This is a genomic window from Streptomyces sp. NPDC026394 (assembly GCF_055567735.1).
In genome coordinates, this window is the sequence record NZ_JBVHPX010000012.1 from 172,512 (window position 1) to 227,799 (window position 55,288).

Genomic DNA, 55,288 nt, shown 5'->3' on the forward strand with positions numbered 1-55,288 from the left:
GGGCAGCCGGTCGTCGCGATGATGCCCTCGGCGTGCTCGCCGATCAGCTCCATGTCCATGCGGGGCTTGCCGGCCGGGAATTGTCCGCTGTAACTGGCTTCGGTGGACAGGTAGAAGAGGTTGCGCAGTCCCTGGACGTTCCGGGCCCACATCGTCATGTGGGTGAACCGGCCGCCGCCGGAGACGTCTTTCGATCCCTCGCCGTCGTCCGACATGGCGCGCTGCCCGCCCGGCCCCCAGAATTCCTGCTTACGGTGGCGGCGCGAGGACGGGGCGACGTACGCCTCGATGCCGATGATCGGTTTGACGCCGTCGAAGCCTTTGGACACCTGGTGGAACTCATAGGCACCGAACATGTTGCCGTGATCGCTCATCGCGACGGCGGGCATCGACTGGCGTGCGACTTCGGCGAACATGGGTTTGAGCTTCTGCGCGCCGTCGAGCATGGAATATTCGGTGTGATTGTGCAGATGAACAAAGCTGTCGGTCACCGTCCGGGCACCTCCGCTAGCCGAAGAGAGGCCCAACCCTAGCCGTGTCCGCCGTTCGAAAAATCCTTCCTGCGCGCCTCGGTCGAGATCTTCGCCGCGGGGAATTGGTGACCTGCAAGATCGCAGAAGAAGGAGCCTCGGGGACGGCGTGGCGCCGCGTCGTCGGTGTCGCGCACCAGGGTCAGTCCCGCACTCACGGCCTGGCGGGGGGGGGGGGCTGTGCGGTCTTGCCGGGTCGGGCGGCCTGCGGTAGGGATTGTTGTCCGATGGCGGCCACTTCCCGGGGGCCTGGTCGCGCGGTAAGCGGGCATTGATGGAGCAGTGTTTTTGGCCAGTTGGCCGTTCGGTGGCCGGCGTGGGTCGACCGTTTCGGCTAGGGGTTCCTGGTGGCGGCGGGTGCCGGAACATCAGATTCCCGTCAACAAGGAATCTTCATGGCCCCCGCCAGAAGTTCCTATTTGACCTTCGTTGCGCTCGCTGCTTCAGTTGAGGCGCTGAGATTGCCGTGCAGCTCCAGGTGGGGCTTTCGGTAATTGGCGACAGTTAAACGGGGGAAAGAAAAACATGGCGATCACGCCTGCGACAACAATCGTTCAGAACACGTCCCATGACGGCCAGGACCGGTTTGCCCGCCTGGACGCGGGGCCCGCGGACATCGCCGAACTCAAGCGGCTGCTGCGGGGCGGCGCCCGCTTCGGGAACGAGCAGTTCGACGAGGACTCGCATCTGGACGAGGTGATTCCCAAGCCCTGGGGTTACGAGTACCGGGCCTACGTGGACGAGCTCTTCGACTGCTGGGCGCTGCACATCGACGCCCCGCACAGCACCTCCGTCCATCTGCACCCGCGCAAGCTCACGTACCTGCTCTGCCTGGGCGGCCAGGGCGTGACGGCGGGTCTGGACGGCACCTCCATTCCGCTGCGGCAGGGCAGCATCGTACGGATCGCGCCCGGAGCGTTCCACGGAACGCGGAACGCGGGCGACGAACCGCTGGAACTGATCGAGGTCGAGTCGCCGCGGAACAAGTTCGACCTGATGCGGCTGAAGGACGACTACAACCGGGCCGGGACGGCGTACGAGTCGAACTCTCTCGACGCGTCGAAGCACCCGATGCGCAAGGTGCTGTCCTTTCCGCACACGCGGATGCGGGCGCGCACCCCGGACGGGCGGTTCCGGTTCGAGCTGCGTACCGGCATGGACGTGTTCTACCGGCGGCGGGCGGAGGACCTGTTCCACATTCCGCTCTGCGTGTCCGGTGCTGTCTATGCGGACCTGGAAATTCTGACCGGCCGTCCGGAGGACGCCCGGCGGGTGCACACCGACAAGCAGTATCTGTGCGTCAGCGTCGCAAGCGCCCGGGCCCGGACCGCCTGACAGCAGCGAGTCGCGAAGCAGAGAAGCAAGCGGAAAACAGCCAGCAGCCAGTAGCGAGCGAGTAAGAACCACGGGGGAGTAGCAATGTCTCAAAGCGCTGTCATCATCACCGGCCAGGGTTTCCAGGACCACGACGTCGTCTTCACCTACTACCGCCTTCTCGAAGAGGGCTGGCACGTCGACATCGCCACCAAGAACGGCGACCCGACGACCGGCAAGTACGGCGTCCCGCTGCCGATGGACAAGACGGCACGGCCGCTCATCGCGTACGAGGACCTGTCGGTGGACCTGTACGACGCCGTGATCCTCACCGGCGGTCACGAGGCGCCGGACCGGGTGCGCCAGGTCCGCAGCGTGCTGGACTTCGTCGCGGGCATGGCCGAGGCGGGCAAGGTGGTCGCCGGGCTCTGTCACGGGCCCTGGATCATGGTGAGCGCCGGAGTGCTGCGGAACCGGAAGGCATGCGCGTACATCGGGTTGCGCGACGACGTGGTCAACGCGGGCGCCGAGGTCGTCGAGAGCGACGTCATCGTGGACGGCAACATCATCACCTGCTCGTACTACGGGTACATGGGAGCGTTCATGCGCGCCGTGTTCGAGACCGCGCAGAAGATCGCGGAGAAGGACAGCGCCTGATGGGCCGCAGCCACCACACCGTCGTCGGGACGGACCCGTACCGTCCCGACCGGGCCGGCACCCGCGAGGGCCTGCTCGCGCTCGACTTCGACGGGGTCATCTGTGACGCCCTGGAAGAATGCGCCCTGGTCACCTGGCTCGGGGAACGTCCGCACGACCGGACCGTGCCCGGCCCGGGGCAGCTGGAGCGGCTGCCCGGGGCGTTCACCGAGCGGTTCCGCGCGGTGCGGGACTACGCGCGGCTGCTGGACCACTTTCTGGTGGCTCATCTGCCCGAGGCCGACAGCATCACCTCACAGGCGGACTTCGACCGGCTCTTCGGCTCGCTGCCGAGGGAGCGCGTCGAGCGGTTCACGACGGCGGCGTCGGAGGCGCGGGAGTGGTTCCGGGCGGCGGAGCCGGACTTCTGGCTCGGGCTGCACACGTTGTATCCCGGCGTGCCGGAACTGCTGCGGCGCACCGGGGACGTGGTCGTCGTGACGGCGAAGGACGAGCCCTCGGTCCGCTCCATCCTGAGGCGGAACGGCCTGGAACAGACCGTTGCCGAGGTCTTCGGAGAGTGCCGCGACAAGGCGGCGGCCCTCCAGAGGGCGTGCGCGCGACGGGGCGTGCCGCTGGACGCCGTGACGTTCGTGGACGACAACCTGCCCAACGTACGGAAGGTGGCGGCGGTGGGGGTCCGGGCCCGATGGGCGCAGTGGGGGTATCAGACACCCGAGCATCGGTCGGAAGCGGCTCGGTACGGGATCGAGGGGCTGGAACTGGGCGGGGTCGAGGCTCTGTTGGCCGACGTCTGAGGCTCTGCTTCACACAGGCGCCGACCAGAGAGGCACCGGTCAAAGGGGGCCGCCCGAAGGGGCGGTTGCGGCCCGGTACGGGCATGCGCACACAGGCCGGGCTGCTGCTGCCCGTACCCAGCCGCCCGCAACGTCAACGGGGCAGCGCGCGTTCCCCTGCGCGGTGCCACTGCGGCAGTCGGGGGCCGCGTTCCGTTCCTGCGCGGCCCCCGTACGGCTCGCTCGCTCCGCTGCCTGCCGCCCCGCACGTCCGAGTCGGACCACCCGACCGCTCGGCTCTCTCAAGAGGACCAGAGGACCCGCATGCTCACCGCCACCACCCTTCGCCCCACTCGCCCCGGCCCCCGTCACCGCCGACGGCCCGGATTCTCCGTTCAGCTCGCGCTGCTGGTGGCGATGGCCTTCGCCATCCCCGCGCAGCTCTACCTCGCGATCCCGATCGCCGGCCGTGTCCGGACCGCCTACGGCGTCGACGCCGCGTCCGCCGCCTGGACAGGCGCTGCGTTCTCCTTCGCCTACGCCATCGGCTTCCTGGTCTTCGGGCCCTTGTCCGACCGGGTCGGGCGGCGGCCCGTACTCGCGGCCGGCGCCCTGGCCACGGCCGTGATCACCGCAGTGACTTCCGCTGCCCCGGACTTCGGCTGGTTCCTGACCGGGCGCGTCCTACAGGGGTTCGCGGCCGCGACCTTCGCGCCCGCCGCGCTCGCGTACGTGACCGAACGGGCGCCTGCCGCCCGACGGCCGGTCGCGCTCTCTCTTCTCACGACCGGCCTGCTGGGGGCGGGCATCGCCGGGCAGGTGTTCGGCCAGCTGATGGCGGAGCACGCCGACTGGCGGGCGGCGTTCTGGCCTGCGGCGATCGTGTACGCGGTGGCCGCCGCGATCTTGTGGCGACTGCTGCCGCCGGGTTCGGCCGGTTCGGCGGCTTCGGCCCGCGAGGTCGCCAAGGCGGCGTCGGGGCTCGTACGCACCAAGGGGCCCGCCGCGGTGTTCGGGTCCGCGCTGACCGTGTTCGGGAGTTTCGTCGCCTTTTACGCGGTACTGGAGCGGGAGCTGCGGGAGACGTCCGGGTACGACGCGGACCAGTTGCTGCTGGTGCAGGCGGTCGGGGCGGTGGGGCTCCTGGCGGGGCCACTGGTGAACCGCCGGTTCGGCGCAAAGGGGCCGCGTACGCTCGCCGTCGCCGGGTATCTGACGGCGGCGGCCGGACTGCTGCTGGCCTTGCTGGCGCAGGCCACTGCCCTGACCGGGGTACTGATCGGCGTCAGCGTGATCTTCGTGGCCGGCACCGGTCTGATCGTGCCGGGGCTCGTCGGGCTGCTGCACGAACTCGCGCCGCATGCGCGCGGGACGGCGGGCGCGGTCAACACCTTCGTCCTGTTCGTCGGCGCGTCGGCCGGGCAGCTCGCCGCCGCGCAGCTCGGCTACCGGCCCATGCTGACCGTCCTCCTCCTCGCCACCCTCGTCGCCGGCCTCGCCGTGGCCGTGCTCACCCGGAGTTCGTCATGCCCGTGATGCCGGCCATGAAGGCCGCGAAAAAGGTGCTCTTCGTCCTGACCAGCCATGAGGTCCTGGGCCGTACCGGCTCTCCCACGGGGTTCCATCTGGGGGAAACCGCCGTCCCCTGGCACCGGCTGCGTGCCGACGGCCACACCGTGGACTTCGTCTCCGTACGGGGCGGCCGGCCGCCGGTCGTCGGCCACGATCCCGCCGACCCCGCCCAGCGGGCCTTCATGGCGGACCCGGACGGCGGCGGCCGGCTCTCCCGGACACCGAGGCCGGAACAGGTGGAACCGGGCGACTACGCGGGCGTGCTCTACGTCGGCGGGCACGGCACGATGTGGGACTTCCGGGGGCACCCGGTGCTGCACGCCATCGGCCGGCAGGTGTACGAGTCCGGCGGGGTCCTCGCGGCGATCTGCCACGGCCCCGCGGTGCTTGTCGACCTGACGCTCTCGGACGGCAGCCACCTGGTGGCCGGCCGCGAACTGACCGCGTTCTCGAACGCGTCGGAGAGCATGCGCGGGCTGGCCGACGTCGTACCGTTCCCGTTGCAGACCGCGCTGGAGGAGGCCGGTGCGAGCTTCTCCGCCGCTCCCGACCGGTCGCCGCACGTGGTGGTCAGCGGGCGCCTGGTCACCGGGCAGAACCCGCAGTCGTCCGCCGAACTCGGGGACCGCATGGCCGCATTGCTCCTGAAGCACCCGGAGCGGTGACCGTAATCGACGGCCGAAGTGCAACGGGCAATGACCGGTCGCCCAAGACCGCAGTCCCGCAGTCCCGCACTCCCGCAATCCCGTAGTCCCGATGTCCCGATGTCCCGATGTCCCGCAGTCCTGATGTGTCGATATCCCGAAGAATGTGCTCTTCGCGCCTGCCTAATTCCGTGGCATCCGCGGAGAACCGGGCCACCCGCCCGGCCGCAGCGCGCCCTGTCGGCACCTCGTCACGTCTCATCACACCTCATACACATCTCTATGGGGGGCATGAAACCCGCTATTGGCGACCGGCTTGCCCCGATCCCTACATTCGACGGACGGGAGCCGAACGCGTCCACCGGCTCATCCGTAACCTCTCGTCAACCGGAGAAAATGTCATGACCAAGAAGGTACTGTTCGCACTCACCAGCCATGGCCACCTCGGCGACACCGGTCGAAAGACCGGCTTCTACATCCCGGAAGTGGCGCACCCTGCCGCCGTTTTCCGCAAGGCGGGGTACGACCTCGACTTCGTGTCCGTACAGGGCGGTGCCCCGCCGCAGGACGGTTTCGACCCCGGAGACCAGGTGCAGGCCGACTTCCTCGCCGACCCGGATATCGAGACCGCCCTGTCCGCCACCGCCGCTCCCGGTGACCTGACGGCCGCCGATTACGACGTCATCTTCTACGCGGGCGGACATGGTGCCATGTGGGACCTGGCCGAGTCGGAGGTGCTGGCCGAGCTGGCCGCCGGGATCTACGAGCAGGGCGGTGTCGTTGCCGCGGTCTGCCACGGCCCGGCCGGGCTGGTCAATGTCCGGCTCGGTGACGGTTCGTACCTGGTGGACGGCAAGCAGGTCTCGACCTTCACCAACGAGGAGGAGGCCGCCGTCGGACTGACCGAAGTGGTGCCCTACCTGCTGGAGAGCAAGCTCGCCGAGCGCGGCGCGAAGATCACCAAAGCCGGGAACTTCGCCGCGCACGCCGTAGCCGACCAGCGGCTCGTTACCGGCCAGAACCCCGCTTCCGCGGTGCGGGTCGCCGAGCTGGTGCTGGAGCAGTTGGCGGCCGCCTCCTCCTGACCTCGGTGCTCGCCCGCACCGTCGTCCCGGGATGTTGTCACAGGGCCGGTACGGGTACGACCGCTTCTCGTGCTCCCGGACCTGCTGAGGTAGGCCCATAGACGTATATTCGTCGCCCTGTGCACCGACTTCCCGTGCGTCGCCGACGCGGCCGCCCCTTGTGCCGCACCATAGCTGCGAGGATCCCGGCAGCCCCCCAACGCCCAGCCTGGCATCCTCGCGCACCATGTATCACCACGCAGCGAGGCCGTACCAGTCATCAGCCGAGTCCGCTCCGGGGGACGCAGGCATCAGCAGGGCAAGCGCGGGGGGCGCCGAGCATGGTCGTGCAACTGAGCTGGCTCAGGACGTTCGTGACCGTCTACCGTCTGGGTTCCTTCACCAAAGCGGCGCAGAGTCTGGAGCTTTCGCAGCCGACCGTCACGCACCAGGTCCGCAATCTTGAACGTACGTTCGGCAAGGTGCTCTTCGAACGCGTTCCCCAGGGTGTCGTCCCGACCTGCGCCGCCGATCTGCTCATCCGCGACGTGCAGGGACCGGTCGATGCCCTCGGGGGCGTGGTCGAGCGGCTCTTCGGCGGCAGTTCCGAGAGCCGTCCGCTGTGTGTCGGCGGGCCGGCGGAGCTGATCACCTCCCGTGTCGTGGCAGCGGTCAGCGATCTCATCGCCGACGGTCTGCGGATCAACTTCCGCTTCGGTCTCGCCGACGACCTCCTGGACCGCCTGACGGCCGGTGACTACGACCTCGTCCTGTCGACCGTCCGGCCCCGGCTGCGCGGGATCAGCGCCACGACGCTGGTCGACGAGGAGTTCGCGATGCTCGCCTCCCCCGAACTGGCCGACGGTGTACCGCCCGGGCAGATCATGAAGCAGGGGCCGGCGGCCGTCCTCGACAAGTATCCGCTGATCGCTTACGCCGAGTCGCTGCCGATCATCCGCCGTTACTGGCTCACCGTCTTCGGAGTGCGCCCCACCTCGGCGCCTTCCGTCGTCATCCCGGACCTGCGGGGGGTACTGGCCGCGGTCAAGTCCTCCGCGGGGATCTCCGTACTGCCCACCTACCTGGCGGCCGACGCCCTCCGGCAAGGCGAGGTCGTCAAACTGCTGGAGCCCGAGATCCCGCCCATCAACACCTTCTACCTCGCCACCCGGGACGGAAGCCTGTGCCACCCCGACCTGTCCCTGCTCCACGGCCATCTCCTGCGGAAGGCCCGGACATGGGGATAGCCGCCGTAGGTCCGCCGCGGCTCTCCTCGAAACTCCTCCGAAGTCGGCCGTCCGGGACGGTCGGGTGAGGCGCGTCCCGGACGGCAGACGTTCACGGCGCGTCGTTCTCCTGTTCGTGATGGATGGTGCCGTCCTCATCGATACGGGGGTGCATGCGCTCCGGGGGATGACTGTTGGCGTCGGACGGGCGTGCCCCTTCCGGCCCGTCCGGACCCCAGCGCAGCAGCCGGCGGGCACGGCAGATCCGATGGACCGTACCCCTGACCTCGACCTGGTTGACACGTTCGGCCCGGAGCCGGTCAGCGGCCCGGACGTACTCGGCCAGCTCCCCGGCGGCAGGGTCGGTGCCCTCGGCAGCCACCGTACGGGCATCGGTGGTCATGTTGTCGGCGTCCCAAGGGATGAGCCCCTTCAGGCGCGGCTGCAACCACGTCAGGGCGAAGTCCAGCGACCTGCGGGCCGCGTGCGCACTGGGGTGCAGGCCACTGCTTGATTCCCACCCTGAGTCGTTCCGCTCCACGACCCTGAAGGCCGTGGGCAGCAACATCACGTCGGGATGGGTCTTCAACGCCCCACGGGAGTCGGCGCGCACGTCTTCGGGGAACCGGACGCCGCTGTACGCCAGGCCGCGCAGCATCAGGCGTTCCGCGGCCTGGGTGGGCGTGACCGGCGCCTCGGGATCCAGCACCAGCCCGCTGTCGATCGGCTCCCTGGCGCTGCGGCTCCAGTCGGGCACGGTGGGTTCGGGGTCGGTCGGGCGGGGCTGCTCGATACCGTCCGGACCCGTCCCCGCGTACTCCTCCGCCCGCACGATCCGGTAGCGGGTCGTGAGCACGGTGAGTTCGTCGACGCATTCGCTCTCCAGCCGGGCGACCGCCGCCAGCAGGGCACGCCGCTCCTCCCGGTCCTGGGCCTCGTCCTTCGCGCGGCGCCACAGCAACGAGTTGAGGCTGTCCCGGGCCTGCTGCGGACAGCCGGCGTCCACCGCGACCACCACCCGCCACCGTGGTGCCTGGCCGGCGTCCTGCGCGGCCACCCCGAACAGCGGGCCCCGCACCAGTATCGCCGCGGTCTCCAGCTTGGCGTCGCGCGCGTCGGCCTCCATGACCGCCTCCACCGGATCCTCCGGATGCCGCACCACGATCGGCCACATCCGGCCCCGACCCACGTCCTCATGACCCATGCCCTCATCCTGTCGATCGCGGCGGGTGCGCGGCACGGTTTTCCTGATTCCGGCCCGTCAATCGCGCCCGTCATTCCCGTCCGTCGCTCCCGCCCGGCGTCCTGCGGCGCGCGCTCCCGGACGCACGCGGTCACGGGACAGGCTCCTACGCCAAGGTGATCTCGACCGGCAGCGTCTTGAGGCCGTTGACGAAGTTGGAGCGGACGCGCCGGGGCTCGGCGGTGAGGCGGACGTCGGAGAGGCGGGGGAGGAGTTCCTCGAACATGACACGCAGCTCCAGCCGGGCCAGTGAGCTGCCCAGACAGAAGTGCGGACCGCCCTTGCCGAAGGTGAGGTGGTCGTTGGCGGTGCGGGTGACGTCGAAGCGGTACGGGGCGTCGAAGACCGTCTCGTCGCGGTTGCCCGAGGCGAACCAGAGGACGACCTTCTCGCCCTCCGCTATCCGCCTGCCGCCCAGTTCGGTGTCGCGGGTGGCGGTGCGTCGGAAATGGTGGACGGGGGAGGACCAGCGCAGGAACTCCTCGACGGCGCCCGGCATCAAGGACGGGTCGCGGCGCAGTTTCTCGCGCTGTTCCGGGTGGTTGATCAGGGCGAGCATGGCGTGCGAGATGGCGTGCCGGGTGGTCTCGTTGCCCGCGACGACCAGCAGCAGGAAGTAGTTGTCGAAGTCCCGCGCCGACAGCGGCACCCCGTCGGGCGGCGTCCGGTTGACGAGCCGGCTCACCAGGTCGTCGCCGCCGGCAGTCCGGCGCCGCGCCGCCAGCTCCCGCCCGTACGCGAAGACCTCCAGTGCCGCGGGGCTGCGGAAGGGCAGGTCACGGTAGCGCTCGCTCTCCGCGGTGCCGAGCAGTACGTCCGCGTAGTCCGGGTCGGTGTTGCCGATGATGCGGTTGCCCCAGTCGATCAGCCGCTGGGTGTCGTGCTCGGGGACGCCGAGCATCCGGGCGAGGACGTTGATCGGGATGTCGGCCGCGACCTCCTGGACGAAGTCGAAGCGGCCCTTGGCGAGCGCCGCGTCGAGGGTCCGTGCGGTCAGCCCGCGGAGGAACACCTCGTACGTGGCGACGGCACGCGGAGTGAACTCCTGCTGCAACAGCCTGCGCATGGCCCGGTGGCGTGGTCCGTCGGTCTCCAGGAGGGAGCGGCGGGCCTCGCGGTGCCGCTCGTCGACCTCTTCGAGGTTGGTGAACCGGGTGGAGGTGAACGTGTCGGGGTCGCGGCCGACGCGCACGATGTCGGCGTGCCGGGTGACGGCCCAGAAGCCGCTGTCGGGCGCTGCCTCCGGCTGCCAGTGGACGGGGTCCTCACGGCGCAGTGTGTCGAACATCCGCCAGCACAGCGCGCCGTCGGTGAAGTTGTCGTGGTCGGTGAGGTCGACTGCGTCGAGGGGCAGGGGGTGGGGTGCGGGGAATACGGCCGAAGCGGTAGTCATGGGGCTGTCCTTGCGGGGAAGACGAGGAGGGCGGCACACGAAGGGACCCGGCGCGGGCGGGGCCTGTCACAGGAGAAAGGCGTACTCCTTGAATTCCCAGTCGGTGACGTATTGCCGGAACCGCTGGATTTCATTGCGCTTGTACGTGAGGAAGGAATGGGTGAAGTCGGCGCCCAGCATGTCCGTCAACTCCGTGTCGTTCTCCAGCGCGTCCAGCGCCTCGGTGAGCGTGCCCGGCAGCCGCGCCGCGGTGTCTTCCCGATAGCCGTAGCCTTCCAGCGGCTCGGGCGGCTCGCGCTTTTCCCGCAGGCCGAGCCCCACGGCGGCGATCGCGCCCGCGACGGCGAGGTACGGGTTGGCCGTGGCGTCACCGAGGCGCAGTTCCAGGCGGGTGCCGTCGCCGCGCTCGGGCGGTATGCGCACCATGGCGCTGCGGTTGTCCAGTCCCCAGTCGATCAGCCACGGGGCGAGGCTGTCCGGGCCGAAGCGCTTGTAGGAGTTGACGGTCGGATTCAGCAGCGCGGTGAGCGCGGGCGCGTGGGTGAGGACGCCGGCGGTCGCGTGCCGCGCGGCGGCGGACAGGCCGTGCGGGTCGCCCTCGTGGCGGCCTTCGAAGACGTTGCGCCCGTCCGCGTCCACCATCGACAGGTGCAGGTGGAAGCCGGAGCCGCCCTCTTCGTTGAAGGGCCTGGCCATGAAGGTGGCCAGCCGTCCTTCCGTGCGGGCTATCTCCTTGACGGCCGCCTTGAAGCGGAACGCGCGGTCGGCGGCGTCGAGCGCCGCCGAATGGCCGAGGTTGATCTCGAACTGACCGCTGCCGAACTCGCGGTTGCCGGCCGTCGCGCCGATCTCCAGTTCCTTCAGGTGCCGCAGGGTGCGCAGCAGATGACCGTCGGGGTCGCCGCGCAGCCCCGCGCTGTAGACGTTGCCCGGAGCCCGCCCGTACGGAGACCAGCCGGTGACGGCGCTCTCGTCCCGTTCGCACAGGTAGTACTCCAGCTCGGGGCCGACCACCGGGTACGGTTCCGCGCCGATCCGGTCGAGGACGCGGCGCAGCAGGTCGCGCGGGGATTCGGGGGCCGGGCGCCCGGTTGCCGGGTCGAGGGCCTCGCCCAGGCACCAGGCGACGCCGGGTTCCCAGGGGAGTCGGTGCAGGGTGTCCAGGTCGGGCCGGACCGAGATGTCCGGCATCCCTGCCGAGAGGCCCCCCGGCATGGGAACGGTGTCGCTCTGGGGGCTGGTGTGGTAGACCGCGCGGCAGAACGCCAGGCCGTGGTGCGCGGCGGCCGGCAGATGGCTGACGAGGATGTCGCGGGCGCGGTCGGCGCCGAGCAGATCGGGGTAGACGACGCGCACCACGTCGATGTCCTGTGCTCGCAGTGCCGCGACGGCCTGCCGGGCCTGGTCGCTGTGTGCCGGGCTCTGTTCGCTCACCCTGTCCAGCCTTCCTGCGGGGACTGTGCGCGGGCTCACTCGGAAGTCGTTTGGGGTCGAACATTATGGAGGGTGTGGGTGCCGCGCAAGAGGGGGGCGGCGGACCGGTGGCGCGACCGGCTCGCTCGCTCGTGACAACCCGGGGGCGAGGGCATACCGTACGGGCCCAAACGACATGTCGAGAGAGAAGTCCGAGGAGCCCGAGGAGTCGCTGTGCCCATCGAGTCCGCCGTGCCCGCCGAGGCCGACGAGCCCACCGTGTCCTCCGAGTCCACCACTTCGGTCGCAGCGGCTGTCCGGGGCTTCTTCCCGCCCCGGACCGCCACGGGGCGGGCCTCGCTGATCCCGTCCCCGCCCTGGTACTACTCGGGCGACCTGCTCACCGTCGAATACCGCACCGACCCAGCCCGGGTGCGCGAACTCCTCCCCGAGCCGCTCGTCCCCGCGACCGAGGACCCGGGTGCCGTCGCGCTGATCTGGGCGGACTGGCAGTCCTGCGGCGCGGGGAAGGAGGAGTTGCTCGACCCGGTGCGCAGCCAGTACAAGGAGTGCTTCGCGGTCGTACGCTGCGGCTACCGCGGTCGAACGTACTCGCGCTGTGTCCACATCTGGGTCGACAAGGACTTCGCCCTCGCTCGCGGGATCCACCAGGGCTACCCGAAGAAGCTCGGCTCCATCCACCTGACCAGGCCGCACCCGTACGGGCCGGCACCCCGCATCGAGCCCGGCGCAGTCTTCGGCGCGACGCTCGCGGCGGGGGACCGGCGGCTGGCACAGGTGGTCGCCACGCTGCGCGAACCGTCGGCGACGGGCGGCTTCGTGAACGCCCACCCGATGGCCCATCACCGCGTGCTGCCCTCGATCGACGGGACGGGACTCGCGCTGGACGAGCTGGTCGAGAGCGGAGCCGCTTCCTTCCAGGGAGGGCAGGCGTGGGCGGCGGACGCGGAGCTGGACCTGTTCGAGTCGCCCACGGAGGAGTTGGCGGCTCTCGCCGTCGTGGAGCCGATCGGGGCCTACTACCGTCAGGTGGGGGTGTGCTGGGACGGGGGGACGGTGCTGCAGCGGGGTGCGGGCGCGCCAGGGGGCGCGGGCATGTCGGAGGGGGCGGGCGCGTAGCGGTACGCGCCCGCGCCTCGCGGCGCCACAAGAACGTCTGCGTCACCTGTCCCTGGTACCTGTCGGCGGTACCGGTGCGCGGTGTCCGTCAGGGGTACGGATTCACCGCGGCGTCACGTGGAAGTCGAACGGCACCCGCCCCGCGTCGACCGAGGTCAGGCCGCCGTCCACGGTCAGCGTCGCCCCGTTGACGTACGACGACCGTGGCCCGAGGAGCCACAGCACGGCGTCCGCCACCTCCTCGGCCGCCGCTGCGCGCCGTTGCGGCACCAGCACCGTGGCCTGCGCGTACGCCGCGTCCAAGGAAAGCCCGCCGGTGAACTCCCGCATCTCCTCGTCCGCCATCTCCGTGCGCGTCCAGCCGGGGCAGACCGTGTTGGCACGTACTCCGTGCGGCCCGAACTCCGCGGCGATGACGCTCGTCAGCATGCCGGCCCCCGCCTTGGACGCGGCGTACGCGCTCGCGCCCGCGGCGGCGCGCAGCCCGGCGACGGAGCCCACGGTGACGAACGCGCCCCGCGCGGCCGCCAGGTGGGGAAGGGCCGCGCGGGCGAGCAGGAAGACGGAGGTGAGGTTGGTGCGCAGCGTGGCGTCCCAGTCCTCGTCGCTGAGGTCGAGCAGGCCGCCGGGCCGTATGGTCCCGGCGTTGGCGACCACGCCGTCCAGCCGGCCGTGGTCCCGCACCACGGCCGCGACCAGTTCGTCGACCTCGCCGCGTACGGTCACGTCGGCGACGTAGGGCGTCGCTCCGCACGCGTCCGCGACCGCGCGCAGCGCACCGGCGCGCCGGGCGCACACGGCGACGCGCGCCCCTCCGTCCGTACCGCGCGCGGCGACGGCGGCGCCGATCCCGCTGCTGGCCCCGGCCACGAGCAGGACAGGCCGGTCGCTGGGGGCGGTCCGGCCGGGCTGGTCGGTCGGGCCTGTCTGGTCGGGTCGGGTGGGCTGATCGTTCCGGGCCGGCTCATCAGGCCGGGTGGGTCGGGCGGGCCGGGGCATGCGGAACTCCCTTTCGCTGGCTGGCGTGCGACGGTGTGCTGGGTACGGCGAAGGCAGCGGGCCCACGGGCGCCGAGGGCTGCTGGAAGGGTGCTTCCGGCAGCCGTAAGGGTGCTTCCGGAAACTGCCTTCGGGAGAGAGCGGATGGGCCAGGGCGGTGCGGGTTATCGTTTGAGTCCGTAAGGATCGCGAACGGCAACGGTCTTACGGGGGCGCACGGAACTCGGCAGGGGATTGCCGGCGACGGCGAGAGACGTGGGAGAACACGACGTGACGGAGCACCGTTCCATCCGGGAGACCGAGAAGGCCGTACAGGCCAAACTGGGCGACACACCGATCCGGCACGTACAGATGGTCGCAGTGGCGAACATCTACCGCGCCGCCGCGGCCGTGCGTCAGCACTTCGAGAACTCCGTACTGCGGGGCGCCGAACTGTCCTGGACCTCGTTCGTCGTGCTGTGGGTCGTGTGGATCTGGGGCGAGACGGAGACCCGCCATGTGGCGGCGGAGGCGGGCATTTCCAAGGGCACCTTGACGGGGGTGTGCCGCACCCTCCAGAGCCGGGGCCTCCTCGAACGCAACAGCCACCCCTCCGACGGGCGCCTGGTGCTGCTGCGGCTGACGGACCGGGGCGAGCAACTGATGGCCGAGGTGTTTCCCGCCTTCAACGCGGAGGAGGTCTTCGTCTCCGACCGGCTGACCGACGAGGAGTGCAGGACACTGGCCGACCTGCTGCGGAAGATCGTGGTGCAGACGGAGGAGAACGGGGAGGAGCGGCGGCTCGCCCTTCTCGACGGGGCCGCCCCCCGTCCGCGACGCAGCGGACGCCGCCCCTCCCGGAGCTGAACCGCCCTCAGGGGAACCGCCCCCACGCCTCGGCCAACGCGTCGAACAGGCCCTGCTGGGCGGGATCGGCTGCCGCCGTGTCCTCGGGGTGCCACTGCACCGCCACGCGCCACGCGCGGCGGCCCGGCAGTTCGAGGGCTTCCACGGTGCCGTCCGCGGCGCGCCCGGTGACGGCGAGCCCTTCGCCCAGCCGGTCCGTGCACTGGTGGTGACAGCATGACACCTCCACCTTGTCGGTTTCCCCAGCCCAATCTCCAGCCCCAGCCAACAGGCACGGACACAGCCGCAGCCGCTGCTCTCGTCATCGCCCTCGCGACCGTCGAGCCCGCCGCGAGCGCGACATGGTGGATCAGGTGCCGGTGGTCGTGCCCCCGGCCGCCCCTGTCCTGGCGCAGCGTTCCGCCGAGGGCGACGTCGACGACCTGGAGCCCGCGGCAGACAGCCGGCAGCGGCAACCGGCTCGCCAGCGCGTACCGCGCCACCGCGAGATCGAACGCGTCCTGCTCCGCGTCGACGTCGTGGTCCCTGTCGTGGACCTCGGCGCCCGTGTCGTAGAGGTGCGGTGCCAGGTCACCGCCGCCCGGCAGCAGCACGCCGTCGCAGCGGGCCGGCCGCTCGTCCGCCACCTCCGGCAGGCCCGGATGCAGCACGAACGGTTCGCCGCCCGCGCGCGGCACAGCTTCCGACAGCGCCCGCGCGGTCACCGCGGCGCCGTACCGCAGCGACGAGGCCGAAGCGGAGCAACGCTGAGGGGGGCGACGAGGGGACGGGCGCCGTCGCGCGACGTGTTCACCACTGGGATCCATGTCGTCTTGAGCGCGGTGTTCTTCTCCAGCGCGTATACGGACTTGTCGCGCCCGTTGCCCGACTGCTTGTAACCGCCGAACTCTTCCCGGGCGAGCCGCATGTCCGGCGTGACCCGGTCGAAGACGGTCGGCTCCAGGTAGCTGCCGCCGAGTGCGCGGTCCAGGCGGGTGCCGCCGGTGCGCAACCGGGCGCCCGCCTCCCGTCCGGCCCGTACGTGGGCGAGTACGGAACGCGCGCGAGCCGCGCCCGCCACCGCGCCTGTCTCCAGGTCTGGTGCGTCGGGCAGCGCGATGTTCGGTGATTTGTCGCCCCGTTCGAGCCGGACACGCTTGAGGTCGGAGTCGGCCGCAGGGCGCAGGAAGTGGCGTACCACGGCCGTCGATCCGGTGAAGGCGAGGACGTCCACGTCCGGGTGCAGGCCGAGCGCGCGCCCCGCCAGGGGGCCGTCGCCCGCGACCACGTTGAGCACCCCCGGCGGTTGCCCCGCCTCGTCCGCGAGCCGGCCGAGGAGCAGCGCGGACAGCGGTGGCAGCTCGGGCAGCCGTGTCAGCTCGGACGGCTTCAGTACGGCCGTACAGCCGGCGGCGAGCGCGGGAGCGAGCTTCCAGGAGGCGGGCGAGAGCGGGGAGTTCCGGATGGTGCCAGTGGAACGTGGCGATGGCGGCGGGCAGCTCGATGCCGTACACCTCGCTGACCGGCTTGCCGTTCTCCAGGCTGACGGCCAGGGCGAGGTCCGGCCGGTGCTCCTCGGTCAGGTCGGCGAGGCGCGGCAGGACCCGCCCGCGCGCGGCGGGGGAGAGACGGGGGCAGGGGCCCGCGTCGAAGGCGCGCCGGGCCGCGGGGACCGCCCGGTCGACCTCCCGCTCGCCGGCGTCCGCGACGACGGCCGGCTCACGGCCGTCGCGCGGGGACAGGGCGCGGAAGGTCGTGCCCGAGCCGTCCGCGCCCGCGGTGCGGTGGCGGGCGGGCGGCACCCGTCGGTCCGCCCGGCGCAGCCAGGTGTCGTGGCTGGTGTCACTGTCCGGCATGGGCATCTCTCCCGTCGCACCCGTCTCTTCCGCCTCTTTCGGGGCCAGGCTCCGGCGTGATGTTTGGGGTCAAATGATAGTCATGAGGGGCCGTCGGGGAAGGGGTTGACCGCCTGGAGCGGGGCCGCCTATTTTGTTTGGCCTCAAACGAATTGGAGGCTGTGATGGCTCGCCCCGCGCCCGCACCGGGCTCCCCGGCGCATCCGGCAGCCCCGGAACCGTCGGAGCGCCGGGACCGCCCGCACCCCACCGCCACCACGCCCGGAGGCACCGGCATCGCGTCCGGAGCCACCTCCGCCACCACCGGAGCCACCGCCCCGACCACCGGCTTCACCACCACGGTCGCCGGAGTTCCCGTCGACACCCGTCACTGGATCGGCGGCGAACGCCTCGCCTCCACCACCACCTTCACCGACCGCTCACCCCTCGACGGCACCCCACTCGCCGAGATCGCCCGGGGCGGCGCCGAGGAGGCACGGGCGGCCGTCGCCGCCGCCCGCGCCGCCTTCCCCGGCTGGGCCGCGGCACCCCACCGGGAGCGCGCCCGGCTGCTGCACGCCGTCGCGGACGGCATCGAGGCACGCCTCGAAGACCTCGCCGCCGTCGAGACGGCGGACAACGGCGCGCTGCTGCGCTCCCACCGGCGCGGAGTGGTGCCCCGCGCGGCGCACAACCTCCGCTTCTTCGCCGACCGCCTGCTCGCCCTCGGCCACGACGACTTCGCGACCCATGGCCACACCAACCACGTGACCTGGGACCCGGCCGGCCCCGCCGCGCTCGTCACACCGTGGAACGCGCCGCTGATGCTGGCCACCTGGAAGATCGGCCCCGCGCTGGCCGCAGGTGACCCGGTGATCCTCAAACCCGCCGAATGGACTCCGCTCACCGCCTCGCTCCTCGCGGACATCGCCGCCGAGGCCGGGCTGCCCCCGGGGGTTCTCAACGTCCTCCAGGGGTACGGGGACGAGGCCGGCGCGCCCCTCGTGTCCGACCCGGACGTGCGCCGCATCAGCTTCACGGGCTCCGTGCCCACGGCGCGGCGGATCGCCCGTGCCGCGGCCGCGAACCTGGTGCCCACCAGCTTCGAACTTGGCGGCAAGTCGCCCCTGCTCGTCTTCGCGGACGCCGACCTCGACCTGGCCGCCGACCTGGCCGTCGAGCAGTACGACAACGCGGGCCAGGTCTGTCTGGCCGCGACCCGGCTGCTCGTCGAGGACTCCGTACGGGACGCCTTCCTGGAGCGCTTCACCGACCGGGCCCGGGCCCTCGTCCAGGGCGACCCGCGCGAGGAGCCCACCGGCATCGGCCCCCTCGTCCACCCCCGGCACCTGGAACGGGTCGACGGCTTCGTCCGGCGCGCACTGGCCGAAGGCGCCACCGCGCTCCTCGGCGGCGGCCCGCACACCGAACTGAACGAGCGGACCGGCGGCACGTACTACCGGCCGACGCTGCTGACCGACGTCGCGCAGGACTCCGAGATCGTGCAGGAGGAGATCTTCGGCCCCGTACTCACCCTCCAGAGCTTCAGCACCGAGGACGAGGCCGTGGCCCTGGCCAACGACACCCGCTACGGGCTGGCCGCCACCCTGGCCACCGGGGACCGCGAGCGCGCGGCCCGTGTCGGCGCGCGGCTCGTCGCCGGGACGGTCTGGATCAACTGCTTCTTCGTCCGTGACCTCGCCGCGCCCTTCGGCGGCTCCCGCGAGTCCGGCACGGGGCGCGAGGGCGGCGACTGGAGCTTCGACTTCTACTGCGACCTCAAGAACACCGTCACGGCACCGAAGGGATGGCAGCGCCATGGGTGAGATCGTCGGCGCCGGTCTTCTCGCCCACGTCCCCACCATCGTCCTGCCCGAAGCCGGCCGGCGGGAGCTCAACCGGGGACGGGAGGTCAGCCTCGTACCGGGGCTGCGCAGACTGCGCCGGGACGTCTTCGAGGCCCTCGACTACGACACGGTCGTCGTTCTGGACTCGCACTGGGCGACCACCGTCGAATTCGTCGTCGCCGCGCAGGACAGGCGGGCCGGGCTCTACACCTCGGACGAACTGCCACGCGGCATGTGCCGCATACCCTACGACTTCCCCGGCGACCCCGAACTCGCCCGGGCCGCCGCCGCGTTCGCCGGCCGGCACGGTACCTGGATCACTCCGATCGACGACCCCTGCCTGCCGGTCCACTACGCCACCGTCAACCTCTGGACGTACCTCGGCCGGGGGCTGCCCCACAAACGGTGGATCTCCGTAGGGGTGTGCCAGACCGGGGACGACGAGGACCACCTCCGGCTCGGCCGCGCGCTAGCCGACGGCATCGCCGCACTGCCGGACCGCAAGGTGCTGCTGATCGCCTCCGGCGCGCTGTCCCACACCTTCTGGCCGCTGCGCGAACTGCGCGACCACGAAGCGAGCGATCCCGCGCACCTCCGCACCCCCGAGGCGCGCGCCGCCGACGAGCAGCGGATCGCATGGTTCCTGCGCGGCGACCACGCCCGCGTGCTGCGCACCATGCCGGAGTTCGCCGCCCACCGGCCCGAAGCGGGCTTCGGGCACTACCTGATGCTGGCGGGCGCCCTGGGCGAGGACCGCCTGACCGCGCCCGCGCGCGCCTACAGCGCGTACGAGAACTCGATCGGAACGGGACAGATCCACCTGTGGTTCGACCGCCCGGCAGACGGCTGGACCGGGTAAGGGCGCTTCCGGAGGGCGCCGTGCCCGGAAGGGGCGCGGGGAACGGCGCGACGAGCCACCACGTCCCCGCACCGCGCGACGCACCAACAGGGCACCCCGTGCCCGGAAACGGAGGCGCCATGAACGCAGCACGCACTCCTGGTCAGGACGGAACCCGCGAATACCGCCGCATCCTGCTCGACGGCGCCGTCGTCCACGTCGTACGGGAGGGCGAAGCCCTCATCGCAGGCGACGGCCGCCGCGTGCAGGCGGCCGCCGCCCGGCACCTGCCACCCGTACAGCCCTCGAAAGTGATCGCGGTGCACCTCAACCACCGCAGCAGAGTCGAAGAGTTCCAGGCCTCGCTGCCCCCCGCACCCACGTACTTCCACAAGCCCGTCTCCGCACTCAACGCGCACGGGGGAGCGGTGGTGCGCCCCGAAGGCTGCCAGTACCTCAACTACGAGGGCGAGATCGCGCTCGTCATCGGCCGCGTGTGCCGCAACGTCGCACCGGACGACGCCGGCCACCACATCGCCGGATACACCGTCGCCAACGACTACGGCCTGCACGACTTCCGCGACACCGACGCCGGTTCGATGCTCCGGGTCAAGGGCTCCGACACACTCTGCCCCCTGGGCCCCGGGCTGGTGACGGGGTGGGACTTCCGCGGCAAGTACCTGCGTACGTACGTCAACGGCGAGCTGGCGCAGGACGGTTCCACCGACGAGATGACGTGGGACATGCACTACCTCGTCGCCGACATCGCCCGGACCATCACCCTCGTCCCCGGCGACGTCCTCCTCACGGGCACGCCCGCGCATTCACGCCCCGTCCGGCCGGGTGACGTCGTGGAGGTCGAGGCGGAGGGCCTGGGGCGGCTGACCAACCACATCGTGGCGGGCCCGACACCCGTCCGGGACGACTGCGGTGCGCAGCCGACGGCCTCGGAGGAGGTCTTGTCCACGGCCCTCGGCGGCGACTGGGAACACCGCGGCACCCGACCCCCTCGCCGGTCCTAGACCTCCTCGCCGGTCCTGGGCCTCCTCGACAGTCCTAAGCATTCCCGCTGTTCCGCAGCCTCCCCGCCCTTCCTAGACCCCCTCGGCGGCCCTGCCCCGCGTCACCGGCGTACCGGACACGGAGGTGGCGGTGAACAGCCCGGCGACCCGCCGCCTCTCCGCCGTACTCTGCGGGAGCAGGCACGCACACGCGACGTACACCGCGAGGTTGACGGCCAGACCCACGATCCCCGAGGTCAGGCCGTTCAGCCAGGGAATGAAGGTGGGGTAGACCGCCGAGAGCCCGGCGGCGGTGACGAAGCCGGACACGGTCCCGGCGACCGTGCCGGTGCGATTGCCGCGCTTCCAGAAGAGGCCGAGGAACTGCGGGACGGCGAGCTGCACCACCCCCTGGTACGCCATGATCGACAGCGTGATGAGGTTGCTGAGCCCGATGTTGGCGACCAGTGCGGCGGCCACGGTGTAGACGGCGATGGACACCTTCGCCGCCAGCAGCCGCCCCTTGTCGTCCATCGGCCGGTACACGGCCACCAGGTCGTTGGAGATGAGCGTGCCCACGGACTGGAGCACCCCGTCGGCCATACCGATCTGCGCGGCCAGGACGCACAGGGCGATCGCGATGATGACCCACGGGCCGCCGATGTGCTGCGCCAGGGTGAACAGGGCGCGGTCGGGGTCGTCGGAGACACCGGGCAACGTCCCGGACAGCAGCGCGGCGGTCAGCAGCAGCCCGGCGAAGACGAGCGAGGCCGGCATCACGAACACGGCGGAGCGTTTGACGCTCCGTACCCCGTCCGCGGTGAAGAGCCGGACGAACATCCCCGACAGACACCAGCCGCCCACCGATCCGGTGAAGGTCAGGGCGAAGAGATAGAGCCCGCCGCTGTCGCCACCCGTCGGCAGCGTCAGCCGCTCCAGGGGCAGCCGCGCGAATCCGTGACCGTGTACGGCCAGGTAGACGATCAGCCCCACCAGCAGGACCGACCCGAAGACGTACGCGATCATGCCCTGGTAGAAGTCCGTGACGACCACGCCGCGCATGCCCATGCGCACCGTCCAGAACTGGCGGGCCACCAGGACCAGCACCCCCGCGAGCACCGACTGGGAGTAGCTGAGGTGCCCGAAGGAGATGTAGTAGAAGATCAGCCCCATGGCCTGCATCCCGAGCACGGTCATCGGGAAGTTGACCAAGACCTGGATCAGCGCGGGCACGGTGCGCGAAGCCGTTCCGCCGTAGCGCAGCCCGAACAGGTCGGACTGGGTGCGCAGCCCGTGCCGCTCGCCCCACATCCACACCCGCCGGGACATCAGATACATCAGCAGGTAGGCGAACAGGCCGTAGACCAGCAGATGGAAGCCGATCACCCCGCTGCCCGCCGCCATGCCCGCGTCGGCGACGAAGACCGAGCCGGGAAACCAGGTGTTGAGGACCGACATGGTCTGATAGCCGCTGCCGAAGCTGCGGCCGCCGACGGCGTAGTCGGTGAAGTCGGCGTCACGCCTGCGGTGCACGTACAGCGTGCAGAGCACTCCGCAGAAGAAGAGCACCACCATGCCGTAGCCGAGGAACACATTCACTGGGACGAGCCCCTCTCCGTGCCGAGGAGGTGTCAGTCGATCTCGCCGCGGGCCGACTCGACGCCGTACAGGACGACGACGCCTGCCGAGATGTGCGCGCCGAGGGCGAGGAAGTAGCAGACGGACAGCGGGATTCCGGTTCCGCTCTGGAACCGCGGATCGCCCGCGGCCCAGTACACCGGCGGTGCCAGCGCCAGTACGGCGTCGAGTGCGAACCAGCAGCCGAACAGGGTCCGTTTCCGCCGCGGGGAGAGGGCTACGGCCCAGCGGGCGAAGCGGCCGGACAGCACCCCGGCGAACCACCGGGCGGCTTGCGGGACGGACCGCCGGGTGGACCGCTGGCCGGGCGTCCGGGCGGCCGGTCGCACGGAATCACCGGGTGTCATGGACGATCTCCCCGTCGAAAACCGTCGCCGCCACCGGCATCGCCGCGATCTCGTGCGGATCCGCGTGCGCGAGATCACCGTCCACGACGCAGATGTCGGCCACCTTGCCGGGCTCCAGCGTCCCCTTCCAGCTCTCCGCGAAGTCCTGCCATGCGGCGTTCGAGGTGTACGCGCGGATCGCGGTCTCCAGGTCGACGCACTGCTCGGGGCCGCTCTGCCGCCCGCTCGCCTTCGCCTCCCGCAGCATCATCGAGGCCACGCCCCGGCGCCAGTCGGGGTAGGTGATGGGCGCGTCCGAGCTGGCGGTGACCGGGATGCCGGCCGCCACGGCACTGCGTACGGGCCACTGGTACGCGGAGCGCTCGGGCCCCACGATCGCGTCCATCGCATCCGCGGTGGCGTCCTTGACCCCGGGGTTCATGTTGATGCCCCAGCCGTGCTCGGCGAGGGTGGCGAGCGAGCGGGCCGAGGCGAAGTCGCCGTGGATGACGTAGTGGCGTGCGTCCGGGCGCGGGGTCTCGGCCTGTGCCGCCTCGAAGGCTTCGACGACCGCGTCGATGCCGTGGTCCCCGGTGATGTGCACGCCGAGTTGGTGGCCCGCGGCGTGGGCGTACCGCACGATCGCGTTCAGCTCCTCGACCCGCTGGGCGTCGCTGTGGCCGTGCAGACAGAGACTGCCGTACCCGCCGCCCTCGTACTCCTCGTGCATCCAGGCCGTACGGCTCGGCGGAATACCGTCCGCGAACAGCTTGACGCCGAGTACGCGCAGCCGCCGCGGGTCGGCCGCCGCGCACACCCCTTCCAACTGGGCCAGCCGGTCCGGCAGGTGCCGTGCCGCGCCGCCCATCTCCAGGGGGAGCAGCAGCACGCTGACCCGCGCCCGCAGCTCACCGGCCGCCTCCAGACGCGCGTACACGTTGAGCGTCCCGGTGTCCGCGACCCCCAGGAAGAGCGAGGTGCCGCCCGGGCCGAGCCCCGGCTCGGTGAAGCTGGTGATGCCCTCGGCGTGGCAGACCGCGATCGCGGCGCGGACGGCGGCCTCGCGCGCGGCGTCGTCCATCAGCGGGACCACGGCGTTCACCAGGTCCTGCGCGCCCTCACGGAGGATGCCCGTCGGGGTGCCTTCGGCGTCGGTCTCGATGACACCGCCGGGCGGTACCGGCGTGGTGGCGGTGATGCCCGCGGCCTCCAGGGCACGGGAGTTGAGCCAGGACGTGTGCCCGGAGAACTCGTACAGCAGCACGGGGTGTTCCGGCGACACCTCGTCCAGGTCCTGGCGCCGTAAGGTACGGCCCGGATCGGCCAGACACTCCTTGAGATAGCCGGTGTCCCACCCGTTGCCGAATATCCAGTGGCGCGGCGGAAGGTCACCGGCCCGCCGGCGCACGGCCTCGCGTACGCCGGCGATCGACGAGACGGCGGGCCAGGCGACGTCCAGCGCGAGTGGCGGCCGGGTGGCGCCGAAGGCGGCGGCGTGCAGATGGGAGTCGTTGATTCCGGGGAGCGCGGTGCGCCCTTCGAGGTCGATGACCTCGGTACCGGGGCCGACGAGCGCACGGATCTCGGCGGTGCTCCCGGTCGCGGCGATCAGACCGTCGCGCACGGCGACGGCCTGCACGCTGCGGAACGCGGCATCGACGGTCAGCACGGTGCCGTTGACCAGCACGAGGTCTGCGGGTCCGGGCATGGAAGACCCCTTTCCGTCCGGTTTCCGTCCGGTGTCGTTTGGGCCCAAACATAAGCCCGGGAGCTGTCCCCGGTGCAAGAGGGCTGCACCGATTGCCGGTACCGGCTCGCGGGGGAGCGGCGGCGCGGCGTCGCGGCATCGCCCGGTGGGGGCTCCCGCTGCATCGCCGGGGGCTTCCCACGGCATCGCCGGGTGGGAGTTCCCGCCGCATCGCCGGGTGAGGGCTCGCGCTCCGCCGCCATCGCGTCACCCGGTGAGCCGCTCCACCCGCCGCAGCACCTCGCGGCAGAAGTCCCCGACGCCCTCCGGATCGTCCGTGAACTGTGACGGCTTGATGCAGAAGGTCGTGAAGCCCTGCTCCATCTGCTCCGGTACGGCCTCCAGCGCTCGGCCGAGGTCGGCCACCGACGTCCCGTCGGGGAAGACGGCACGTGTCCCGCCGACCATCTCCAGCCCGGACATGTCGCGCCCCGCCTCCGCCATCGCCGCGCGCAGCTTCTCCAGCTCGCCCGGCACGGGGCGCCCCAGCGGGTTGAAGCCGTGGCCGTACGTCACCAGGCGCCGCAGCACCGCACCGTGCAGCGACGAGCCGCCGAACCACAGCTCCGGACCGCCCGCGCGGTACGGCTTCGGCTCCAGCCAGGCCTCGCGGAAGCGGTAGTGCTCGCCCTCGAAGGTGGCGGGGCCGGGCCGCCAGAGCAGCTTCCAGGCAGCCAGGTGCTCGTCGAGCAGCCGGCCGCGCCGCGCGAACGGAACCTGGAGCGCGGCGTATTCGTCCTCGCTCCAGCTCACCGTCGGCAGGACGACAAGTCGGCCCTCGCTCAGGAGGTCGAGTGTGGCCAGCTCCTTGGCCAGGAGGAGCGGGTGACGCAGCGGGGCCAGTACGGCCGCGGCGGCGAGCCGGATCCGTTCGGTGACGGCTGCCATGGCGGAGAGCAGGACGACGGAACTGGGCCACGGCGTGTCCGGGGCCTGGTTCCCCGGCAGGGCGTACTCGCGCGGGTTGGGCATCGGGCCCTTGGCGCCGGAGTCCGGACCGAGCACGACGTGCTCGCTGAGCATGACCGAGTCGAACCCGGCGTCCTCCGCCTCGCGGGCCCAGCGCACCAGGGCGCCGAGGTCGCACCGGCCGCCGGTCATGGTCCAGTTCTCGGTCAGTACGAGCGTCATGCGGGGGTGGGGCTTGGTCATCCGGACTCCCGGCCGTGTTCACGTTCGCGGAGTATTGTTTGACCCCAAACGATATGCCGGTCCGTCGCCTTCCTCAAGACCCTGAAGCGCGCGGGCTACGCCACCGGAGGGGACGCGGGAGACGCCAGCGAAGCCGTCACGGCCACCGGCATCGACCGCCCCAGCCCGCGCAGCCCCTCCACCACCATCTCCACCAGCCACACCGCGATGTCAGGCGACCACTCCCGCGTACGGCAGTCCCAGCGCATCACCTCACGCATCCCCACGGTGTGCACCCCACCGTCGAGATCGAGGTCCAGCCCCGGCAGCCCCGGCAGAGCACCTCGGTGCCCGGAGCCGGGGAAGCCGGCGGGCCCGGAGGAGCCCGCGGGCACGGAGAAGTCCACGGTCCCCTGCGCCATCTCCCGTACCGCCTCGCACACGGCCTCGGCGTCGCCCGCGCTCATCTCACCGTCGTCCACCCGGCGGTTGCCCACCCCACCGTGTTCCGCCCCGCCGCGATCCACCCTGCCGTGATCCATCCCGCCCGTACCGGTACGGCAGGAAACGGTGACCACCACCTCGTGCCGGGCGTCCGGGTCCGCCAGGCCGAACCACGGCACCAACTCGGTCAGGTGGAAAGCCGTGTTCCGCTCGACCGCCGCAAGCGGCAGCACGGCATGCACACCGGTGAACGCCATCGTGCCCACGCGCGTGAGCGCCTCGGTCAGCACCAGGGAGATCGGCCGGAGGGGGAGCCCCGGACGCGGAGAATCCGTGAGGATCCCGGCCTGCAACCAGCCGAGCTGGTGGACTCCGCCGTCCTGCGTCCAATCACCGCCGACCTCCTCGTGCGCCCACGCGGTGGGCTCGTGAGCGGCCGTGGTCTTCCCGTCCTCGGTCAGCCAGCTGCTCACGGTCTGCCAGCCGTACGCACCGGCCCGGTCGACCACGGAGCCGAGCACGTCCTCCTCGACAGAGCCTTCGGCCTCTTCAGCCCCTTCGGCACTGCCGGCGCCTTCGTCGTCCCGCTCGACCACTCGGTCGAACCACGGGAAGGGCGTGAGGGTCCCGTGCAGGCCAACGATCACGGTGGGGGACAGCACATGCGCTCCAAACGAACGAAAAGAACAAGCGGCGCCGGAGGGTACCCTCCGGCGCCGCTGTCAGCGTTCGATCACGTGCCGCAGTACAGCGTCTGCGGGTCGGTGATCTTCTTGTAGGCGTCGTCCGGGTACCCGACGAGATCGACGTCGATGATGCTGCGGAAGGTGTGCTTCTGTATCAGGTTCGTGCACTTCCACGCCGCCGCCGTGCGCTTGTTGCTCCCGCCGCCGGGCCAGACGGTCTTGTCGTTCTTCTTCAGGGTCTTCCAGCCCGACCCGGTCTTGACCTGGAGCCAGACCGTGACCTTGGCCTTGGCCCGCGGCCCGCGCAGCAGCTTCCACCAGCCGTGCGCGTTGATGTTTCCCTGCACCGTGTGCGAGTAGTGAACCCGGTCGCCCAGGGTCTGGAAGGCACCGATCCCGGTGGCGGCGCGGGCGGAATCGCTGCTGTAGGTGCTGCGGTCCTGCGCGGTGCCGGCACTGTCGGCCTGCGCCGGGACAGCCATGCCGACAGCGAGCAGACCGGCCAGGGCGGCGGACGCCACCCCTGTACGGATACGCACGTGAAGTTCCCCCTCGACGTCGAACCGTGTCACATCCGAAGCACGGCCCGACTGTTTTTCGGTTGTGACAGTCGACCGTGATCATAAGCCCTCACGCCAGTCCTGTGTCACTCATGACCGGAACAGCCCTACGCGGTCTTGGAGCACCCTTTGGGAAGCTTGGGGAAGGACGTGGTCCGCGCGGCTCCGCCCGCGGGGCGGCGGTCGATCAGCTTGGGCCGACCGCTGAGGACGTCGGTCATCTTCAGGCCCAGCGTGGCAAGCCCCGGGTGGTGGAAGTTCACGCCTCCGACCACTACGCCGTACTTGTCCTTGAGGATGGCCTGCGGGCCGTTGGGGCCGGACGCCGGGACCGGGCGGTTGGTCAGCTCCACCATCATGCCCCCGTCGGGCAGTACCGAGGCGATGGTCTTGGTGGCGGTGCACGCGTCGATGTCCGCCGGACCGACGTACGAGGCGATACCGCCGCCCAGGTCCAGGACGGCCCATACACTGCCGCCCCGGAAGACCCCGTACGTCCTGTCCCGGGCCGCCTCCACGGTGCCGAGCACCCGTCCGCCGCGCGAGAACTCGGCCTTGTGGTGCTGGTCGCCGAGGGGACGCACCTTGAAGACGGTCTCTTCGTCGGCGAGCTTCGCCGTGTGCGCGCCGTGTCCCTGGGACATCCGCTGGATCCAGGACACGAGGTTGCCGTCGCTGTCCAGGGCGGTGTACATCCCGTTGAGGTTGCCCGCGGCGTACGGCCGGTCCGGCCGGGCCTCGATGGAGCCGAAGGACACCCCGTCCGCGAAGCCTTCCGCGCGGTAGTGGTGGTCACCGAGCTTGTAGACCTTCGCGACGGAACCGCCGTCGGCCAGGTCGACCGAGCGGACGTACTGGCCGCTGTCCTGCCCCGTACCGCGGAGCCGGCACCGGTCGTCGGGTGCGGCGCGCCGGCTGCAAGGGCTCCCGCCGCGGGCGCGAGCACCGCCAGGACCGTCACCGCGGCGGTCGCGGCCCGACGGAAACCACCGCGCAGGGGTGATAACTGCTTCGACATGCGTGACTCCACTGATCGAGTTCGGTGAGCAGGGCTGTGGGACTTGTGGGCTGGAGGAAGGGTGCGCCTCCGGCAGGAGAAAGCCAGGAGGCGGGTGTGCCCGCTCTCCGACGATCACGTAACGGAACTCCGGAGGAACAGCACCGGATGTCCAACAAACGGAACCCATCTCATCGCATGTCCCGCTTGGGTTCGCAGGGGCTTCACCAGCTGCTGCACACCGCTGACCGGCCACTCGTCGGCACCGCGGCGAGCGGGCACAGGACAGGGACGCCCCGAAACGCCGGTGGGCCGGAAACCGGGGGGCCCTTACCGGACCAGGCACCTGGGCCCCCGCCCGAGTAGGCGGTCGGCCCTCGTTGCTGGTGCCGGAGACGAACTGCGGGCGATGGACGCCGGCCTTCCGCCACCCGCAGAAGAATCGGACGGCCCCGTAATCGCCGGGAAGCGTCAGCGCACATCTGCGCAGCCGCCGGCACAGAAGTGACCCGAGCGACAACGCCGTATAAGAGACCCCGCACGGGGTATTCGGGATCGAACCGGCCCGGCACGAGGGTGCAGGCCGTAACCGTTTCCGGAAGGCGACAGCCGAGCCGGTAAAGCTGCGCGAAAGGTCGGACCAGAAGTGACTGCGGGAATTATGGGAACCGCTGGAGAGGAAACCGGACTCGTCCCGGACGCCGAGGAATTGCGGCGATCGGTGGCCGCCCGGTTCCGTACCTGGGTGGACACCGAAGCCCACGACCTGCCGCTGCCGGGAGCCGGACGGACCCAGGACCGCTTCGCCGCCCTGTACGCGCTCGGCCGCGCCGACCTGTCACTGGCCCGCCTGGCCGAGGGGCACGCCGACGCCACGGCCATCCTGCGGGAACTGGGCTCCGCCCCGCCCGGACCGGGGGAGTACTGGGGTGTATGGGCCGCCCAGCCACCGAACACCGGCCTCCTCGCCCGTGAGGAGGGCGACCAGTGGCTCCTGGACGGGCACAAGGCATACTGCTCCGGCGCCCACTCGTGCACCCACGCCCTGGTCACCGCCGACACCCCGCACGGACGCCGGCTGTTCGCCGTACGCACCGACCACCCCGGGTACGCGCCACTGGAAGGCACCTGGCAGGCCATCGGGATGGCCGGCAGCGACACCCCCGACGTGCGCTTCACGACGGTGCCGGCCCGGCCCGTCGGTGCCGTGGGGGCCTACCTGGACCGGCCGGGCTTCCAGCACGGCGGCATCGGGGTCGCCGCCTGCTGGCTCGGCGGTGCGCGGGCCGTCGCCGACACCCTCCAGTCATCCGCCGGCACCCCGGACCCGCTGACCGCCGCGCACCTGGGCGCGGTGGACACGGCGCTGCACGGCGCGCACAGCGTGCTGCGGCAGGCGGCCCAGGCCATCGACGCCGACCCGTCGGACACCTCGGGCACCGCCCGGCTGCGCAGCCTGCGCGTCAGGGCGATCACCGAGCAGGCATGCCGCGACGTCCTGGACCGGGTCGGGCGGGCGACCGGCGCGGGCCCGCTGTGCCACGACCCGCGCCATGCCCGTAACGTCGCCGATTTGACGGTCTACATCCGCCAACACCACGCCGACCGCAACCTCGCCGAACTCGGCGCCCTCGTGGCGCAGGAAGCCGGGTCGCGACGATGACCGAGACCTTCGACCGCGAGACGGCCGCCGCGGCCATCGAGGCACCCGGCACCCCGGAGGAGCACTGGGCCGCCTGGGACGGCCTGGCACGGCTGCCCGCCGTACCGCCGCCGTCCGGGCCGGTCGTGGTGGTCGCCGCCCACCCCGACGACGAGGTCCTCGGCTTCGGCGGCACGATGGCGCAGCTCACCGGCGCGATCCACCTCGTCACCGTCACCGACGGGGAAGGCTCGCACCCGCACCTTCCCGCGGGCCGGATCGCCGCACTGCGGGCCGCCGAACTCGAACACGCGCTCGGCGCCCTCGCCCCGCGCGCATACCGTACGCACCGGCTGCACATCCCCGACACGGACGTCGGCGCCCATGAGAGACGGCTGACACGTCAGCTCGCCATGGTGCTGCGGCAGACCGGGGCCCGGCTGTGCGTCGCACCGTTCACCGGCGACCTGCACGCCGACCACGAGGCAGCCGGACGTGCCGCGGCCGCCGCTGCCCGGCAGACCGGCACACCGTGCTGGCACTACCCGATATGGATGTGGCACTGGGCCTCGCCCGGCGACCCACGCGTGCCCTGGTCCACGGCCCGCCGCCTGCCCCTGCCCTCTTGGGCGCAGGCCCGCAAACAGGCAGCGATCCACCACTTCACCAGCCAGATCACCCCGTTCAACCTCGACACGGACACGGGCACGGACACCAAGGCCAAGGCCGACCCCGCCCCCGACACCGTGATCCTCCCTCCCGCCGAACTCGCCCACCACACCCGCCCCTTCGAGACGGTCTTCATATGAGCACCAGCCAGGCAACGCCGCCGTCCTACTTCACAGGCATGTACGCCCACTCCGCCGACCCCTGGCACTTGGCGGACCGGTGGTACGAACAGCGCAAGTACGCACTGACCGTCGCCGCGCTGCCCCGCCACCGCTACCGCCGGGCCTTCGAGCCGGGCTGCTCCGTCGGCGTCCTGACCCGGCTCCTGGCCGGACGGTGCGACGAAGTACTGGCCACCGACCGGGTGCCGGCAGCCGTCCGTGCGGCCGCCGCCCGCAACCATGACCAGTCGCACGTCCACGTACGCCCCCTGGCGATTCCGGACCAGTGGCCCGAAGGGACCTTCGACCTCATCGTCCTCTCGGAACTGCTCTACTACTTCGACGACGCCACCCTGCACACAGTGCTCCAGCGGACCGTCGACAGTCTTCAGCCCGGCGCGACCCTCGTCACCGTGCACTGGAACCACCCGGCCGACGATCACCTGCGTACCGGAGCCCAGCTCGCCCCACTGCTCACCGCCGTACCCGAACTCGCCCCCGTCACCCGGCTGGACGACACCGACTTCGTACTGCAGACCTTCACCAGGCGTCTGCCCGACGGCAGCACCACGCCCACTCCCGCGGCAGCCGAGGGGCTGGTGTGAACCACCCGTCCCTGCCTCCCACCGCCCTCGTGGTCGCCGTCCCGGCCCACAACGAAGCAGCGGCCCTGCCCGCCACCCTCCGCGCCCTGCGCACCGCCACTCAGCACCCCCGGTTGCTCGCCCGCAACCTGCCGGTGGTCACCGTTGTCGCCGCCGACACCTGCTTCGACGACACCGCCGCTCTCGCTCGTCACCACGGCGCCCACGTCGTTCAGCTCACCCGGCGCAACGTCGGCGCGGCCCGGGCCGCGGCCGTCGCGCACGGCCTCGAACTGCTGGGGCCCGCCGCGGAACGGGCCTGGATCGCCACGACCGACGCCGACACCGTCGTTCCCGCCACCTGGCTGACCTACCAGGTCGAGCAGGCCGTCGCCGGGTGGGACTGCGTACTGGGCACCATACGCATCGCCCCCCACCCCTCCCTCAGCACCGCCACTGCCCAGCACCACCACACCCTCTACTTCGCCGGACGCCCCGAACGCAGCCGCGCCTGGAACCACCCCCACGTACACGGCGCCAACCTGGGCGTCGCAGCCCGTGCCTACCATCGGGCCCACGGCTTCCCGGCCCTCACCCACAGCGAGGACCACGCGCTGGCAACCGCGTTGCAACGCACCGGCGCCCGCATCCTCAGAACCGACCACTGCCCGGTCCTCACCTCCGGACGCACCACCCCCCGGGCCCCCCACGGATTCGGCACCTACCTGCAGAACCTGACCCCGTCTCCAGCCACCTGACCTCACCCCCCCCCCAGTCATCTGAGACCGACCACCGCCCCCTGTCACCTGGCCGGAGCCTGTGGCTCAGGCCGACCGGGCAGGAGCAGACAGAGCGGCACGGCGACGACGCTGAAGGCGACCGACCACCAGAAGGCGTCGCCGAAGCCGTCGGCCAGAGCAGCCGGAGTACGGGCGTCGCCGACGGTGTGCTGGAGGACGATGGCGAGTACGGCGGTGCCGACCGAGCCGCCGAGTTGCTGGGCGACCCGGGCGATGATGCTGGCGTCCGGGATCTCCTGGTGGCCCAGCCCGATGTAGGCGGCGCCGTTGAGCGGGACCATGGCGGCGCCCATGCCGATACCGCGCACGAGCAGCGCGGCCATGAGCAGCACCTTGCTGGTGCCGGCTCCGGCGAAGGCGAACGGCACGGTGGCCGCGGTGGCGAGAGCGAACCCGGCGAAGGCCACCCAGCGAGGGCCGATGCGGTCGGTGCAGTGGCCGGCCCGGGTGCGCGCGACGAAGGCGCCGACGCCCTGCGGGATGAGCAGCAGCCCGGCGCCGAGCGCGTCCTCGCCGCGGACCTGCTGCCAGTACAGCGGCAGCAGCAGCATCGCCCCGTACAGCGTGATGCCGCCCAGGAAGCTCAGGGAGGCGGCGGAGGCCAGCGGACGGTGACGGAAGAGCCGCAGGTCCACCAGTGAGCCGGCGCGCGACAGTGCCCAGGCGGCGAAGCCGCCGATCAGGGCGAGCCCCCCGACCAGCGGTACGAGCACCTCGGCGCTGACGAAGCCCGCGCTGCCCTCGACCCGGGACAACCCGTAGATGACAGCGGCGACGCCGGGGGAGAGCAGGAGCAGACCGACGATGTCCAGGCGGGCACGGGGGCTGCCGGGGGAGGGACGGTCGTCGGGCAGGTTGCGCCAGGCGAGCCGGCCGCCGACGAGACAGAAGGGGATGTTGACGAGGAAGATCCAGCGCCAGTCGGCCAGACTCAGGACGACCCCGCCCAGTACGGGGCCGAGGATGGGGCCGAGCGCGGTGGGCAGGGTGACGGTGGCCATCACCTTGCCGATGTTGCGGCCCTTGGCGGCCTGGATGACCAGCGTGGCCATGAGCGGCATCATGATGCCGCCGCCGATGCCCTGGACGACGCGGAAGGCGATCAGGCTGGTCGCGTCCCAGGCCAGCGCGCACAGCACCGAGCCGAGCAGGAACGTGCCCAGCGCGGCGATCCAGAGTTGCTTGCCGCCGAGCCGGGACTGGGCCCACCCGGCGAGCGGGATGGTGACGAACACGGCCAGCAGATAACCGGTGCTCACCCACTGGATCGTGGACAGCGGAGCACCCAGCTCCGCGGCCAGGTCGTTGAGGGCGACGGTGACGATGGTGGTGTCGAAGACGACGGCGAGGGCGCCGACGATGACGGTGAAGGCCAGGCGCCACACGGCGGGGTCGACGCGGTCGGGGTCCGGCGGGGCGGGGCTGGCCCCGGCCGCCGCTGCGGTGCCGTCCTCGGTCGCGGTCCTGGCCCCGGCACCGGTCCCGGCATCGGCCTCGGTCCCGCCCGCGGCCCTGGCCCTATGGGAAGCACTCATGGAAAAGCCACCTTAAGATATAGGCCTGTATCTTGCGCTCGCCAGAGTAGGGCGCGAGTTTAAGATAGGCAAGTCTTTCTAAAGGAGGTTCGGATGCCCGAGAGGCGCCGCGGAGCGGCACTGGAGAAGGCGCTCCTTGACGCGGCCTGGGAAGAACTCACCGCCAACGGCTATGCAAGGTTCACCATGGACGCGGTCGTCCAGCGCGCCGGAACCAGCCCGCCCGTGCTCTACCGCCGCTGGTCCGACCGCGACGAACTCGTCCGGGCGGCCATCACCCACGTCCTGGAGCAGTGGCGGGTCGACACACCCGACACGGGAAGCCTGCGCGAGGACGTTCTCACCCTCATGCGGACGATCAACGCCACCCGCGTCCAGCACATCACCGTCATGAGCGTGCACCTGGCCGGCTACTACCAGGAGACCGGCGCCGGCCCTGGCGACCTCCTCGCCACGGGACGGGAGAAGGCCGCCGACGTACTCTTCGACCGGGCCGTCGACCGCGGCGAGGTCAAAGCCGAACGCCTCACCGAACGCATCAAGTCCCTCCCCTTCGACCTGCTGCGCCACGAGATCCTCACGACCTTCGCCCCCGTGCCCGACCACGTACTCGAAGAGATCGTGGACACGGTCCTTCTTCCCCTCGTGCGCTGACCACGGCACGTTTCACCGACGGTCCCGGCCGGTTCCGGCCGGTCCGGCGAATTCCGGCAGGCACCGGCCGGCTCCGGTCGGCATGGGGGGTGACCCTGACGGGTGAACCGAATCCGGACAAAAGCAACGGGATCTAGTGATCAAGAAGTGGGGTGGGGACACTCGTCTCACAGACCGTCTCAGCAGCGCGAAAGGAATGCCCATGGGACACCGACAGGAGGCCGACGGCCAGGTCGGCGGCCCGTTCTCAAGTCCGGGCGACCCGGGTAACCCGGCGCCGCAGGGTGAGGACGAAGACGACGACGATGACGACGAAGGCCGCTCCTGAGAGCCCCCCTCGACATCTGGACGCGGCCGAGCTGCGCCGGCGGTGCGCAGCGACGATCGACACCTACGGACCGGGCTACTTCGAGGGCCGCCCGTGGCTGCGGCAGGCATTCCTCGACACCCCGCGCGAACACTTCGTCCCCGACCGCTACTGGTCCACGGCCCGACGGGAGGGCCGCTTCCCGGTGCTGGACCGCACCGAGCGGCCCCACGCCTGGCTCCAGCGGATCTACCGGCCGCTCGCCCCGCTCATCACCCAGATCGCCCTCGGTGAGATCCGGCCCGAGGACGGGTCCACCGACTGCGGCGATTTCACCAGCTCCATCTCGTGTCCCGCTGCCGTCGTGGGCATGCTGCACCACCTCGACCCTCGGCCCGGCGAGCGCATCCTGGAGATCGGCACGGGCAGCGGCTACAACGCCGCCCTGCTGGCCCGTCGCATCGGCGCCACAGCCCTCGTCACCGTCGACATCGACGCGGCCCTCGCCGACCGGGCCGAGAGCAAGCTGGCCCAACTCGGCATGGCGCCCACGGTCGTCACCGGCGACGGGGAACAGGGCTACGAGCAGGCAGCGCCCTTCGACGGCATCCTGTCCACCGCCGCCGTCCGCGAAATCCCCCAGGCATGGCTGCGCCAGGTCCGCCCGGGGGGCGTGATCGTCACACCGGTGGACACCCCGTTCAACTGTGACGGCCTGTGCCGCCTGGTGTGCGACGGACAGGGCAACGCCACCGGCCGGATGGTGGGGGGCCTCGACTTCATGAAGGTGCGCGGCCAGCGCGAGCGCCGGCCGTACAGCGAACTGGGCTGGCCCCTGTGGAGCGACTACCACGTCACCGCCGGACCCGACGGACAGCGCATCCGCACCCCCTGACCGCGCCAGTCGCCAGACTCGGCGTACGGAACGTAACCCCGGTCCCGCAGCGGCCCGAGCGTCTCGCGCCAGCACCAGCCTGCCGTGCTGCGCGCGGAATGATGGAGTGGCCGGGGGCGGGCATGGTGGCTCCTTGCGTGTCGTACGCCTGTCGGATCGACACGGACACCGAGCTTCTTCGTTCCCGACGGAAGTCGGCTGGACGGTCCACGGCGTACACGGTGACGGGCTTGCCATGCGGCCGGTCTTCTCGGCGCGGTGAGAACCCCAGACGCTCGGCCACTCTCACCGATGCCTCGTTGTCCGGACGCATGAGAGCTGTGAAGTAGGCGCCGTCCAGCGTGGCGAACCCCCATTCCAGACACGCCATGCCTGAGCGGCCTTGGTGGCACACGCATCCCCAATGTCCCGCTCGGATGGTCCGCCCCAGCTCCACTTCGTCTGACTGCTCCCAGTACTGCAAGCCGCTTCGGCCGATGAAGTCGCCGCTCGACCTGAGTTCGACGGCGCACAGGCGATGGCCCTGCTCGGCCCACTGCCGCTCGATCGCGGTGAGGCGTTCCACCGCTTGTCGGTGCGAGCAGGCCCCGACGAAGCGGTTGACCCGAGGATCGGCGTGGAGCGCTACCAAGGCATCGACGTCAGACACATGAAGAGGACGCAGGCGCAGCCGCTCAGCCTCCATCGCACGTTCGAGCACAGGTCTCGCGGCATACGGAGCCGAGGCGCCTGGACGCCTTCGAGGGACGGCCTCGGCCTCATCGCGGACCCGGCCGACGGCACCGCAGATCACCCAGCCCGCGTGCCGAGCTGGCCGGGTGTTGAGCGGGAGGCGATGGTGGGCACGTGGATCACATGAGTGACATCGGTTTCTTCGCCCGCAGATACGGACCTCCGCCCCACGAGGGCCGTCCCGTCGTGGTGCTCGTCCACGGGCTCGGACTCTCGGGACGGTACTTCGTGCCGCTCGCGCGTCGACTGGCCGCGAACGGGGCGACCGTGGTGGTGCCGGACCTGCCGGGTAACGCGCGTTCGCGGGCCGCCGCCCGCCGCGCACCTGATGTCGGACAGCTTGCCGATGCCTTGGCCCGCCTGCTCCGACGACTGTCCTCGGGCCCCAGCCTGATCGTGGCCAATTCGGTCGGCTGCCAGGTGGCCGCGGCCCTGGCCGCCCGTCACCCCCACTTGGTGAACCGCCTGGTGCTGGTCGGCCCTGCGCTCGAACCGCGGGTCTCAGGCCGGCGCCAGTTCGGGCGGCTGGTCGCGGACGCCCCCCGAGAGCCCTTCGGCCTGCTGTGGCTGGCAGCGTTCGACTACCTGGTGACCGGGCTCCTGCGCTGCGCCGCCTCCTTCCGCCGGTCGCTGCGGGACGCGGCCGAGTCATTCGAGGTGAACCTGTCCCAGGTCCGCGCGCCCACGCTCGTCGTACGAGGAACGGGTGACACCATCGCCTCCGGCACATGGACTCGGCGCGTGGCAGGTCTGGTCGCCGACGGCCGCACGGAGGACGTCCCGGGCGCGGCCCACGCGGCCCACTACAGCGCGCCGGACGCCATGGCCGCACTGATCGAGAAGTTCACGGCGGGAGAGACCGGATGAAGTCCCCGAAGTCGTCCGGCCACACCCCGTCCGGGCACACGAAACGTCCCTCGCCCTGGCTGCGCCTGCTGCCCGGCATCTCTCCGAAACGCCGGGGTTTCGTCCTGGCCTGGTGGGGGTTCGCCCTCACCTTCGGCGGGATGCGCCTGCTCACCTGGCTCATCCACATCGACGTGGCCGGAGTCGGCGACATGCAGGCCGGCGGGATTCACATTCACCACTACGTATGGGGGATCCTGCTGCTCGCGGTGGTGGGCGCGGCGAGCCTGGCCGATCGTACGGCGCGGGCCCGCGCCTGGATGGGACTGGCCTACGGGGTGGGCCTGGCCCTCGTCGTCGACGAGGCGGCACTGCTGATCAGCCTGGAAGACGTGTACTGGGACACGGAGGGCGGATTCAGCATCGCCCTGGCCATCGCCGTGATCGCCGTCGCCGGCAGCGTCCTGGCGATGACGAGGGGACGGCGGGCCTCCAGAAACGATCCGGAGGACGACGGCTGAGGCTGTGCGGGACCAACCGGCGTCAGCAGGGAAGGCCCTCCCGCGGTGACGGCAATCACCGCGGGAGAGCCTGACCCAGCAGGCGGCAGTGCCCCTTGCCGTGGTGCATGGCCCCGCGACCATCGGTACGGCTGAACGCGCCACCCGAACTCGCTTTGCCGCGTCGCCGAACTGCCCAGTGCCACGGCTCAGACACGAGCCCGAATCTGCTTGACGGGATGCCCCAGTCCGTCCGCCAATGCCGTCAGCTCGTCCTCGTTGAAAGAGGCGCGTTCGGGGTTCCGGACAGCGAGCTCGAAGCGGGCGAATCCGAGGGGCCAGTCATAGTCCAGTGCGTCCAGGCTGGTTGTTCCCCCGCAGCACGGAACCTCGACCGTGAGCGTGGTGAAGCCGTCGTAGTAACGGTTCGTGAGGATGTCACCCCACCACTCCGTATCGGTGGCGGCCCGGCACAAGGGGCAGCCGATCGTCTCCGGGTTGCCCCCGCAGTCGACGACAGTCACCGTGCCGTGCCACCGCACGTCGATCCGCACGCCCGCACCCTCGTCTGCAACGGGGGCCAGCTTCTCCACGAGCGGGACGACGCGCTGAACCGCATCGCGCTCCGGCTGCCACCGCGGATCAACCGGAATGATCGACAGAACGTCGTCGCTCATGACTCCCTCTCCTGGTCAGGCACGGTGCGACATCACCGTGTGATGCTGTCGAGCGCGCGTTCCGGTCCCGCACCCTCCCGGACCCGGCGGCGCCCAGGCAACCACTGTCCTGTCCGCCACCGCACCAGTCGGCGCATCACCGGTAAGATTTCCCCCCGATGCCAACAAGCCGCCGACCGTTACCGGAGCCCTCGAAGCCGCAGCCGCAGACCAGTCCCAGTGGCGCCGGATGGCTGCCGCACGGCTCTCACATGGTCACCCACTCCCACGTCCAGGGCCAGCTCGTGTACGCCGCCGCCGGCACGCTGGCCACCACGACCGAACGCGGCACCTGGGTCGCCCCGGCCAACCGTATGACGTGGACGCCGCCAGGCTTCGCCCACTCGCACCGCTTCTACGGCCGCACGGACGTACGCCTGTTGAACATTCCGGTCGACCTGTGCGGCCAACTCGTGGAGCACCCCAGTGTGTTCGCCGTCAGCTCCCTGCTGCGTGAAGCCGTACTGGCGCTGACCGGCGACCGGCCCGAGTCCCGCCCCGGCGCTCACCAGCGGCTGCTCGCCGTGGTCATCGACGAACTCTCCGACACCCCCGAGCAGTCACTGCACCTCCCCGAATCCAGCGACGACCGGCTCCGGGCCGTCACCGACCTCCTGCACGCCGACCCTGCCCAGTTCACGACCCTGGCGGAGCTGGGACGTGTCGCGGGAGCCGGCGAACGCACCCTGAGCCGTCTGTTCCACACGGAACTCGGCATGAGCTTCCACCGGTGGCGCACCACGCTCCGCATTCACCACGCCCTGGCCCACCTCACCAACGGCATGTCGGTCACCGACACCGCGATGGCATGCGGGTGGTCGAACCCCACCAGCCTCATCGAGGCGTTCACCGAGATCGTCGGGCAGACGCCTGGGAGCTACCAGGCGGACCTGCGTAACGACGGTAAGTGACGGCGGCCCCACGCGCCGGACAGGCAGAAGCCGGACAAGCGGAAGCCGGATAGGAAGAAGCCGGATGGGAAGAAGCCGGGCAGGCACAAGCCCGGCTCCCGCAGGAACGTGTGACCTCAGGTTGGCGGCTTTCCGGTATCCCGCGCGCATTCGCCGGTGGGCGACGGTGCCCACCGGGTCCAGTGTGGAGGGCAACACGCCGCACCGTCCGGGCGGCACGGCCGTTCACGCGCTGACGTGTTCGGCCCCGCATTCTGCAAGGAGCTCGGAAACACATGACCGAAACTGGCAAGGACACAGCCGTCGTCATCGTGGGAGGCGGAGTCGCCGGGCTGGCACTCGGCAACTTTCTCCTGCGAAAGGGGGTCGATTGTGTCGTCCTGGAAAAGTACAGCCGTGCCTACGTGGAGCAGCGGCACAGGGCTGGCTCTCTCGACGCCTACGGGGTGCGCAGGTTGCTCGAACGGGGGTTGGGTGAGGTCGTCGAGGGCCACAGCCACAGTGCCTCCGATGCCGGCCTGCCGCTGCTGATCGACGGGGAAAAGCGGCAGTGGAAGAGGATGGACGCCGTGGATGATGTCGACGGCGTCTTCTGCCCCCAGCGGACCCTCGTGCGGAACCTCATCAAGGTCTTCCTCCGCGACGGCGGCGACCTTCGCTTCGAGGCCGAAGACATTTCGCTGCACGGCATCGACACCGAGCACCCCCTCGTCCACTACCGCGACGCCGACGGCCGGACGCAGACCGTCAATTGCGACTTCATCGCCGGCAGCGACGGCTACCGTGGCGTCAGCAGGACGGCCATACCTGACGACGTCCTCACATGCTCCACCCATGAGTTCGGGTACGCATGGCTGTCCGTCATGGCGGAGGTGCCGGCGGACCCTCCGGCCGTACTGGCAGTGCACTCCCGTGGCTTCGCCGCGCGATTCACCCGCGGCGCGGACACGAGCCGTCTCTATCTGCAGTGCCCGCTCACCGACACCGTCGAGCAATGGCCGGACGAGCGGATCTGGAAGGAATTGGAGGCTCGCTTCGGTGAGCCCGTGGCACCCAAGGGACCGATCACGAGCAAGCAGGTCGTACCGCTTCGCGGGGTGGTATTCAGTCCCATGAGTTACGGAAAGCTCTATCTCCTCGGGGACGCTGCGCACCTCATCTGCCCGATGAGCGCCCAGGGCATGAGTCTCGCCCTCCACGACGCCGAGGTGCTCGCCCGCGCGCTGATCCAGCAGGTCGAGCAGCACGATTCCCGTCTGCTCGACAGGTACTCCGACACCTGCCTGGACCACACGTGGGAGCGGCAGGCGTCCGCGGTCCGGCTGACCGAGACGGTGCACGACTCCGGGGACGCTTCCTATGAAGGGGAGTTCCGCAAGCAGATAGCCCGAAAGAATCTGGAAGCCCTGCTGGAGCCAGTGGCGACGGATCGTGTGTCCGGGTGATCCGGCGACAGGCTGATTTGCTGACTCGACCGCCGAGGCTGGCCGTACGCACATCCAGGCGGCCCGGCCGTACGGGCACGCGCCACGAGCTGGCGCGTCCCGTCACCAGGGGATGACGCCCTCGTCGTCGAAAAAGCCGCCGCGCGGCCCGTCGTCCGGCAGGGTGGCGAGCCGGATCGCGATCGCGGCGCCCTGCGCGGGCGTCCGCGGCGCGTTGAAGCCGGTGAAATCGGTCGCGACGTAACCAGGGCAGGCGGCGTTCACGATGACATGCGTATCGGCGAGGCGGCGGGCGTACTGGGCCGTGACGCTGTTGAGCATCGACTTCGACGGCGCGTACGCAGCCATGATCGGACCTGTCTGCAGCGTCAGCGAACCCATGTTGCTCGACATGTTGACGATACGCGGCGAGCCTGCGCGGCTGAGCAGCGGGAGCATCGCGTTCGTCACCCGCACGACGCCGAACACGTTCGTATCGAGTACGGTGCGGACGACGTCCAGGTCGAGTGTCGTGGGATCCTGCGCGCCACCGTCGGTCGGGCCGGAGATGCCCGCGTTGTTGACCAGCACGTCGAGCCGTCCTGCCCGCCGTTCGATGGCCGCCGCCGCTGCGGCGACGCTGTCGTCGCAGGTGACGTCGAGAGCGACACCGAACGCGTCGATGTCCGCGGCCCGCAGCCGCCCGACGGCCTCCTCGCGCCTGGCGCCGTCGCGAGCCCCCACCGCGACCGTGAAGCCGATCGCCCCGAGGCCCTGCGCGATGGCGAGCCCGATTCCCTTGTTCGCGCCGGTGACCAGCGCGGTCTTCGTGTCGTTCACCCGGTCCATGCTCGGCGCACCGCGTACGTCTTGTCCAAGACGGATCCGGTACGTGGTGATACCTGCCAGGTATCAGCCGCTAAGCTCCGCCCATGGACGATCTCGAAACCCGCGAGCTCCGCTATTTCGTCGCGGTCGCCGAGGAACTGCACTTCGGACGTGCCGCCGACCGGCTGGGGATCGCCCAACCGCCGCTCTCGCGCGCGATCCGCCGGTTGGAGCAGCGGCTCGGCGTCCAACTCCTCGACCGGGACCGTCGCGGGGCCGCGCTCACCGACGCCGGCCGGGTGCTGCTCCGCGAGGCCCGAGGAGCCCTCGACGCGGTCGCGGCCGCCGCGCGCCGCACGCGACGCGCCGGAGATCCGAAGCAGCCGCTGGTGCTCGTCACCAAAGCCGGGGCGTCCCACGAACTGCTGCAACAGCTCCTCCACACGCTGACGAGCGAACCGGGCATGGTCCCGGTCGAAATCCTCCTGTGCGAGGTCGGCGAACAGGCACGACTCCTGCGCAACGGACGAGCCGACGTGGCACTCATGCACCACCCGTTCGACGACCTCGCCGGCTTCGAGACCGAAGCCCTCTGTGTCGAAGGCCAGGTCGCGCTGCTTCCCGCAGCACATCCACTCGCGTCACGCCGTCAACTCACACTGGCGGACGTCCGCAACGTGCCGGACCTGCCCATCGCCCGATGGCCCCGGCTCGACGGGTCCTACCCGGACGGGCCCGGACCGGAGGTACGTACCCAGTCACAGCTCGCGCAGCTCGTAGCGCTCGGAAAAACGCTGCTCGTCATCCCTGCCTCCAGCCGTGCCTGGCAGTGGCCCGGTCACGTCGCGGTGCCCGTCACCGACGCGCCGGACGTCACCACGGTGCTCGCCTGGCCGCCGAACAGCCACTCACCGGCGATCGCATCACTGGTCCGTTCAGCGGCCGAACTCCGCGACACCGCGCCGCCTGCACCGCAGACTGAGCGTTCCGGGAGTGCGCCCGCGGCCTGAATCGTTCCGGTCTGGCGGTCCACCCCGGCGACCAGGGCCGTGAGGCTCGACGCTGAATCCCCGCAGCGCCAAAGGCATCGGCCGGTGAACCCCGGGCATTCAGGGACTACCGAATCTTGCCCGCCACGGCACGCGTCGCGGACCGCACGGCGAGCGCGGTGCCGATGGCGTGGGTACGCGCTCGGAAGCCGGCTTTCCGCCGAAAACCGATCGAACGGCGTCCGGGGCCACGCCGCAACAGGTCCTGATAGAGATCCTGGTGCCGCTCGGCTATCAGTGCGGGATCGAAGCGGGCGGAGTTCTTCAGTGCCGCCTCGCCCATGCTCCGTCGCAGATGGTCGTCGCCTACGAGCTTCAGCAGGGCCTTGGCCATGCCGTCGACCTGCCCGGGCGGCACCAGGTAACCGTCGGCACCGTCATCGATGATCTCGCGTGGTCCGACAGGGCAGTCCGTGGAGACAACGGGGAGACCACACCGCATCGCCTCGACGATGGTCATACCGAACGACTCGCGATCAGAAGCCGAAGCGGCGATCGAACCTTTCACCCATTCCGGTTCGAGCGGATCGGCCTTGCCCATGAGATGCGTGTGCTCACCCAGTCCGAGTTCATTGATGAGGCTGCTGAGAGATTCCCTCTCATTTCCTGTGGTGTCACCTTCGCCGAAGATACGGAGCTGCCAGTCCGGGTATTTCTCGACCACCGCGGCGAACGCCTTGACCAGAATGTCGTACCGCTTGAGCGGAATCAGCCGTCCCGCTGCGACGATGGCCTTGCCGCCGCCGTCGGCAGGCGCGACGGAAGGCCGGGGAACGCTGTTCGGTATCGCCTCCACCCGTACGCCCGGCAAGTCGAGCTGCCGATACGATCGGGCATCGAATTCGGACACTGTGGTGACGGCATCCAACAACTGGTAGTGATGACGTATCTCGTGCCGCAGCCGGAAACCGTGCCCTGAGAAGGTGAGGTGCTCCTGCCCCACGCGGATGCCGGCCGCACGCGACTGGCGAGCGATGTGCGCGTTGAGGCCGGGCCTCGTCCCGACGATCACATCGGCCTCCAGTTGCGACAGACAGTGGCCGATGCGGGAGTCCGTCAGACGGCTGTACTGCCTGTGCCGTCCGTCCGCGCGAGGGAAGATCCTTGCGGGCTCCGCATGCCGGGGGTCATCGCCCTCGAAATCGGCGGACGCGGCACGCAGATCCACAAGAGGCGTCAGTCCCACCTTCGCCGGCACGCCCATGACCGGAACATCGCGGTGCCGGAACACCGAGACGATTTCCACGTCATGCTGCTCGGCCAGAACCGAAGCGAGGTTGTACGTGGCTCTGATCGTGCCGCCGATGCCGTAGGCATTGTGAAGGAGAAAAACTATGTGCATGGCCGTTCAACCTCATAATGCATCGTGAATGTGAGCCGGTCGTGCCGGACCTGCTCGCGCGAAGGGGTAAACCGTCGTACAGGTCGGGCGGCCGGCAGGGCTGCTACCGGCGCCCCGAACCGAACACCACAACTGCGCCTGGTTCCGGCAGAGGGCGACAGAAGGAGAAATAGGCGGCAGAGACGGGGGAGCAGGGCATGGGAATGTTTCTTGTCAACGGAGCGGGTGTCCGGGCCGGGCAGCGGCAGCCCCGGTGGGCGAGGACACGACGAACTGACCGGGTGGTGCCGAAATCCCGATCGGGCCGTCATCCCTCCCGCGTTTGGCATGCTCGACGGGCGGCAGCGGCAAGGCTTGCGCAGCGCGGCTTCCCGACGCAGTGCCGGAAGGACTGGACGGCTGCATTCTGCGCACACCGACCCGAAGAAAACCTGAAGATCCGATACCGGCGCCCGGCCCGCCGCGCCCCTGAAGTTTTCTTAAGAAACCAGGACGAACGGTGTGCCAGGCTTATAGGTATGCGCCGCATTCTGCTCGTGGAGGACGATCCTCAGGTCGGCCCCGCCATCCGGCGGGGCCTGACCGCCGAGGGATACGCCGTGGACGTCGCCACCGACGGGGTCACCGGCCTGGCACTGGCACTGGCCGAGGAGCACGACGTCATCGTCCTTGACGTGATGCTGCCCCGCCTCCATGGCTACGGGGTGTGCGGCCGGCTGCGGGCCGCCGGCGTCACCACACCCGTACTGATGCTGACCGCGAAGGACGGCGAGCACGACGAGGCCGAGGGACTGGACACCGGCGCCGACGACTACCTCACCAAGCCCTTCTCCTACGTCGTCCTCCTCTCCCGGCTGCGGGCCCTCCTGCGGCGCGGCGGCCGCGCCGGCACCGCGTCCGTGCTGTCCCACGGGGATCTGTGGGCCGACCTGGCCACCCGCCGTGCCGGGCGCGGCACCACGGCCGTCCACCTCACCGGCAAACAGTTCGGTGTGCTCGTAGCGCTGATGCGTGCCGAGGGGCGGGTGCTGTCCAAGGGGGAGATCCTCGACGAGGTGTGGGACCCGGCCTTCCGTGGTGACGCCTCGATCGTGGAGGTGTACGTCTCCGCTCTCCGCCGCAAGATCGACACCCCTTTTGGAACCCGTTCGATCGAAACCGTTCGCGGCTACGGCTACCGCCTCGCCCCCACCGGGGGCACCAGTGGCTGAGCGCACCGTTCCGCCAGGACGCCCAGGACGCGGACGCCCAGGACGCCCGGGACGCCCGGAACAGCCCGGCCGCACCGGGCGCGCCGACGAGAGAACACCCCCGCCCCCCGCACATCGCCCCCGAATCGGGGTGCTGCGATGGATGCCGACCGAAGCCCGGGCCGCGATCCTCGCGGGACTCGCCGCCTGCGTCGTCTTCACGGCCGGAGCGTGGTGGCTGCGCGGCCACGTCTACGACGAGACCCTCAGGCAAACCGCCCGCCTCGCCGCGGTGCAGGCCCGTACCACCGCGGCGACCGAGGCGACCACGGACCAGACCCACGTCTTCGAGCAGGGCTTCTGGCCCAAGATCGAGGTCGACGACAGCGGTCGTCTACGCCCTGCTGTCGGCATCGCCGTCACCCTGGACGGCCTCGCCGAACTCCTGCCGCCCGCCCCGCCCGACGCCGGCTCCAACTGGTCCCGTACCGTCACCCTCAGCACCGAGCGGACCCGCCGCCTCGCGCAGAAGTGGCCCGCCCAGATCGAACCTGCCCTTCCCCAGGGAGACGATCCCGCTGCCGAGACCGTCCGGATGCGGGTCCGCCAGCGCATCGATCGCCTGCTCCACCGGGACCTGACCGCCGTAGCCGCCCGTTACACCCTCCCCGACCACCGCTGCACCGACCCGGCCGACGTGCCCGGCAGGTGTCGGCGCACCGTCTACCACCTGGTCCCGCCCGACGACGCCGACGCGGCTGTCGCCACCCTCGACACCCCCCTGAAAGCCGGCGTCCCGGCCGCGGCCCTGGTCGTGGCGGCCACGGCCTGGATCACCACACGCCGCTCCCTCAGGCCCGTCGAGGCCATCCGCGCGCAAGTGGCGGACATCACCGACACCACCGACCTGGACCGGCGGGTTCCCGTCCCGGTCGCCCGCGACCGGATCCGCGCTCTGGCCGAGACCACCAACACGACCTTGAACCACCTCGAAGAAGCCGCCGACCGGCAGCGCCGTTTCGTCGCCGACGCCTCCCACGAACTCCGCTCACCCCTCACGGCCCTGCACACCCAGCTCGAAATCGCCCTCGCCCACCCCGAACACCTCACCGACGCCGTCCACGACGCTCTCAGGGCCACCGACCGGCTCCGCCGCATCACCGACGACCTCCTCTACCTCGCCCGTCCCGACACCCCCGGCCCCGGGGAAGTCGTCGACCTGGTCGAGATCGCCCACGAACTCGCGCACGAATACGGTCACCGCGGCCAGCCGGTCGTGCTCGGGCCCTTCCCCGAGGAAGCACCCGCACGAGGAGACGCCCTCCAACTCCACCGACTCCTGCGCAACCTCCTCGACAACGCCCACCGGCACGCCGCCGACCGCGTCACGCTCACCGTCACCCCGCACGAGCACGGATGGGACATCTCCGTACACAACGATGGCACCCCACTCGCCCCCGAAGACCTGGAACGGGTCTTCGAACGCTTCACCCGCCTCGACGAGGCCCGCGGCCGCGACACCGGCGGGAGCGGCCTGGGCCTGGCCATCGCCCGCGACATCGCCCACCGTCATCACGGCACCCTCACCGCCCACACCCAACACCCCCGCCCCGGCACCACCTTCACCCTCCACCTCCCCGCCACCCACGACGCCGGCTGATCGCCTCCACCAAGCAGCCGCAGACTTCCGTCGAAGAGCCCGCCCTTGCCCCTGACGTCGACGTCAGGGCTTACCTTGCGTCTTCAGAGCCGGTCCAGGGCTCGCTGTACCACACGCGAAGGGGTGGAAGAGAACAGTGGATCCGCTTCAGGAAAAGGCTGCCATCGCGGGTACGGAGCCGACTGCTCGGACGGCCGTCATCCTGGCCGGCCGGGTCTTCGTCCCTGCCGGTGACGTCGAAACGTTCATCACCGAGGCGCAGGCGACGTACCCGATCGCCGCGGCGAACCCGGGAAACGTGCTGATCTCGTTCTGCGTGGAGGACGCGGCGACCGGAACCGTCACGGTGCTGGAGCAATGGACGTCCCAAGAGGCGCTCGACCGGCACCTGAGCACGCCGGAGGTCAGGGCGCTCTTCGCCGAGTGGAGCCCGCGCATACGCAACGAGGTGCGCAAGTTCGACGCGCTCAACGAGCGAGACCCCCCGGCCTGAGACACCGGTGTCCGGACTGGACCACCTCGGCAGGCAACGACGCCTCATCACACGCGCCGGCCGCGACGTGCCGAGCCGCCGGGGGAGTGGCGCTGCCTCCTCCTCAACGTGGCAGCCACTCCGGCCGCGAACTGCCGAGCCGAGGTGTGGCCTTCGACCAGCGTGGCGCGGTTTCGCTCATCCGGATGACGGGGCCGAGACTCTTGAGATCGCCGTAGGCGGTCCCCTCTTCGGTTACGGCGTAACGCTCGAACTCGTCAGCGGTCAGGCGGCCCGGAGCCTCGGTGAAGTCCTCGACCAGGCCCTGGCGTTGCAGGAGCGTCGCGGACTGACAGAGCGAGACCTGTACGTGATACGAGCCGCCCTCGCGTGCACGCCGGGCGAGGGCGAGCAGGGCACCGTAACCGCCCAGGAATCCGGTGAGGAAGTCGCAGAGGTACACCGGTGTCAGCTGCGGCCGGCCGCCGTTCGCCGCGTCTCCCTGAAGGGTGCAGGCTCCGGTGACGGCCTGCGCGACCTGGTCCCACCCCGCGCGCATCCCGAAAGGGCCGCCCGGACCGAAGCAGTTGACGCTCACATACACCATCCCCGGGCGGAGCCGCGCGAGGTCGTCGGGACCAAAGCCGTGCGCCGCCATACGATGTGGCCGGTACCCCTCCACGAAGACATCCGCTGCCGCGGCCAGCGCGCGCAGCCGGACGGCTTCCTCCGCCTTGGTGTAATCCAGGTAGGTACTGCGCTTGCCGTGGCTGGTGTCGCGGACGAAGGGCGTCACCTGCGGCAGCTGCGGTGCCGTCACCATCAGTACGTCGGCCCCGTGCTCGGCCAGGCTGATGGCGGCCGTGGGACCGGCGAGGATCCGGGTGAGGTCGAGCACCCGGACTCCGGACAACGGCTCGGCGGCGCGAGCCCCGCCGGGCAGGGGCTCGGCGGGGCTGTCTCCGATCTTGGAGATCTCCACGACCGGACGCGAAGCGAGGTGGAGGCCGTGCGGGTGCGCCCGCCATTCCTCCGGCGTGCGCACCACCCCGCCGCACGCTTCGGCGGCAGCGACGGCCTCCTCAAGATCGTCCGCCTTCCACCTGCGGACCGCGGCCCGGACCGACGCGGGCGTGGGTTCGCAGCGCAGCACGTCCAGCACCCGCCGTTCGAGGTGCGGAAGGTTGAAGTGCGGCAGGAACCAGCGGTCGTCGGCGGTCCGCCAGGGCTGTGTGAGCGCGACCATGTGCTCGACGTCGGGAGACGGCGGCGCGGGCCGGTACTCGCCGTCGGCGCCGCGTACGAGCGTCATGTCCTCGCCGCCGAGGGCGGTCGCGGCCGCGGCGCGCACGTCGACCGCGATCCTCTGGCGGCGGCCGGTGCGCAACTCCCACAGATCGTTGGCCGCGACCGCGCGGGCGGCCAGCGCGTCGGCGAGCGCCCCACCGATCCGGAACGGTGAAACGAAGAGTGGGTCCGACCCGGTGATTGTGACCTCGCCGACGGCCGGTCGTGGGCCGTCGCGCAGCGCCATGAGTTCGTCGTACGCGCCTGCATTCCTGGGGTTGACGGCGTCCATGTGTTCCTCCTTCCTTACCGGCGTGCTCAGGCCTGCCGGGTCGCGTCGACCACGATGCGGCCGGTGCCGTTCCCGGCGAGGAGTTCGGCGGCCGCTTCCTGGGCGTGGGGGAGGGGGACGACGCGGGTGACGGTGTCGAGGAGCGCGGGGCGCAGGTGGCGCGCAAGGCATTGCCAGGCCGCTTCGCGACGGCTGACGGGGGTGCGGACCGAGTCGATGCCGACAAGGCAGATGCCGCGCAGGATGAACGGCAGGACGTTGCCGGGGTATTCGGCGCCCGCGGCGAGTCCGCAGGTGGTGGCGACGCCGGAGTGCTGCAGGCCGGCCAGCGCACCGGCGAGGACACTTCCTCCGGCCGCGTCGATCACGCCTGCCCAGCGCTGTTTGCCCAGCGGCCGGCCGGGAGAGGTGAGTTCCGCCCGGTCGACGATGCGGGCAGCTCCCAGTGCCGTGAGATGCCCGCCGAGCGCGTCGCGACGTCCGGTGGCGGCGATGACCTCGTAACCGGCTCCGGCGAGCAAGGCCACGGCGATCGAGCCGACGCCGCCACCGGCACCGGTCACCAGCACCGGCCCGTTCTCGGGACCCGCACCGTGCCGTTCGAGCGCGAGGAGGCTCAGAGCCGCTGTGAACCCGGCCGTGCCGATCGCCGCGGCCTGCCGCGGGCTGAACGGGTCGGGTACGCGGACGAGGTCGTCGCCGTTGACCACGGCCAAGCCGGCCAGCCCGCCGTGCAATTCTTCACCGAGCCCGGCGCCGTCCAGAGTGACCAGGTCACCTTCCCGCCAACGGGGGTGCCGGGAGGCGAGCACTTCCCCGGTGACGTCGATGCCGGCGACGAGCGGATGGCGGCGGACCACGCCGGGCCGGCCTTGCAGAGCGAGAGCGTCCTTGTAGTTGATGCTGGAGTAGTGCACCCGCACACTCGTGTCGAGATCGTCCAACATCTCGGTGTCGAGCTGTTCGTACGTCGCACGCGGCCCGTCCGCAGTGTCCCGCACGATCCAGCCGGTGAATGACGTCATGCCGTGTCCCCGTCCTCTCCTGGTCGGTCGTCCTTCGATTTCCACGGTAGGAAGCCGCGATCCGCGAGGGAAATGCCTGTCGCTGCCTGGCTATGCGCGCTGGGCATAGCGGCTGAGGGCCCTTTAGGCTGCGGGGTATGGAGGTAGAGCTGCGGCATCTGCGCGCGTTCGTCACGGTCGCGGAACGGCGTACGTTCACGGCCGCCAGCCACGAGCTGCTGATCACCCAGCCGGCGCTGTCCCGTACGGTCCGGCAACTGGAGGAGACGGTCGGGACACGGTTGCTGGACCGCACCCCGAACGGCGTCGAACTCACCGAAACAGGCGGGGAGTTGTACGGGCGGCTGCGTGGTGTACTCCGCGACCTCGACGCGGCCCTGGCCGCCGCGGGCGGGCATGCCGGGCTGCGGATCGGCTTCCAGTGGGCCTTGCCCGACCCGTGGACCAGCGACCTGCTGGCCGCCTTCGAAACCGCCACGGGCGCGAGGGCGACCCTCCTGCGGCGCGACGACATCGTCGCCGCCCTGCACTCGGGCGATGTCGACGCCGCACTGGTACGCGGCGACGTCCATGCCTCCGGCGTCACCGGCGCACCGCTGTTCCAGGAGGACCGGCTGGCCGCGGTGGCCGCCGGATCACCGCTCACGGCCGGCGGCGAGCTGGACTGGTCGGAGCTGTCCGCGCACCCCCTGGTCGTCAACACCGTCAGCGGCGCGACGAGCCCGGACGACTGGCCGCCGGAGAACCGGCCGGCGCAGGTGGTCGAATGCGGCAGCTACGACGAATGGCTCGCCATCATCGCCGCCGGCCGCGGCATCGGCTCCACCACCACCTCAGCCGCCCGGACCCACACCCACGCCCGCGTCACCTACCTGCCCCTGCGGAACGCCCCCCAGGTCGCCCTCCACCTGCTGTGGCCGACCCGGCGCACGGGCGACCCACTCCTGCGGCGCTTCCGCGAACTTGCCCATGCTCCTGCCTGAGACTCGCAAGGGGCGGGGAGCGGTGGTTCATGCTGTGGGGGAGTGGCGGGGCGGAGCGTCGGCAGTGCGGGCCGTTGCCCTCGCCGGGCCCGGCCCGTCGGCGTAGGGAGTGGAGCATGCGGCGCGGCCGTCGCCAGCCCCCGGGCCCGGATTCCCGCGATGCCAGACTGTTTCCGTGAGTGAGCACAGCACAGCAGATACAGGCACGGGCGGGGGCGCAGGGCGGGAGAAGGCTAACGGCCCACGGGTGGTGCGCCGCGGTCGGCCGCCCCGGCTCTCCCGCGACCGCGTCATCGAGGCAGCCCTGGACATCGTCACCAGGGAAGGCAGCCGGGCGCTGACCATGCGCCGGGTCGCCGAGGCGCTGGGCAGCGCCCCGATGAGCATCTACCGGCACGTACGGGACAAGGACGAACTCCTGGTCCTCCTCCTGGACCGCATCGTGGCCGGCCTGCCCCGGCCCGCACTGCCCGACGAGCCTCGCGCCCGCCTCCTCGCCCTGCTGACCTGGCAGCACGACGAACTGGCGGCCCGACCCTGGATCGTGGACGTGCTGGGACGGGGCGACCTGATGGCCCCCTCGGTCCTGTGGCTCCTGGAGGAGATCTACACCGCCTGGCACGCCTGCGGCCTGTCGCTGGAGGAGGCGGCCACCGCCAACCGGATCGTCTGGAATTTCTTCCTCGGCGACCTCACCCAGCACGCCGACCGCCCCGCGGACCGCGCTCCGTACCAGGTGAGCGTGCCCGCCGAGGCGGACCCCGCCCAGTACCCCACGGTGGCCGCGCTGCGCTCGTACTGGCGGTCCGTGGACCGCCGCGTCCACTTCGGCGACGACCTCGCCGTGCTGGTGACCGCCCTGACGGCGAGCGCTGGCCGAGGCCGGTGATTGACCCTGCGCGTACACGTTCGCAAAATGAAGACATGGACACCCTCGCTGTGCTCTACCGTCGCTGGCTCCGCGACCTGTGGCACGGAGACTTCTCCGCCGCCGAGGAGATCTTCGCCCCCGGCATCGTCGGCCACTGGCCCGCCTTCGACGTGCACGGCCCGCAGGGAATGGCCGACCAGGTCCGCCAGTCGTACGACTACTTCGACGACATCAAGGTCACCCTGGACGTCGGTCCGGTCGTCGGCGATGGCCTGGTGGCGGCACACTGGACCTTCCACGGCACGTACCGCGGCGGCATCCCCGGTGCCACCGCCCCGGCCGGCACCCGCATCTCCTTCGCCGGGCAGGACATCTTCCGCGCCGCCGACGGCCGCTTCACGGAGTACTGGGTCGTCTCGGACGGCCTCGGCATGATGACCGCGCTCGGCGCCGTCTGACACCTCGGCCGCGGCGCCACCGCCCACAACACGCGACATGTACGACGACTGCCGCGGCACCCCAGGCCCCGCCAGGCAACGACCAGGAGGCGGCGCTGCGCGCGGCGTACGAGCAGCACGTACCCGGCATCACCAGCCTGGCCCGCGCTGCGCACCGCCCGGCGCCACCGACTCGGGATTCCCGGCCCCGGTCGGCAAGCGCGGCATGCAAGTTGCGCCTCAATCCCTCCTGCTGCCCCACAGCTTGTCGTTGCCCTTGCCGCCGTGAACCCGGGCCCAGGCCTGGACCACGTCACTGCCGGAGCCAAGGGCCCCACGCCTCCCCCTCTGGCGGAGAGGTCCGGAGTCAGCTCGGCTGTCGTCCCGTGGCGGTTCACCGAGTGGCCGGCTGGCGTCCCGGTGTGCTGCGAGAGTGCGTCCACGGGCAAGCCCATCACCTTCCCCATACAGCCCGGCTCGGGTTCGTGCCCTCCGGCCGCGGCTCCCCTTCAGGCCTGCCCTGCCCCTACTGCGGAGAAAAGACCACCCCCAGGACGGGGGCTGGGCGACCAGCGGGAAGGGAGTGCCTGTGACGGTGCGTCCGCCACACTGCGCCGGCCCGAACGCCACAGCGCCCCGGACCTCTTGATCCGGGGCGCCGCTGTCTGCCGGGTCAGACCAGGAGAAACCCCGCGGCGGTCACCGCGCCGCAGGACGCGCCGGCCACGGTCTGCGCGACGGTGTGGTACGTCAGCGCGACCCGGGACCAGCACACCGCGATGGTGAGCAGGTAGGCCAGCAGCCACCAGGGCGAGTGCACGACGGCGAGCAGGGCGGGGACCGCGGCGGCGACGGCGGAGTCCACGGAAATCTTCCAGACCGTGTTGACGGCCAGGAGGACCACGGTCATGACCCACAGGGCGAGCATGGCCACGAGGATGCCGGACGGGGCGTGGCCGAGGACCATGACGAGCGCCCCGAGCCCGACGGACGCCAGGATCACCAGGAAGATGGGGCCGCGCTTCGTACGGTCGACGACGTGCCGGTCACCCCAGGTACCGCGCTTGCGCTGCCACTCGATGTACCCGGCCGGTATGAGCCCTGCGCACAGCGCGCCGAGCAGGCCCCACAGCAGGCCGGTCCAGTCGCCCGCGGCCGCCAGGCCGATGCCCGACATGCCCACCACGAGGACGTTGCGGGGCTGGAGCGTGTCGGTCACGGCGCGCGCGGCCGTCGTGGTCGAGGTGGTGGTCGTCATACAACTGTCTCCGCGGTGTTGAGCAGGTCGTGCACCTGTGTCCGGCCATAGTGGCGGGGCGGTGTTCCGGCACAGTCACCGGGGGCGCTGTTGTATTCGGGCGGGCCGCCCGCGTTGCGGCGCAGGCGCATGATGCTGCCCCGCCCAAGACGTCAGCGGCCCGCCATGGTCGACCCCAGCCAGAAGGCCCCAGTCATGGCCGGTCCACCCGCTCACCCAGCCGACGGCAGAACTCCTTCGGCTTCCTGTCGGCTCGCGGACCAGCGTGCGGGCGGCAGTGGCAACTGCTGAAGGTCGTCGTCGGTGATCGGGGCGACGCGCTCACCGGTGCCACACCCGCGGCCGGCCACTTCCGTCGGCGCCTCGGCCTTACCTTCCAGGGAGCAGGTGGGCTGGTAGCGTACGCGTCCGCCATCGGTCTTGTGCACGCGGACGAAGGAGACGGACGGCCCGCGGTCGGTGGCGGCGTGCAGGGAGATCGGCACGGTGACCAGACCGAAGCTCAAGGCGCCCTTCCAGAGCGAGTGCGGCATAGCTGACCTGCCCTTTCGCTGGGCTTTCAGCCAGGCCGGGCCCGGCCTACGCGCACGCCAGCCGGTTCACGGCTCAGTCCCTGCCCGTCCGCAGGTGCCGACGAACGCGTCCCCGGATGCGCCGCGCCGTCTCCGCTGCGCGCGTTTCCACTCTCCGAACGCAAGTCGCACGCGCTGCATACGCGTTTCGTACGCTCAACGTACGCGGTTCGTACGCTCCATGGGTAGGGTGTCGGCCAGGAGGTGTTCCATGTCCGAGTTGTTCGACGCGGTCGACGCCCTGCTCGCGTCTCGCGCCAAGCTGCCGCTACCGGCGGAGCGCAAGCGGCTGCGTGCCGCGCACGGCCTGACGATCGACGAAGTGGCCACCGCGCTGAAGGTGCGCCGGGCCACGGTGTCCGGCTGGGAGTCCGGCAAGACCGAGCCCCGCCCGCCGGAGCGCGACGCCTACGCCCGGCTGCTGGACAAGCTCGCGGAGCTTTACCCCGCCGAGGCCGCCGCGCCCATTCAGGACGCTGCGGAGTCGGCTACGTTCACCACCGCACCCGCCCCGGCAAAGGCGCAGACCCTGTCCACGGGCCAGGCACCCGACGCTGCGGACATGACCGTGACCGAGAACATCCAGGCCCCTGCCTCCGCTCCCGTCGCCGCTGCTCCGGCGGCCGCGCCGCATCCGGCGCACACCACCAGGCCGACATCGTCGACGTCGCGCCGCCCGAGTGCGAAGAAGACGGCCGCGGCCCCGGCCCCGGCGGGGGAGATCGACCCGCGTTTCGAGAACGGCCCGCTGGCGGTCGTCGACGTCGAGGGCGGGAAGGTGCTGGCGTACTGCGTCGGCGGCCTGGTCCTGGAGGTGCCCGCGAAGTCCCTGCCGTCTCTGGTGGACTGGACACTCAAGGAGGCGAAGCTCGGGCAGCCGAAGCTGTCCGGTCCGGGCAAGCCGGCCGACCCGCTGATCGTGCTCACCGAAGCCGCGCTGGAGCGGTACGGCCTGCCCGTCGCCCTCACGGAGGAGGAGCGCCACGCCGGGCGGATCCCGGAGGGCCACAAGGTCGTCAAGCAGTTGGCCCGCGCGCAGTGGAAGTTGACTAAGCGCGGGTTCGGGCCGTGGGCGCGGATCTACCGCCCCGCGCAGGGCTCGGAGCGGGCCTGCGTGCAGCTGTGCATCCCGTCGTGGAACGCGCTGGACACCCGGCACTGGGGCCACGCCGGGCAGCTTCCGCCGGCCGAGCTCGCCCGGGTGCTGGGCGCGTACGCGTCCCGGGTGATGACGCCGCGCGGTTCCACCGCCGTCACCGGCCTGGAGCTGATGACCGCCCTGCACCCGCCCACCTACGCCGTGCGCGACGAGGAGACCGGTTTGCTGCGGCAGGCCGACGACAAGACCCCCGGTTCGCTGGGCAAGGACCCGGTCGACCCGGCGCCGTGCGAGGCCCCCGACGGCCATCCGGTCCTCAAGGACCTGCCCCGGTTCCACGTCCGCGGCCCAGGCGAAAAGCTGTTCGAGGAGGCATACGACTGGGCGCGGCCGATGACCGACGAGGAGTGCCTGCGCCGTAACCTCGTGGGCCTGGACGTGAACATGGCCTTCGCCGCCGGAGCCAACGGCCTGAACGTCGGTCTCGGCGAGGCGACGCACGTCACGAATCCGGCGTTCGATGCGAAGCTGCCCGGCTCGTGGCTGGTCGACCTGAGCCATGTCGACATGTCGAAGGTGAAGGCCGGCAAGGAGTGGGTGGAGCTGGACGGCAGCCTGCTGCCCTCCCCGTTCACGCCGAAGGGCGAGCGACCCGAGGGCCCGGCCTGGTACGCGACGCCCACCGTCGCGTACGCGGTGGAA

General features: G+C 70.9%; 52 protein-coding genes and 2 pseudogenes (2 of these 54 only partly in view). 31 read left to right on the plus strand and 23 right to left on the minus strand.

Going from position 1 to position 55,288, the window contains the following annotated elements; genetic code table 11:
- Positions 1 to 491: the beginning of a DNA polymerase III subunit alpha gene (gene dnaE / locus ACZ4QV_RS26150; RefSeq protein WP_361587932.1), read on the minus strand. It extends 3,109 nt beyond the left edge of the window; 491 of the gene's 3,600 nt are visible here — the first part of the coding sequence; it begins with the start codon at positions 489 to 491; its stop codon lies beyond the left edge, outside the window.
- A 564-nt stretch (positions 492 to 1,055) separates the two neighbouring features.
- Between dnaE and ACZ4QV_RS26155 the strand changes: the two genes are divergently transcribed.
- The 7 genes from ACZ4QV_RS26155 (at position 1,056) to ACZ4QV_RS26185 (ending at position 7,804) form a co-directional block, all read left to right on the plus strand.
- Positions 1,056 to 1,865, plus strand: coding sequence for a cupin domain-containing protein (locus ACZ4QV_RS26155; protein ID WP_361153566.1), 810 nt, complete (start codon positions 1,056 to 1,058; stop codon positions 1,863 to 1,865).
- 84 nt (positions 1,866 to 1,949) lie between these two features.
- On the plus strand, positions 1,950 to 2,501 hold the full coding sequence (locus ACZ4QV_RS26160; protein WP_361153564.1) for a type 1 glutamine amidotransferase domain-containing protein: 552 nt from the start codon (positions 1,950 to 1,952) through the stop codon (positions 2,499 to 2,501).
- Positions 2,501 to 3,298, plus strand: a complete 798-nt coding sequence (locus tag ACZ4QV_RS26165) for an HAD family hydrolase (RefSeq protein ID WP_361153561.1) — start codon at positions 2,501 to 2,503, stop codon at positions 3,296 to 3,298. The genes ACZ4QV_RS26160 and ACZ4QV_RS26165 overlap by 1 nt, the downstream gene beginning before the upstream one ends.
- A 303-nt stretch (positions 3,299 to 3,601) precedes the next feature.
- Positions 3,602 to 4,813 (plus strand): MFS transporter, encoded by a 1,212-nt coding sequence (locus ACZ4QV_RS26170; protein ID WP_361587935.1) that lies wholly within the window; start codon positions 3,602 to 3,604, stop codon positions 4,811 to 4,813.
- A complete protein-coding gene (locus tag ACZ4QV_RS26175; RefSeq protein WP_361587937.1) occupies positions 4,804 to 5,514 on the plus strand; it encodes a type 1 glutamine amidotransferase domain-containing protein in 711 nt (236 codons plus the stop codon). The genes ACZ4QV_RS26170 and ACZ4QV_RS26175 overlap by 10 nt, the downstream gene beginning before the upstream one ends.
- A gap of 380 nt (positions 5,515 to 5,894) precedes the next feature.
- A complete protein-coding gene (locus ACZ4QV_RS26180) occupies positions 5,895 to 6,578 on the plus strand; it encodes a type 1 glutamine amidotransferase domain-containing protein (protein ID WP_361153554.1) in 684 nt (227 codons plus the stop codon).
- 320 nt (positions 6,579 to 6,898) lie between these two features.
- Positions 6,899 to 7,804: a LysR family transcriptional regulator gene (locus ACZ4QV_RS26185; RefSeq protein WP_361153552.1), complete on the plus strand. Its 906-nt coding sequence runs from the start codon at positions 6,899 to 6,901 to the stop codon at positions 7,802 to 7,804.
- 91 nt (positions 7,805 to 7,895) lie between these two features.
- Here the strand turns inward: ACZ4QV_RS26185 and ACZ4QV_RS26190 are convergent, their stop codons facing one another.
- The 3 genes from ACZ4QV_RS26190 to ACZ4QV_RS26200 form a co-directional block, all read right to left on the minus strand.
- Positions 7,896 to 8,987 (minus strand): DUF5954 family protein, encoded by a 1,092-nt coding sequence (locus ACZ4QV_RS26190; protein WP_361153549.1) that lies wholly within the window; start codon positions 8,985 to 8,987, stop codon positions 7,896 to 7,898.
- A gap of 145 nt (positions 8,988 to 9,132) precedes the next feature.
- Complete coding sequence (locus ACZ4QV_RS26195; protein WP_361877434.1) at positions 9,133 to 10,419, minus strand: cytochrome P450; 1,287 nt, start codon at positions 10,417 to 10,419, stop codon at positions 9,133 to 9,135.
- Positions 10,420 to 10,485: 66 nt separating this feature from the next.
- Positions 10,486 to 11,853, minus strand: coding sequence for a glutamine synthetase family protein (locus ACZ4QV_RS26200; protein WP_361587946.1), 1,368 nt, complete (start codon positions 11,851 to 11,853; stop codon positions 10,486 to 10,488).
- A 258-nt stretch (positions 11,854 to 12,111) separates the two neighbouring features.
- Between ACZ4QV_RS26200 and ACZ4QV_RS26205 the strand changes: the two genes are divergently transcribed.
- Positions 12,112 to 12,972, plus strand: coding sequence for an acetoacetate decarboxylase family protein (locus ACZ4QV_RS26205; protein ID WP_467763500.1), 861 nt, complete (start codon positions 12,112 to 12,114; stop codon positions 12,970 to 12,972).
- A gap of 102 nt (positions 12,973 to 13,074) precedes the next feature.
- Here ACZ4QV_RS26205 and ACZ4QV_RS26210 read toward each other — a convergent pair whose 3' ends face one another.
- A complete protein-coding gene (locus tag ACZ4QV_RS26210; protein ID WP_467763468.1) occupies positions 13,075 to 13,971 on the minus strand; it encodes an SDR family NAD(P)-dependent oxidoreductase in 897 nt (298 codons plus the stop codon).
- A gap of 269 nt (positions 13,972 to 14,240) precedes the next feature.
- Here ACZ4QV_RS26210 and ACZ4QV_RS26215 point away from each other — a divergent pair, with 269 nt between their 5' ends.
- Positions 14,241 to 14,816 (plus strand): MarR family winged helix-turn-helix transcriptional regulator, encoded by a 576-nt coding sequence (locus ACZ4QV_RS26215; protein WP_361615587.1) that lies wholly within the window; start codon positions 14,241 to 14,243, stop codon positions 14,814 to 14,816.
- Positions 14,817 to 14,823: 7 nt separating this feature from the next.
- Here the strand turns inward: ACZ4QV_RS26215 and ACZ4QV_RS26220 are convergent.
- A pseudogene (locus tag ACZ4QV_RS26220) lies at positions 14,824 to 15,609 on the minus strand (gamma-glutamyl-gamma-aminobutyrate hydrolase family protein).
- Positions 15,610 to 16,651, minus strand: a pseudogene (locus ACZ4QV_RS26225) (aldehyde dehydrogenase family protein); the annotation flags it as partial. It abuts the pseudogene before it with no gap.
- A 164-nt stretch (positions 16,652 to 16,815) separates the two neighbouring features.
- Between ACZ4QV_RS26225 and ACZ4QV_RS26230 the strand changes: the two are divergent.
- The 3 genes from ACZ4QV_RS26230 to ACZ4QV_RS26240 all read left to right on the plus strand — a co-directional run bounded on the left by ACZ4QV_RS26230 (position 16,816) and on the right by ACZ4QV_RS26240 (position 20,337).
- Positions 16,816 to 18,456, plus strand: coding sequence for an aldehyde dehydrogenase (locus ACZ4QV_RS26230; RefSeq protein WP_467763469.1), 1,641 nt, complete (start codon positions 16,816 to 16,818; stop codon positions 18,454 to 18,456).
- Positions 18,449 to 19,336, plus strand: a complete 888-nt coding sequence (locus ACZ4QV_RS26235) for a DODA-type extradiol aromatic ring-opening family dioxygenase (RefSeq protein WP_361587952.1) — start codon at positions 18,449 to 18,451, stop codon at positions 19,334 to 19,336. The genes ACZ4QV_RS26230 and ACZ4QV_RS26235 overlap by 8 nt, the downstream gene beginning before the upstream one ends.
- 119 nt (positions 19,337 to 19,455) lie before the next feature.
- Complete coding sequence (locus tag ACZ4QV_RS26240; RefSeq protein WP_361587954.1) at positions 19,456 to 20,337, plus strand: fumarylacetoacetate hydrolase family protein; 882 nt, start codon at positions 19,456 to 19,458, stop codon at positions 20,335 to 20,337.
- 72 nt (positions 20,338 to 20,409) lie between these two features.
- On the opposite strand, the gene ACZ4QV_RS26245 is transcribed toward ACZ4QV_RS26240, so the two are convergent.
- The 7 genes from ACZ4QV_RS26245 to ACZ4QV_RS26275 form a co-directional block, all read right to left on the minus strand.
- Positions 20,410 to 21,915: a sodium:solute symporter family protein gene (locus ACZ4QV_RS26245; protein ID WP_361153527.1), complete on the minus strand. Its 1,506-nt coding sequence runs from the start codon at positions 21,913 to 21,915 to the stop codon at positions 20,410 to 20,412.
- 32 nt (positions 21,916 to 21,947) lie between these two features.
- Complete coding sequence (locus ACZ4QV_RS26250; protein WP_361153525.1) at positions 21,948 to 22,301, minus strand: hypothetical protein; 354 nt, start codon at positions 22,299 to 22,301, stop codon at positions 21,948 to 21,950.
- A complete protein-coding gene (locus ACZ4QV_RS26255; RefSeq protein ID WP_467763470.1) occupies positions 22,288 to 23,988 on the minus strand; it encodes an amidohydrolase in 1,701 nt (566 codons plus the stop codon). The genes ACZ4QV_RS26250 and ACZ4QV_RS26255 overlap by 14 nt, the downstream gene beginning before the upstream one ends.
- Positions 23,989 to 24,234: 246 nt before the next feature.
- Positions 24,235 to 25,179, minus strand: a complete 945-nt coding sequence (locus ACZ4QV_RS26260) for a TIGR03619 family F420-dependent LLM class oxidoreductase (protein ID WP_361153519.1) — start codon at positions 25,177 to 25,179, stop codon at positions 24,235 to 24,237.
- A gap of 95 nt (positions 25,180 to 25,274) precedes the next feature.
- A complete protein-coding gene (locus ACZ4QV_RS26265; RefSeq protein WP_361153516.1) occupies positions 25,275 to 26,264 on the minus strand; it encodes a hypothetical protein in 990 nt (329 codons plus the stop codon).
- A 71-nt stretch (positions 26,265 to 26,335) separates the two neighbouring features.
- The gene (locus ACZ4QV_RS26270) at positions 26,336 to 26,827 is read right to left on the minus strand and encodes a hypothetical protein (protein WP_361637045.1); all 492 of its coding nucleotides are present in this window, start codon (positions 26,825 to 26,827) and stop codon (positions 26,336 to 26,338) included.
- A 128-nt stretch (positions 26,828 to 26,955) separates the two neighbouring features.
- Positions 26,956 to 27,984 (minus strand): hypothetical protein, encoded by a 1,029-nt coding sequence (locus ACZ4QV_RS26275; RefSeq protein ID WP_467763471.1) that lies wholly within the window; start codon positions 27,982 to 27,984, stop codon positions 26,956 to 26,958.
- A gap of 522 nt (positions 27,985 to 28,506) precedes the next feature.
- Here ACZ4QV_RS26275 and ACZ4QV_RS26280 point away from each other — a divergent pair.
- The 4 genes from ACZ4QV_RS26280 to ACZ4QV_RS26295 are packed head-to-tail and all read left to right on the plus strand — an operon-like array spanning position 28,507 to position 31,659.
- A complete protein-coding gene (locus ACZ4QV_RS26280; protein ID WP_467763472.1) occupies positions 28,507 to 29,508 on the plus strand; it encodes an acyl-CoA dehydrogenase family protein in 1,002 nt (333 codons plus the stop codon).
- Positions 29,505 to 30,296 carry a PIG-L deacetylase family protein gene (locus ACZ4QV_RS26285; RefSeq protein ID WP_361153505.1) on the plus strand — a complete coding sequence of 264 codons (792 nt, stop codon included), beginning with the start codon at positions 29,505 to 29,507 and terminating at the stop codon, positions 30,294 to 30,296. Before ACZ4QV_RS26280 ends, ACZ4QV_RS26285 begins: the two co-directional genes overlap by 4 nt.
- Positions 30,293 to 30,922 carry an SAM-dependent methyltransferase gene (locus ACZ4QV_RS26290; RefSeq protein WP_467763473.1) on the plus strand — a complete coding sequence of 210 codons (630 nt, stop codon included), beginning with the start codon at positions 30,293 to 30,295 and terminating at the stop codon, positions 30,920 to 30,922. The genes ACZ4QV_RS26285 and ACZ4QV_RS26290 overlap by 4 nt, the downstream gene beginning before the upstream one ends.
- Positions 30,919 to 31,659 (plus strand): glycosyltransferase family 2 protein, encoded by a 741-nt coding sequence (locus ACZ4QV_RS26295; RefSeq protein ID WP_361637036.1) that lies wholly within the window; start codon positions 30,919 to 30,921, stop codon positions 31,657 to 31,659. Before ACZ4QV_RS26290 ends, ACZ4QV_RS26295 begins: the two co-directional genes overlap by 4 nt.
- 44 nt (positions 31,660 to 31,703) lie before the next feature.
- Here ACZ4QV_RS26295 and ACZ4QV_RS26300 read toward each other — a convergent pair whose 3' ends face one another.
- Positions 31,704 to 33,236, minus strand: a complete 1,533-nt coding sequence (locus tag ACZ4QV_RS26300) for an MDR family MFS transporter (RefSeq protein WP_361637033.1) — start codon at positions 33,234 to 33,236, stop codon at positions 31,704 to 31,706.
- A gap of 93 nt (positions 33,237 to 33,329) precedes the next feature.
- Here ACZ4QV_RS26300 and ACZ4QV_RS26305 point away from each other — a divergent pair, with 93 nt between their 5' ends.
- The 3 genes from ACZ4QV_RS26305 to ACZ4QV_RS26315 all read left to right on the plus strand — a co-directional run bounded on the left by ACZ4QV_RS26305 (position 33,330) and on the right by ACZ4QV_RS26315 (position 35,092).
- The gene (locus tag ACZ4QV_RS26305; protein WP_361153494.1) at positions 33,330 to 33,890 is read left to right on the plus strand and encodes a TetR/AcrR family transcriptional regulator; all 561 of its coding nucleotides are present in this window, start codon (positions 33,330 to 33,332) and stop codon (positions 33,888 to 33,890) included.
- 202 nt (positions 33,891 to 34,092) lie between these two features.
- A complete protein-coding gene (locus ACZ4QV_RS26310; protein WP_361153491.1) occupies positions 34,093 to 34,218 on the plus strand; it encodes a hypothetical protein in 126 nt (41 codons plus the stop codon).
- Positions 34,196 to 35,092, plus strand: a complete 897-nt coding sequence (locus ACZ4QV_RS26315; protein WP_361153489.1) for a methyltransferase domain-containing protein — start codon at positions 34,196 to 34,198, stop codon at positions 35,090 to 35,092. Before ACZ4QV_RS26310 ends, ACZ4QV_RS26315 begins: the two co-directional genes overlap by 23 nt.
- On the opposite strand, the gene ACZ4QV_RS26320 is transcribed toward ACZ4QV_RS26315, so the two are convergent.
- Positions 35,052 to 35,777, minus strand: a complete 726-nt coding sequence (locus ACZ4QV_RS26320) for a GNAT family N-acetyltransferase (protein WP_467763501.1) — start codon at positions 35,775 to 35,777, stop codon at positions 35,052 to 35,054. The two genes, ACZ4QV_RS26315 and ACZ4QV_RS26320, sit on opposite strands and share 41 nt — an antisense overlap.
- Positions 35,778 to 35,947: 170 nt before the next feature.
- On the opposite strand from ACZ4QV_RS26320, the gene ACZ4QV_RS26325 reads away from it, so the two are divergent.
- Both ACZ4QV_RS26325 and ACZ4QV_RS26330 read left to right on the plus strand, forming a co-directional pair.
- The gene (locus tag ACZ4QV_RS26325; RefSeq protein WP_467763502.1) at positions 35,948 to 36,691 is read left to right on the plus strand and encodes an alpha/beta fold hydrolase; all 744 of its coding nucleotides are present in this window, start codon (positions 35,948 to 35,950) and stop codon (positions 36,689 to 36,691) included.
- Positions 36,688 to 37,191 carry a hypothetical protein gene (locus tag ACZ4QV_RS26330; protein ID WP_361153486.1) on the plus strand — a complete coding sequence of 168 codons (504 nt, stop codon included), beginning with the start codon at positions 36,688 to 36,690 and terminating at the stop codon, positions 37,189 to 37,191. The genes ACZ4QV_RS26325 and ACZ4QV_RS26330 overlap by 4 nt, the downstream gene beginning before the upstream one ends.
- A gap of 188 nt (positions 37,192 to 37,379) precedes the next feature.
- Here the strand turns inward: ACZ4QV_RS26330 and ACZ4QV_RS26335 are convergent, their stop codons facing one another.
- Entirely contained in the window at positions 37,380 to 37,847 is a 468-nt protein-coding gene (locus ACZ4QV_RS26335) for a hypothetical protein (protein WP_467763474.1), read from the minus strand.
- A 158-nt stretch (positions 37,848 to 38,005) separates the two neighbouring features.
- On the opposite strand from ACZ4QV_RS26335, the gene ACZ4QV_RS26340 reads away from it, so the two are divergent.
- Positions 38,006 to 38,797, plus strand: coding sequence for a helix-turn-helix domain-containing protein (locus ACZ4QV_RS26340; RefSeq protein WP_467763475.1), 792 nt, complete (start codon positions 38,006 to 38,008; stop codon positions 38,795 to 38,797).
- Positions 38,798 to 39,072: 275 nt separating this feature from the next.
- Positions 39,073 to 40,242, plus strand: a complete 1,170-nt coding sequence (locus ACZ4QV_RS26345; protein WP_361637027.1) for a 4-hydroxybenzoate 3-monooxygenase — start codon at positions 39,073 to 39,075, stop codon at positions 40,240 to 40,242.
- A 102-nt stretch (positions 40,243 to 40,344) separates the two neighbouring features.
- Here the strand turns inward: ACZ4QV_RS26345 and ACZ4QV_RS26350 are convergent, their stop codons facing one another.
- Positions 40,345 to 41,070, minus strand: coding sequence for an SDR family oxidoreductase (locus tag ACZ4QV_RS26350; RefSeq protein ID WP_361591632.1), 726 nt, complete (start codon positions 41,068 to 41,070; stop codon positions 40,345 to 40,347).
- Positions 41,071 to 41,153: 83 nt separating this feature from the next.
- Between ACZ4QV_RS26350 and ACZ4QV_RS26355 the strand changes: the two genes are divergently transcribed.
- Complete coding sequence (locus ACZ4QV_RS26355; protein ID WP_467763476.1) at positions 41,154 to 42,059, plus strand: LysR family transcriptional regulator; 906 nt, start codon at positions 41,154 to 41,156, stop codon at positions 42,057 to 42,059.
- Positions 42,060 to 42,165: 106 nt separating this feature from the next.
- Here the strand turns inward: ACZ4QV_RS26355 and ACZ4QV_RS26360 are convergent, their stop codons facing one another.
- The gene (locus ACZ4QV_RS26360) at positions 42,166 to 43,440 is read right to left on the minus strand and encodes a glycosyltransferase family 4 protein (protein WP_361153471.1); all 1,275 of its coding nucleotides are present in this window, start codon (positions 43,438 to 43,440) and stop codon (positions 42,166 to 42,168) included.
- Between the two features lie 518 nt (positions 43,441 to 43,958).
- Between ACZ4QV_RS26360 and ACZ4QV_RS26365 the strand changes: the two genes are divergently transcribed.
- From ACZ4QV_RS26365 to ACZ4QV_RS26375, 3 genes are all read left to right on the plus strand, one after another.
- Positions 43,959 to 44,651, plus strand: coding sequence for a response regulator transcription factor (locus ACZ4QV_RS26365; RefSeq protein ID WP_361153468.1), 693 nt, complete (start codon positions 43,959 to 43,961; stop codon positions 44,649 to 44,651).
- 142 nt (positions 44,652 to 44,793) lie between these two features.
- Positions 44,794 to 46,290 (plus strand): sensor histidine kinase, encoded by a 1,497-nt coding sequence (locus tag ACZ4QV_RS26370; protein ID WP_467763477.1) that lies wholly within the window; start codon positions 44,794 to 44,796, stop codon positions 46,288 to 46,290.
- Positions 46,291 to 46,426: 136 nt separating this feature from the next.
- The gene (locus ACZ4QV_RS26375) at positions 46,427 to 46,783 is read left to right on the plus strand and encodes a putative quinol monooxygenase (RefSeq protein WP_361591638.1); all 357 of its coding nucleotides are present in this window, start codon (positions 46,427 to 46,429) and stop codon (positions 46,781 to 46,783) included.
- A 103-nt stretch (positions 46,784 to 46,886) separates the two neighbouring features.
- On the opposite strand, the gene ACZ4QV_RS26380 is transcribed toward ACZ4QV_RS26375, so the two are convergent.
- Together ACZ4QV_RS26380 and ACZ4QV_RS26385 are read right to left on the minus strand one after the other, a co-directional pair.
- Complete coding sequence (locus tag ACZ4QV_RS26380; RefSeq protein ID WP_361153463.1) at positions 46,887 to 48,341, minus strand: CoA transferase; 1,455 nt, start codon at positions 48,339 to 48,341, stop codon at positions 46,887 to 46,889.
- Between the two features lie 26 nt (positions 48,342 to 48,367).
- Entirely contained in the window at positions 48,368 to 49,366 is a 999-nt protein-coding gene (locus tag ACZ4QV_RS26385) for an MDR family oxidoreductase (RefSeq protein WP_361615627.1), read from the minus strand.
- A gap of 137 nt (positions 49,367 to 49,503) precedes the next feature.
- On the opposite strand from ACZ4QV_RS26385, the gene ACZ4QV_RS26390 reads away from it, so the two are divergent.
- From ACZ4QV_RS26390 to ACZ4QV_RS26400, 3 genes are all read left to right on the plus strand, one after another.
- Positions 49,504 to 50,349 (plus strand): LysR family transcriptional regulator, encoded by an 846-nt coding sequence (locus ACZ4QV_RS26390; protein ID WP_467763478.1) that lies wholly within the window; start codon positions 49,504 to 49,506, stop codon positions 50,347 to 50,349.
- 247 nt (positions 50,350 to 50,596) lie between these two features.
- The gene (locus ACZ4QV_RS26395; protein WP_467763479.1) at positions 50,597 to 51,238 is read left to right on the plus strand and encodes a TetR/AcrR family transcriptional regulator; all 642 of its coding nucleotides are present in this window, start codon (positions 50,597 to 50,599) and stop codon (positions 51,236 to 51,238) included.
- A gap of 35 nt (positions 51,239 to 51,273) precedes the next feature.
- A complete protein-coding gene (locus tag ACZ4QV_RS26400; protein ID WP_467763480.1) occupies positions 51,274 to 51,678 on the plus strand; it encodes an ester cyclase in 405 nt (134 codons plus the stop codon).
- Between the two features lie 652 nt (positions 51,679 to 52,330).
- On the opposite strand, the gene ACZ4QV_RS26405 is transcribed toward ACZ4QV_RS26400, so the two are convergent.
- Together ACZ4QV_RS26405 and ACZ4QV_RS26410 are read right to left on the minus strand one after the other, a co-directional pair.
- Positions 52,331 to 52,915 carry a phosphatase PAP2 family protein gene (locus ACZ4QV_RS26405; RefSeq protein WP_361153450.1) on the minus strand — a complete coding sequence of 195 codons (585 nt, stop codon included), beginning with the start codon at positions 52,913 to 52,915 and terminating at the stop codon, positions 52,331 to 52,333.
- Positions 52,916 to 53,127: 212 nt separating this feature from the next.
- Positions 53,128 to 53,448, minus strand: coding sequence for a Ku protein (locus tag ACZ4QV_RS26410; protein WP_361615633.1), 321 nt, complete (start codon positions 53,446 to 53,448; stop codon positions 53,128 to 53,130).
- Positions 53,449 to 53,698: 250 nt separating this feature from the next.
- Between ACZ4QV_RS26410 and tap the strand changes: the two genes are divergently transcribed.
- Positions 53,699 to 55,288, plus strand: partial view of a telomere-associated protein Tap gene (tap, locus tag ACZ4QV_RS26415; protein WP_467763481.1) — the 5' portion only. The gene runs 657 nt beyond the window's last position; 1,590 of the gene's 2,247 nt are visible here — the first part of the coding sequence; it begins with the start codon at positions 53,699 to 53,701; its stop codon lies off the right edge, out of view.

Bases quoted from the DNA above. Each gene is read 5' to 3' on its own strand.
- ACZ4QV_RS26155 (WP_361153566.1), top strand. From the start codon at position 1,056: ATGGCGATCACGCCTGCGACAACAATCGTTCAGAACACGTCCCATGAC.
- ACZ4QV_RS26160 (WP_361153564.1), top strand. From the start codon at position 1,950: ATGTCTCAAAGCGCTGTCATCATCACCGGCCAGGGTTTCCAGGACCAC.
- ACZ4QV_RS26165 (WP_361153561.1), top strand. From the start codon at position 2,501: ATGGGCCGCAGCCACCACACCGTCGTCGGGACGGACCCGTACCGTCCC.
- ACZ4QV_RS26170 (WP_361587935.1), top strand. From the start codon at position 3,602: ATGCTCACCGCCACCACCCTTCGCCCCACTCGCCCCGGCCCCCGTCAC.
- ACZ4QV_RS26175 (WP_361587937.1), top strand. From the start codon at position 4,804: ATGCCCGTGATGCCGGCCATGAAGGCCGCGAAAAAGGTGCTCTTCGTC.
- ACZ4QV_RS26180 (WP_361153554.1), top strand. From the start codon at position 5,895: ATGACCAAGAAGGTACTGTTCGCACTCACCAGCCATGGCCACCTCGGC.
- ACZ4QV_RS26185 (WP_361153552.1), top strand. From the start codon at position 6,899: ATGGTCGTGCAACTGAGCTGGCTCAGGACGTTCGTGACCGTCTACCGT.
- ACZ4QV_RS26190 (WP_361153549.1), bottom strand. From the start codon at position 8,987: ATGGGTCATGAGGACGTGGGTCGGGGCCGGATGTGGCCGATCGTGGTG.
- ACZ4QV_RS26195 (WP_361877434.1), bottom strand. From the start codon at position 10,419: ATGACTACCGCTTCGGCCGTATTCCCCGCACCCCACCCCCTGCCCCTC.
- ACZ4QV_RS26210 (WP_467763468.1), bottom strand. From the start codon at position 13,971: ATGCCCCGGCCCGCCCGACCCACCCGGCCTGATGAGCCGGCCCGGAAC.
- ACZ4QV_RS26230 (WP_467763469.1), top strand. From the start codon at position 16,816: ATGGCTCGCCCCGCGCCCGCACCGGGCTCCCCGGCGCATCCGGCAGCC.
- ACZ4QV_RS26235 (WP_361587952.1), top strand. From the start codon at position 18,449: ATGGGTGAGATCGTCGGCGCCGGTCTTCTCGCCCACGTCCCCACCATC.
- ACZ4QV_RS26240 (WP_361587954.1), top strand. From the start codon at position 19,456: ATGAACGCAGCACGCACTCCTGGTCAGGACGGAACCCGCGAATACCGC.
- ACZ4QV_RS26250 (WP_361153525.1), bottom strand. From the start codon at position 22,301: ATGACACCCGGTGATTCCGTGCGACCGGCCGCCCGGACGCCCGGCCAG.
- ACZ4QV_RS26255 (WP_467763470.1), bottom strand. From the start codon at position 23,988: ATGCCCGGACCCGCAGACCTCGTGCTGGTCAACGGCACCGTGCTGACC.
- ACZ4QV_RS26260 (WP_361153519.1), bottom strand. From the start codon at position 25,179: ATGACCAAGCCCCACCCCCGCATGACGCTCGTACTGACCGAGAACTGG.
- ACZ4QV_RS26280 (WP_467763472.1), top strand. From the start codon at position 28,507: ATGGGAACCGCTGGAGAGGAAACCGGACTCGTCCCGGACGCCGAGGAA.
- ACZ4QV_RS26285 (WP_361153505.1), top strand. From the start codon at position 29,505: ATGACCGAGACCTTCGACCGCGAGACGGCCGCCGCGGCCATCGAGGCA.
- ACZ4QV_RS26290 (WP_467763473.1), top strand. From the start codon at position 30,293: ATGAGCACCAGCCAGGCAACGCCGCCGTCCTACTTCACAGGCATGTAC.
- ACZ4QV_RS26300 (WP_361637033.1), bottom strand. From the start codon at position 33,236: ATGAGTGCTTCCCATAGGGCCAGGGCCGCGGGCGGGACCGAGGCCGAT.
- ACZ4QV_RS26305 (WP_361153494.1), top strand. From the start codon at position 33,330: ATGCCCGAGAGGCGCCGCGGAGCGGCACTGGAGAAGGCGCTCCTTGAC.
- ACZ4QV_RS26310 (WP_361153491.1), top strand. From the start codon at position 34,093: ATGGGACACCGACAGGAGGCCGACGGCCAGGTCGGCGGCCCGTTCTCA.
- ACZ4QV_RS26315 (WP_361153489.1), top strand. From the start codon at position 34,196: ATGACGACGAAGGCCGCTCCTGAGAGCCCCCCTCGACATCTGGACGCG.
- ACZ4QV_RS26320 (WP_467763501.1), bottom strand. From the start codon at position 35,777: ATGGAGGCTGAGCGGCTGCGCCTGCGTCCTCTTCATGTGTCTGACGTC.
- ACZ4QV_RS26325 (WP_467763502.1), top strand. From the start codon at position 35,948: ATGAGTGACATCGGTTTCTTCGCCCGCAGATACGGACCTCCGCCCCAC.
- ACZ4QV_RS26330 (WP_361153486.1), top strand. From the start codon at position 36,688: ATGAAGTCCCCGAAGTCGTCCGGCCACACCCCGTCCGGGCACACGAAA.
- ACZ4QV_RS26335 (WP_467763474.1), bottom strand. From the start codon at position 37,847: ATGAGCGACGACGTTCTGTCGATCATTCCGGTTGATCCGCGGTGGCAG.
- ACZ4QV_RS26340 (WP_467763475.1), top strand. From the start codon at position 38,006: ATGCCAACAAGCCGCCGACCGTTACCGGAGCCCTCGAAGCCGCAGCCG.
- ACZ4QV_RS26345 (WP_361637027.1), top strand. From the start codon at position 39,073: ATGACCGAAACTGGCAAGGACACAGCCGTCGTCATCGTGGGAGGCGGA.
- ACZ4QV_RS26350 (WP_361591632.1), bottom strand. From the start codon at position 41,070: ATGGACCGGGTGAACGACACGAAGACCGCGCTGGTCACCGGCGCGAAC.
- ACZ4QV_RS26355 (WP_467763476.1), top strand. From the start codon at position 41,154: ATGGACGATCTCGAAACCCGCGAGCTCCGCTATTTCGTCGCGGTCGCC.
- ACZ4QV_RS26360 (WP_361153471.1), bottom strand. From the start codon at position 43,440: ATGCACATAGTTTTTCTCCTTCACAATGCCTACGGCATCGGCGGCACG.
- ACZ4QV_RS26365 (WP_361153468.1), top strand. From the start codon at position 43,959: ATGCGCCGCATTCTGCTCGTGGAGGACGATCCTCAGGTCGGCCCCGCC.
- ACZ4QV_RS26370 (WP_467763477.1), top strand. From the start codon at position 44,794: ATGCCGACCGAAGCCCGGGCCGCGATCCTCGCGGGACTCGCCGCCTGC.
- ACZ4QV_RS26380 (WP_361153463.1), bottom strand. From the start codon at position 48,341: ATGGACGCCGTCAACCCCAGGAATGCAGGCGCGTACGACGAACTCATG.
- ACZ4QV_RS26385 (WP_361615627.1), bottom strand. From the start codon at position 49,366: ATGACGTCATTCACCGGCTGGATCGTGCGGGACACTGCGGACGGGCCG.
- ACZ4QV_RS26390 (WP_467763478.1), top strand. From the start codon at position 49,504: ATGGAGGTAGAGCTGCGGCATCTGCGCGCGTTCGTCACGGTCGCGGAA.
- ACZ4QV_RS26400 (WP_467763480.1), top strand. From the start codon at position 51,274: ATGGACACCCTCGCTGTGCTCTACCGTCGCTGGCTCCGCGACCTGTGG.
- ACZ4QV_RS26405 (WP_361153450.1), bottom strand. From the start codon at position 52,915: ATGACGACCACCACCTCGACCACGACGGCCGCGCGCGCCGTGACCGAC.
- ACZ4QV_RS26410 (WP_361615633.1), bottom strand. From the start codon at position 53,448: ATGCCGCACTCGCTCTGGAAGGGCGCCTTGAGCTTCGGTCTGGTCACC.